The following is a 56,013-nucleotide window of genomic DNA, read 5'->3' as shown; positions in this document are numbered from 1 at the left end:
TCGGCGGCTGGCGATTTCGCGTGCATAGGCGAAGCCGAGCCCTCGCTCGCCGGCGCTTCCGGTCACCAGCGCCCACGAACCCACGTATCGGTCAAGGGGATGGCGTCGACTCACGAAACCTCCAAGGCGCTGTCCTGTCCGGCCTGCGAATCGTACGGCCCAGCCGCTTCAGGCCGGTGCCGTTTGACGGAATCGGCGCAGGCCTATCGCGCGACCCCGTGGGGGGCCAGGAGTTGCCTGGTCACCGACTCATCCGGATGGGCATCCGGCCAGCTGAGGTGAGGGGCGTGATGTCCCAAATCGGACTAAACTTCACGGCACAGTGCGGGCGACCGAAGGGGGTCCATTGTGGCCGAACAACTCGATGTTGACCTCGTTGCTCTGAACGTGGGGAGCAACCACGTCCTGAATGGGATCGGTGAGGCTGCCATCGACTTCGTCGGGCATGAAGGCGGACTGGCCGATGCGGCCCCAGGTTGGGTTGGGTCGTCGCAGCTGGCGCTGGGTCAATTGGCGGCCCGGTGGGAAGCCCGACACAACCACCACAAGCTCCAGGTGGGTGGGCTGGGTTCGCACGTCGCCGAAGCGATGGTCGGTTACTCCACGAATGAAGACGATTCGACCCGGGCGCTCAGGTCGGTGCGAGAGCAGGGGTGATCGGTGGGCTCGTTGACTCCTGCTGACGTCAAGCGCTGGGACCCCAACGCAATCCACGCGGTGTTCCAGACAGCCAGCGGGCGGGCAAAGACCTTGCAGCACTTGGGGGATAGCCTGGATCAGGCTCACAATGTTCTCGCTGATTGGCAGGGAGAGGCGGGAGATGCTTTTCGCGTCGACCTAGGCAAGATTCGTCGCGACATTGAGACCGACGGGGCGGAATCCAAACAGGTGGCCGCGGCGGTGTCGCAGGCCGAGGGGGACGTGACTGCGTGCGAGCGCGAGCTTGATGACGTCGAACGGGCCGCCCAGGCGAATGGCTGGTCCGTCACAGCGGACTGGCGAATTAAGCTTGGCGACAAGGGGATCGATACCCACCGGATCGACCTCGCCAACGAGCTACAGATATTGCAGGGCGAGCTCAACGCCTGCAAGGTGCATGCCCACAACGCCGATCACGAGCTCGCCGCGGCTATCGGCTCCGCGGTGGGCGACGTTCCGGCAGCCCCCGCGGGCCCCCGGGCGGGCGGCGCCCCGCCGCAGCAAGGACCACCGAACCCGGCTCCCGGGGAAAAGCCAAAGACATGGAAAGACCTGTTGATGCCGGGCGGTCCGGCAAGTGCCGGACCCGACGGTGCTCCGCCGAAGGGTGTGCCGGATCCGGCCGGCGCGGGTGTCGGGGGCAAGCCAAAGACGTGGAAAGACTTGGTGTTGCCCGCCACTCCCGCAGAGGCGGCCCCCGGCGGCGCCCCGCCGAAGGGCGCGCCGAACCCCGCGGCTGTCGGGCCCGGCGGTGCCCCACTGAAGAATGGGCCGCCTTCCGCCGGTGTCGGAGGCGCCCCCAAGACGTGGAAACAAATGCTGTTGCCCGGCGGCCCCGCAGACGCCGGCCCCGGCGGCGTCCCGCTGCCCCGGCCGAGTCCCGCGGAGTTGGAGAATGCCAGGACGTTGCTTCGCAAAGTGATGATGACCGATGGGACGCCGCCGGATCAGATCGAGGCGCGCATCAACGAGTACCTGAGCACCACCCCGCAGCAGTGGATCGACAGATCGATACCCGATCACATGCCCTCCGAGCCGAAAGCACCGCCACCCCCTGGATTCGGCGAGGGATTCGGTGACCGCTGGTTCGCCACGGAACAGCAGATCCATGATCTCCTTGGGGTAGGAGGAAAGGGCGCACCCGGTGCGCTCAAAGCTTGGGCGCAGCTGCTCAGCGGCACCGCGGAGACGGCCGTGAATCCGGTCGGCGGGGCGATCAATGAAGCCCAGAGCGCGCTGGACTCGCCGAGTCCCGCCTACTTCTTGGGCCAGAAAGCTTCCGACGGTGCCTGGGCGTTGCCCGGGATGATCTTCGGTGGGGAGGGTGCGGCGGTAGGCAGAGTGGCTGACCTTGAGGCGGCCGGGATCGATTACGGCCCAACACATTTGCCACACGCGCCGATCGGCCTCGATAACCCTATCCACTACCATTCGTTTGCAGACCAGGCGGGGCAAGATCTTTATTCCGCGTTCGCACACGGAGAACCCACCACGGACCTCAACCGCGTACTCGCTGACATGTCGACCCACTACGTCGGCGACAATCCTGACAGGGTGATCCTGGGCAAGTTCGACGGCCACGATGGCGGTTACATCGGCGGAGGCAGAGGCGAGGGTGGCATCTATTTCGATACGGGCGATCCGGCCTGGGACGCCATGACCTATGGACTCGGCAAGCAAGAGCAAAGCCTGGTGTGGCCGGTCAACGAACAGTTCCTCCGCGCGCAGATGGAAAATCATGTCGGGCGCATCGACTACATCCTCGATCGCGAGAAGTACACCTCGCTGGAGGACATGATGCTTGGTCGTGTGGGGTCATATTCGGCAATGGAGGTTGATTTTTTGAATCGTCATGCTGCAGCATACGGATACGAACGAGTTGGCAATTCTTGGGTTTACATTGGAGCAAAGTAGCTGTGGCACTTCGGTTTTCCTCAGAAGTTCAAGCCGTCATCGGGCCGCTGCTCACGGAACTTGGCTTCGTCCTCGATGAGATCGACGACAGTCCCGATGAAGGCGGGAGACGTCAGCACGTCGTCTACTACCGCTCGGGTGACTGCAAAGTTCAGGTTTACGAGTCGTCCCGTGAGGGCGAAGTAAATTGCATGATTGCTCCACTAGACGTCCCCAACGAGTTCGGCCTACGGGCCAAAAAATGGCAGTACTTCACCCGGTTCGTTGAACGGCCCGATCGTCCACTGGCGGAGTTAGCCGCACTCGCGAGGGCTGAGTATGAGTCCTTCGCGAATCCATTGGATTGGGTACGAGATCGCATTGCTAACTATTACGAGCCTGCGCACGCTGGCATTCTCGAGATGTATGGCGCACCGTAGCCATCCGCCTCCGAGAATTGGTGAACAGGGGAATCTTTGATGAATACGGACCGCGTCTCGGACGATGAGTCCGCAAGGCTTTAACGTGAGATCGACCGACTGTCGACAAAACTTGGCGTTCCTCCCATGCCGGTTGGGCTCCGTACCCGTGACGGTCTGAATGTTTATGTCGACGACGACGGCTCGTTTCACTTCACTTTTTACGAGCGGGGAAAGCTTGGCTTCGATCAGACAGGCAGCTTAGACGATCTTCTCTACTGGTACTGCGAAGACATAGCCACGAGCCAAGCCGCGAAACGTGTGGGCGATCGCGCAGAACGCTTCAAGTATGAATACCAAGTACTAAGTCAATTCGACGTTCGATGGGCAAAGCGGCGGGTGCGTGAACTCGCCACAATGTTCTGCAATGGTCAACCAGAAGATATTTCCTTGCTTCCCGACATCGGCGAAGCGCCATGAGCCTCAACTAAGTGGGTCGAAAGTCGTCCGCGGCGCGGGGTCTTCACGGTCGACCTTGCAGCATCGACATGATGCCGTCGCCAGGACAACGGCGCCGATCTATACGAAGATGAGCCGGTGCGAAAGCTTCTCGTGGTCGCGAGCCTGGCCACCGTGATCGGCGTTGCCCCGCCCGCTCAGGCCGACCCCACCCCGTCCGGCCCCGACGCCAACTTTTTGGCCCAGCTCGACAAGGCCGGCCTCACCTATCACAGCCCCGCCGCCGCCATCGCGGTCGGCAGGCGGGCGTGCACGCTGATGGACCAGGGCAACCCGGAATACAACGTCATCCAAAACGTGTCGACCAGCAATCCTGGGTTCAAGGGTGACGGCGCCGACCTCTTCACGCACCTCGCGATCAGCGTCTACTGCCCGCAGCACCTGGGTGATCCGGCCACGCCGCCGCCGCCACCGCCACCCAACCCGGGGGGCATCTGGTTCGACCTGACGTTGCCCGCGCTGCCGGCTGCCTAAGCCGCGCGCGGCTCAGGAGCGCGGGGGCAGGCGCACCACTTCGACGAAGAAGCTGTCGATCTTGCGGATCGCCTTGAAGAACTGATCGAGGTCGACCGGCTTGGTGACGTAGGCGTTGGCGTGCAGGTTGTAGCTGCGCACGATGTCCTCTTCGAGTGACGACGACGTGAGGACGACGACCGGGATCGAGTCGAGGTCGGAATCGTTTTTGATCTGCTCGAGCAGCTGGCGCCCGCTGTACTTGGGCAGGTTGAGATCGAGCAGGATCAGGTCCGGCCGTGGGGCTTCGGCAAAATCTCCGCGCCGATAGAGGAAGTCCAGCCCCTCCTGGCCGTCGTGGGCCACGTGCAGCCTGTTGCGGATCTTGTTTTGTTCGAAAGCTTCGCGTGTGATCAGTTCGTCGCCGGCATCGTCTTCGACCAGTAGCACGTCAATCGGTGTAGTCGCATCCATCACTGCTGCGTATCCCCTTTTGCGGTGCGGCTGACTGCGGTTGGAGTGACGTGGCTGAACCAGGCGCCACCGGCTACGCGCGTGACTGGACGTAGACCTGAACCCTAACGACCGGCTCTCCGGCGCGCCGGCCAGGCCCCTTCGCACAACTTGGATTGGAATTACCCAAACGGGGGTACCTCCGACTTCGGTCGGGGATAACTAAACAGGTGCGTAATAAGGAGAGGCCGATGTGATCGTCTCCGGGATCGTTCTTGCGGTAATCGGATGTATGTCTGGACTGACTGTTTTGAAGGCGATCGGCGGCATTCTGATCGTCGTGATGTGGGGCCGCTCGCGGGTGTTCTGGCCGACCGCAGCACCCGGCTTCGAGGTAGCGGACGCAGAATTCGACGCCGGCCGGCAGGTCGCACGCGCTTCCCGGCCACCTCGGCACTTGCGCCGGATCCATCGGCACCGAAGCGCCGAATCCCCCGCTGCGTCCGTGCGCGCGGCGTAGTGGGCACACTCCCAATTAGCTTGTAAGACAAGGAAATCAGGCGCACCGATTACGGGGTTGAGGGTGGACCCGGCGGTGTGGCGGGATCGGGTTGCGGGCTGGGTGGCGGTGGCTGCGGCGACTGATCTTTGCAGTCCGGCAGGAAGATGATGGTGCCCCCGACCATCGTCCAGGTGACCCCGCACGCTAGCGGCGCCACCGCGGGAGTGTGGGCCGTGGCGATCAGCCCCACGACCATTCCGGTAGCGATCGTGGGGCGAACTAGGCGAGCGACGAACTTCAACATGACCCCGGGTCGCTAGTTCCTGGTTCTGCCTTAGGGCAAGGCGGATTTTCCGAGTGTGAGAGAAGCCGGGACTAGCCGCAACTCGAAACGATCCGCGGGCGGCCGAAAGTGATCAGCGCGATCAGAATCCGGCGACCAGGGCGTTGTTTTCCGGGCAGTACGCGCGCACGGAGATACCGACATAGGCATTGGCGCTGCCGCTGAGGCCGGGGTTGCTCGCGCGGAACGCATCGGCTTCCTGCTGCACCGTCACTCCGCGCCCGATGTCCTGGCACACCATCTTGCCGTTGTAGATGGCGGCCTCCGGATTGGCGAACGAGATGCCCCGGTCGTTGAGCGTCTGGACGTACTTGTTGTCTTGGTCCGGAGTGGACGCGATCGAGGCCGGGGCGGACGAACCGCTCGTCGGCGCGCCCTGATTCGGCTTCGGGCGTGCGGCGGGAGGTTGGGCCGCGGACTTGCTCGCCGGCTGCGAGCCGCCCGATTTGTCCTGCCCGGTCAACAGCCAGCCCGCCAACACGATGGCACCCGCCAGCACCACGCCCGCCGCGACGAGCGCACCGGCCCTGCCCCAGGTCGAACTCCATGACCGCCGCAGCGCTCCCGGCTCGCTCCTGCTGCCGTCGGACTCGTTTACGTTGCCCGCCTCGTCGTTGCTCGACCAGGCTAGACCGACCGACTCGGTGGGCGCGGAATTGGGAACGGCAGCCGTTTCGCCGACGTCCTGCGCGGCGGTCTCGTCGCCACCATGGACGTGCTCGGACATGAAGGCCATGGTAGCCATCGCCGCCGTGGGCGGCTCGCCTCGCGTCCCGGCGCCCTATTGAACTCGCACCCAACAACCTCCTAGGCTGCCGCCATGCCGATCGATCGTGCCGCGCTTGTCGCGGGCAGTATCCGACTCGCCTCAGGAGTCCACTTCCTTGTCGACCCCCTCGGTGCGAACCGGCTGTGGGGTGACCCATCGGAGCCGACGCCGACGGCGCGACTGTTGTTGCGCTCGATGGCCTATCGCGACGCGTTGATCGGCGGCCTGCTCGCGACGGCTGGCCTGCGCGGCAAGAACACCCGCGGCTGGTTCCTTGCCTCGGGCGGCGCCGATGCGGCCGACCTGCTCGGCGGTTTGAGCGTGCACAGCGAGCTTCGCCGCTCACAACAGCTCATCGGCCTGGGCGGCGCCGTGGTCGGCATCGCGGTGGGGCTGTGGGGCGCGGCACGCCCCGGGCCGAAAGCGGCGGAGCCTCCGGCGAGCTGAGCCCGCTCCGAGCTAACAATTTGCTGGCCAGGACTCGGATGCACTCGGTACGCTCAGGCCGTGCCTGAAACGGCGTACGCAGCCTGCGGTGATCTCAGCCTCGCCTACCAGGTGTTCGGCCAGGGCCCCATCGATCTGGTGTTCGCCGGATCGTTCGTCAGCCACGTCGAGATGTTCTGGGGCATGCCCGAGTTCGAGGCGTTCATGCAGCGGCTCGGCACCTTTTGCCGGGTGCTGCTATTCGACAAGGCCGGCGTCGGGTTGTCCGATCCCGTGCCTAAAGTTCGCACCCTCGATGATCGGGCGGCCGAGATCGAGGCGGTCATGGATGCCGCCGGGTTCGGCAAAGCCGTCCTGTGCGGGGCGAGCGAGGGTGGGCCCGCGACCATGCTGTTCGCCGCGACTCGTCCCGAGCGCACCCGGGCGTTGATCCTCACCGGTGCGTCCGGGTTCGCAGGGTGGTCGAGTTGGGAAGACATGGAGACGGACCCGGCCGCGCTGTGGGAACGGATGCAGCCCAGGCTGGGTGACGACTACACCCCGACGGTGGATCAGATCGCCGGCTTCCAGCGCTTCGCCCACGCCGTCCGCACGTCGTGGGGTACCGGCGAAGCCATCCGGTGTCTGCTGCCATCGATCGCGTCGACCCGGCAGCTGGCATTGCTGGAGCGCATGAGCGCCAGTCCGGGAATGGCACGCGCGACGTTGGAATCGTCGTTCCTCATCGACATCCGGCCGGTCCTGCCGACGATCAGCGCCCCCAGTCTCGTCATTCATGCCACGCGAGATTTCGTTCCGGTGCAGTTCGGCCGATACCTCGCCGACCACATCCCGGGCGCGCGCATGTACGAGGTCGACAGCGATGACCATGTGCCCTGGATTGCCGACCCGGATGGAGTCGTGCCGGTGATCGAGGAGTTTTTAACCGGGAGTCATGGGGCCCCGCTGCAATCCCAACGGGCCTTGCGCACAGTGCTTTTCAGTGACATGGTCGCATCGACCGAGCGCGCCGCGGCGGCGGGCGACGAGCGATGGCGTGCGGTGTTGCAGCGCTTCGACGAAGTCACCAGGCAACAGACCGAGCGCTTCGGCGGGACCGTGGTCAAGAGCACGGGGGACGGCCACCTCACCACCTTTGACGGCCCGACCCAGGGCATCCGCTGCGCGGAGGCCTTGCACGGGGAGGCCGAGAAACTGGGCATCGAGATCCGCATCGGAATCCACACCGGCGAGTGCGAGCTGCTCGACGGCGATATCGGTGGGATCGCCGTTCACATCGCCGCGCGCATACTCGGCCGCGCGGGTGCCGGTGAGATCCTCGTCTCCCGGACCGTGACCGACCTGGTCGTCGGTTCGGGCACGGGCTTTCACGACCGCGGCAGCACCGAGCTGCGCGGGGTGCCCGGCACCTGGCAGCTGATGGAGGTCGATCGCCATGGTGCGCGCGCCGGATCCCGCGAAGTGCAGCTCGCGTCGGCGCCCACCCCGGGCCCGCGGACCTCGATGCGACGGTCCGACCGCGCCGTGGCGTTAATGGTGAAGCGGGCGCCGTGGATGTTTCGGGGGATGGCCCGGCTGGCGTCGCCACCGAGCGCGGCGGATTAGCTACCGACTAGCCGCCTGCACCGCGGACCAATAGTCACTTTCCCGCTCGGTCATCTCGTTCGACGTGACCGCACCGAAAACCGCTGCCTCATAGGCGAATCGCTCGGGCGCATCGGGCAGCGCGTCGGGGCCCTCGAGCCGGAAGCAGCTGGGCGCCAGGGGGCCGAACAGCAGCGCGCGGCGCAGCTGCGGCCAGTTGTCCAGGCGTGGTTCCACCCCGGCGGCGCGGGCGAAGGCGATCGCGGCGAGGTTCATCCGGGTCTTCTGTGACGCTCGCCGGCTGGCGCGATAGGCGTCGATGGCCAGCCGTTGATCGCGATCGCTGGTGGGCGCGGCGGCGCCGCCCCAGGTGTACGCGATCCAGCGGGCCTGAAGTTCCAGCGGCACGAAGTATCCGCCGGACTGGTCCCACATGCCCATGAACGCCAGGCCGGGAAGGTCGGGGTGAAACGTGTAGCGGTCGGCGTCCATGTGCACGGCATCGAGGTCGAGGATCGCCTGGATGTCGGCGCTCAGGTACGGCAGCGACAAGCCGAAGCCCGTGCCGAACACGATGCCGTCGAACTCCTCGGCAGCACCGTCGGCGAAGGTCACGGTGGCGCGGGCGACACCAGTCATCCACGGTCGCACGATGATTCGGCCGTCGGCCACCAGCGGAAGGTAGTCCTGGCTGAGCGTGACACCGGCGGTGAACAGTGACGGGTCGGGCGACGGTGCCCCGTATTGTTCCGGGCTGCCGGCGGCCTCGATCACGATCTCCTTGAGTTGTCGGTCGATTTCGGCGGGTGCGAGAGCTTCCGCAGCAAGGGCGCCGTAGCGGGTGTGGATCAGGTGGTCGGACGGGACGCCGGCGGCGAACTTCGGCAGGACGTACCGCTGCCGGCGTTGGGTCACCACCACGCGCGCCGCTCCCGATTCGGCGATGTCCGACGCGATCTCGAGCGCGCTGACCGCAGACCCGGCGACCAGCACCCGCTTGCCGCGATAACGGGACCCGTCGCGGTAGTGGTACGTCGAGATGGCCCCCGCCGGGCCGCAGAAGCTCTCGATCCCCGCGACGGCGGGGATGACGGGGGCATGAAACCTGCCGGTTGCCAACACGATCCGCTCGAAGTTCTCGATTGTCCCGTCGTGGACCACCCGCCAGCCGACCCCGTCCCGGTCGATCAGGTCGGCGCGGGTGCCGAGCCGGATGCGCGACGCGAGGCCGAACATTTCGGCGTAGCGGTGCAAATACTCGAGCACCTCGTGACTCGACAGGTAGACGTCGCCGCCCTGGTGCTCGAGGTCGCTGAACGCCGTGACGGTGCGACTGCTGTTGGCGTGCATGCCGGGCCACACTCCGCTGTGCCCGTCCAGGCCGGCCCACTGCCCGCCCAGCGTCGGCGCCTGTTCGAAGATCGTGGGCTCGAAGCCCTGCGACAGCAGCCACCGCGCCGCGACCAGCCCGCCCGGGCCCGCACCGATAACGGCAACGCTGCTTGTCATCACCCGGAACTGTCGCATACGACTTCGATGCGGTTGACTGGTGACCGGCACTCGGCGAAGGGAACAATCATGGGTTTCGGCGTCCTGACGTTTGTCACCGACGAGGGCATTGACCCGGTGGAGCTGGGCAGAGCCCTCGAGGCGCGGGGGTTCGAGTCGCTCTTCGTCGCCGAGCACACGCACATTCCGGTCGACGCGAAGACCCCGTACCCGCTGGGCGGCCCGACCCCGCGGAAGTACCACCGGACGCTGGATCCGTTTGTGGCGTTGACCGCCGCGGCCGTGGCGACCGAGAAGTTGGTGGTGGGTACCGGAATCGCCCTTGTCCCGCAACGAGATCCGATCCTGACCGCCAAGGAGGTGGTGTCGTTGGATCTGGTGTCCAAGGGACGGTTTCGTTTTGGCGTCGGCGTGGGCTGGCTGCGTGAGGAGATCGCCAACCATGGTGTCGACCCCTCGGTCCGTGGCCGGGTGGCCGACGAGCGACTGCGCGCGATGATCGAGATCTGGACGCAGGAGAAGGCAGAATTCCACGGCGAATTCGTGAACTTCGACCCGATCTACAGTTGGCCGAAGCCGCTGACGAAGCCCTACCCGCCGCTCTACGTGGGCGGCGGACCGGCGAGTTTCAAGCGCATCGCCAGGCTGAACGCGGGGTGGATCGCGATGGCGCCGTCGGCGAAGGTGCTGGGATCTCAGCTCGAAGAATTGCGCACCGTCGCCGGGCACGACGTCCCGGTGATCAACGTCCACATGGGCGAATCGACGGCGAAAGCGGTTGAGGGTTACCGGGACATCGGCGTCGAGCACGTACTCGTGGAGCTGCCCACCGAACCGCGCGACGAGACGCTTCGGCAGCTGGATGAGCTGCAGGCCGAGTTTGTGAAGCTGGCGTAAGGCTAAGTGCCACAGAACGTTTGATATTCGCCGAAGTCCGCGGGCGCGGGCTCGGCATAGCGCTCGAACCCTGGCCGCTGGTCGTACGGCGCGCTGACGGCCGTGAGCAGCTGCTGCACCGGATGCAGATCGCCCGCCGTCGCCGCCGTCAGGGCTTCCTCGACGAGGTGGTTGCGCGGGATGTAGATCGGGTTGGCGCGATCCATCGAATCGGCGTCCGGACCCAAGGCCTTCCAGCTCGATAGCCAGGTGTCGAAGCCGGCGAGGTTGGCGAACAACCCCCGCGCCGGCTCGGCGTCGCCGCGGGCCGCGTCGGCGAGGTGGCGGAAGAAGGACGTGTAGTCGACGCGGCTCTCGGTGAGCAGGCCCAGCAACTCATCGACCAGCGACGCGACGACCTCGGCGTGGATGTCGGGAGGCAATCCGAGCTTGGCGCGCATGCCGGACGACCAAGTGTTCTCGTACTCGGTGCGGAACACATCGAACGACTCCTCGGCTAGTGCGATGCCCTCTTCGATGCTGTCGGCGAGCAGGGGAAGCAGCGTCTCGGCGAACCGGGCCAGGTTCCATCCGGCGATGGCCGGCTGGTTGGTGTACGCGTAGCGACCCCACTGATCGATCGAACTGAACACGGTCTCGGGGTGGTAGGCGTCCATGAAGGCACAGGGCCCGTAGTCGATGGTTTCGCCGGAGATCGTCATGTTGTCGGTATTCATCACCCCGTGCACGAACCCGATCGACATCCATCGGGCGATCAGGGACGCCTGGGCGGCGGCGACGGCCTGGAACAGCGCGAGATAGGGGCGCTGCGCCTGCGCCGCGTCGGGATAGTGGCGGGCGATGGCGTGGTCGGCGAGGCGGCGCAGCAGGTCGACGTCGCCGGTCAGGGCGGCGTACTGGAAGCTGCCGACCCTCAGGTGGCTGCTGGCGACACGGAGGAGCACGGCCCCGGGCAGCACCTCTTCCCGCCGCACCGGGCGCCCGGTGCTCAGCACGGCCAGCGAGCGCGTCGTCGGCACGCCCAGGGCGTGCATCGCCTCGCTGACGATGTATTCGCGCAGCATCGGGCCCACCGCCGCCAGGCCGTCTCCGCCGCGGGCGAACGGGGTGGCACCCGAACCTTTCAGCGCGATGTCGCGTACGCAGCCCTGGTCGTCGGCGAGTTCTCCCAGTAGCAAGGCGCGCCCGTCGCCCAACCGCGGGACCAGGCCGCCGAATTGGTGCCCGGCGTAAGCCTGGGCCACCGGGGCCGCGCCGTCGGGCACCAGATCGCCGGCCAGAAACCGCAGTCCGTTGGGGCTGCGCAACCATTCGGCGTTCAGGCCGAGACGGGCGGCCAGCGATTCGTTGAGGACCAGCAGGCGCGGATCGGGCGGAGTTTCGGCGCGCCAGGCCACCCCCAGCTCCGGCAACTCGCGGGCAAAGCGATCGTCCAGGACAACGCTCATCTCGGGTGCAACGCTCACGTCATCCAGACTACGGACGGTCGACTGCTAGCCGATCACTTTCCGGATGAGGTCGCGAGCGCGGTCAAGCAGCGAGGCAACGGGACCTAGCGCGAAATTAAGCTTCGCAGATTCCACGCCGGGGTGGGGGTGGGTCGGCGCGATGGCCTCGGCCGCCCGCACCGCAGTTGCCAGCCGCTTGAGTTCGGCGACGTCGAGTTCGCCTTCCAGATAAGGGAATTCGTCGATCTCTTCGTGCTCGGCATGCTCGAGGACCGCCTCGCGCAGCTTGGTCAGCTCCTCGATGAAGTCCTGGGAGGTGATGTCGAGTTTCTCGATCTGCGACAGCAGCTGCTTGGCGTCGTGCTCCTCTTTCAGCCGGGCGTCGACAATCGCGTGGCCGTGGTGGGCCTCGCGCCGCACCCGGGGATGCACCAGCATCTCCTCGGCGGTCTCGTGCGCCGCGAGTAGCTGACGCAAGGTCGCGAAGGGCTTTTCGCGTGCTTCGGGGTCCGACGCGAGCAACACTTCGTCGAACATGTCCTCGATCAGGTTGTGCTGAGCTTTGAGATAGGCGACGACTTCGTCGGGTGATTCGATCATCATCTCGGCCACGGCGATACCTCCGGGTAGGGGTTTGATCAATACGGGCTGGGCTGTGCACCGTTGGTTTGGGCGTACCCCGACCAGGCCCCGATAAACGTGTCAGCGCCCTGAACAGCACTTTTCGTGCGCCGCTAGGCTGGCGTGGTGGGCGCCAAAAGCCGGATCCGGGTGGCGCGGGTGTACGACGACATCGCAGCCGACGAGGGCCAGCGCGTCCTGGTCGATCGTGTCTGGCCGCGGGGCATCCGCAAAGAAGACCCGCGGGTGGGCACCTGGTGCAAAGACGTCGCGCCGTCCGCAGAGCTGCGCAAGTGGTATGACCACCGTCCAGAGCGGTTCGACGAATTCGCCTCGCGTTACCAGGCGGAATTGCGCGACAGCGGCGCGCTCGAGGAGTTGCGCGCGCTGACCGAGCACGGCGCCGTCACGCTCGTCACCGCCACCCGTGCAGTCGACATCAGCCAGGCGGCCGTGCTGGCGAAACTGCTGAAGGGCCGCTGACCCGCCGCGTGAGACCATCATGCGATGCGGCTGGGGTTGCACGCCTTGGGCATCGGTAGCGGCGCTGACCGCGCGGTGATCGACGCCGTCGCGTCGACCGCGGACGCCCTCGGGTTTGCCACCCTGTGGGCGGGCGAGCACGTGGTCATGGTGGACCAATCCGCCTCGCGTTACCCCTATTCGGACGACGGCGTCATCGCCGTGCCGGCCGAGGCCGATTGGCTCGACCCGATGATCGCGCTGGGCTTCGCCGCGGCCGCCTCGTCGCGCATCGGTATCGCGACCGGCGTATTGCTGTTGCCCGAACACAATCCGGTAGTGGTGGCTAAGCAGGCGGCGAGCCTGGATCGGTTGAGCGGCGGTCGGCTGACACTGGGAGTCGGAGTGGGCTGGTCTCGCGACGAATTCGCAGCTCTCGCAGTGCCATTCGAGCGCCGCGCCGCGCGGACCGCCGAATACGCCGCGGCCATGCGGACGTTGTGGCGCGACGACATTGCCTCGTTCACCGGGGAGTTCGTGAGCTTCGACTCGATCCGCGTCAACCCCAAGCCCGTTCGCTCGCGTCGCATTCCCATAGTCCTGGGTGGCAATAGCGACGCGGCACTGCGACGGGTGGCGGCCTGGGGAGACGGCTGGTACGGGTTCAATCTCGACGGCGTCGCCGCGGTGCGGGAGTGCATCGGCAAGCTGAATGAACTGTGCGACGGGCTGAACCGTGACCGGAGTGAGCTGCGGTTGGCCGTGGCGCTGCGTAGTCCAAGTCCTGAGGATGTCGATGAGCTCACCGCGCTCGGTGTTGACGAATTGGTGCTGGTGGAATCCCCGCCGGCACACCCGGGGCAGGCCGCCGACTGGGTATCGGGGCTTGCCGATCGGTGGATGACAAAACCGCATTAGAGCCGGCTGGCCGGGGAGTAGGCTGCCCGGTTGACATGAGTGACCCCGAAGTAATCCTGCCCCGGCAGCTGACCGATATCAGCGCCGAGGTGCGCGCCATTCCACCCCCGCCGATACCGCATTTGCCAGAGCCATACGGCATGCGTGTGGCCGACCCGGATGCCGACGCTGAGTTGATCAGCGAGTGGATGAACCGGCCGCATCTAGCCGAATCGTGGGAGTATCCCTGGCCGGCCGAGCGTTGGAGTCGTTACCTGCGTGCGCAACTGGAGAGCGGCTTTTCCCGGCCACTGGTTGCCAGCCTCGATGGGGTGGACCGCGGATACGTCGAAATTTACCGGGCGGCAAAGGATTCCATCGCCAGCCGATATGAGTACGATCCGTACGACCTGGGTTTGCATGTCGCGGTGGCCGACTTGGATTACATGAGGCAGGGGCATGTCCGGTTGTTGCTGCCGCACTTGGTGCTCAGCGTGTTGACGCTCGACCCGCAATGTCGCCGGATCATGTTCGATCCCGACCACCGCAATACCTTGGCGCGTAAGTTTTGTGAGAGCGGCGGTTGCGTATTCCTCGGCGAGCACGACATGTCGAATCGACGAATGGCGCTGTATGCGTTGCCCCGCACGCCCGACGATGTGCCGCGGCTTCGGCAAAACTGAATCTTTGCGTGGATTGGGGGAGTAGCCATGTGGGCTCGGCTCGTGGTGGCGCCGTGGTGGGTCCGCTGGCTGGTGAATGCCTCCGTTCTGACGGTCGTGCTCTTCGCGATGCTCGCCTGTGTCATTCCCGATTTCGTCCGCGGGGGCTGGGTGTGGCCGTTCCTATGCGTGCTGGGCGCCAGCTTGATCATGGCGGCGTTGATGACGTTTGCTCAGAGGCCCGTATTCCAAAGCTATAAGCCGGCTGTCGCCGGGTTGAGCCTGTCGCAGCGCAAGCACGCCATTCGGGCGCTGCGAACCGGCGAGGCTCCAGCCGAGCCGCAGGTGCTGGCGGCGGCGGTCCGCATCGGCAACCTGTCGAGGGCCTACCACGGTCGGGTGCCCGACTGGCAGCGGAAGGTGGCCTGGTGCATCCCGGCGCTGTGGGTCGTCGCCGGGATCCTGGAATTCGTCGGCCACAACGCCCGCGCCGGGATCACCTGGATGGTTCCGGCGGTGCTGGTCGCGGGTCGGATGGCCTGGGCCACTTACCGGGTGCGGCGGCTGCCGCAAGGCCTCGAGCGGCTGCGTGCGGCTGCCGACTCGAGCCCGGAGGCGCTGTCGACGCTTGAGCAGGCGCAGGATTCCGTTGCCGGACCGCCGGCTCTGAAGATCCGGCTGGCTTCAATGGCGGTGATCCTCGTTGCCGTCATCGTCGTATGCGTCGTGGTGTACCAGCGGGCCCGGCCCAGCCCGGACTGCCGTACCGCGGACAAGGTCGTCAACTACATCCACGACCACCCCGACATGCTCGACGGGCGGTTGATCTCCCCGGACGGCCCGGGCCTGGACAAGTACCAGGGCTGGTCGGATCAGCTGGTCGCCTACTCGCGCCAGGTGTCGGCGCCCGACCTCGCGCCGCATCTGCAGCGCATCGCGCAGATCTCCGCTGACGCGGTCTCGGTGGTGGCGGAGGTACGGCGAGACCCGGCGATCAATCAGTCGACCCACGAACTACTCGTTCGGCAACTGGTTTACCAGGGCATCGTCGGACACCTGATCGACGAGGACAAGGCCCTCATCCCGCCTTGCCACCACCACTGACCCGCCTCAGTAGTCGAGCTCGGCAAGGGTGATGTCGCCCAGCCGGTGTGAGTCGTCGAGCGAGAGCGCCGCGGGAACCATCTCACTGGTCACCAGCCCGTGGCGCCCCGTCAGCTCGTCGACGACGTCGAAGCTGCGCGCGATCGAATCCGGTGTGTCGACGATGATCGTGGTCACCGGCAGCCGCCGTGCGAGCTGAAACACCTTGTCGCCGTGCGGTTTATGGTCTCCGTTGAATCCCCAGATGCCGCGCAGCACCGTCGCGCCCCGCGCGGTGCCCGAATGCAGCAGTCGCTGGACGAGCGCGCGGTGAATCGGCAGCCCGTCGTGGGTGACGGTCTCGTCGGTGTAGACCATCAGCTTCTGCCACAGGGTGCGGCCGTGGTCATCGGTCAGCGGCAGCTGCTGGGGCCGCGCGAACACCTCACCGTCGCGTTTGCACAACCGCACCCGCTCGACGGTCAGCAGCGGGTTGGGCGTCGCGGCGGCCAATTCCGTTGCGGCGGCCGATACCTGCGCCGTTGACCCGATGGCGATGATCATCATCGGGACGTTGACGTTGCGGCCGAAAAATTTTGCGCGGTAACGCTCGCCGTGCGCCGTGCCATCCACGCCGAGAAGCGTGATGGCACCGGCGAATCCGTGTTGGTGCAGCAGCTGGCAGACCGCGTAGTACGCGGCCTTCCCGGCGATGCGCTCCTGGCGGCCCACATAGACGGTGAGTTTGGCGGCGTCGCCGTTGTGGGTGTCGAAATTCTCCAACGCGCGGTGCTGCCGGGTGACCAGTCGCGCCCGCTCCAGCGTCACCAGCCCGCGGCCGGTCATCGCGGCGACTTCGTCGACGACCGAACGGATTTTCGGCTCCACGTCGACCGCCGCGATCGCCACGGCCGGGTCTTCGGACAGGCTCAGCGAGACGTCCGTGCGCAGTTCGTGGCTCGCCCCGAAACTGGCGATGCCGCGCAGCATCACGCTGGTCGCCACGTCGTTTGAGCCAAAAACGTCGAACATCGCGTCGGCGAGGAAGCGTGCGTCGTTGCCGACGACGCGTTGGCGTTCGCCGAAGTACGCGGTCAGTTTCAAGCAGGGCTGGTTCATAGTTGCTCCGCGAGCCATTGTCCGAGCAGCGCCGCGCCCATGCCGAGCACGACCGAGACGACGATGTTGGCGATCTCCGCGAACGTCCGGCGCTCTTCGCCGAGTCGCTGAGTCTCCAGCATCCAGGTGGAGAACGTGGTGTACGCCCCGACGAAGGCGGTGCCGGCCAGCAGCGCCGCGTCCTTGCTCAGGGCCAGGCCACCGAGGAATCCGAGCAGCGCGGCGCCGCTGATGTTGACCACCAGCGTGCCGACGGGAAACGGCCGTCCCGCCCGGCGGGTCACCGTGCGGTCCACCAAGAACCGTGTCACCGAGCCGACGCCGCCGATGAGCACCACACCGGCCCAGACCAACACCGTCGTCACGAGCGCACTCTCGTCCGGCGCACCAACGCGGTGGCCACGTGCACGGCCAGCAATCCCACCACGATGCTCGTCACCGTGTAGCCGGCGGCCAACGCCCAGTGCCCATGCTCGATCATCTTCAGCGTTTCGACTTGCATCGTGGAGAAGGTGGTCAGCCCGCCACAGAATCCGGTGCCCAGCAGGGGACGCCGATAACTCGACAACGGCAACCGCTCCAGCAGCCGGGTGGTGAAGTAGCCCACCAGAAAGGCTCCGACGATGTTGACGGCGAACGTCGGCCACGGCCAGGTCGACGGGTCGGCGTCGCCGAGCAGGCTCAGGGCCGCACGGGCCAGCGCGCCCAGCGCACCGCCGGCGAAAATCGCGGCGTATTCGCGATAGTCGTGCTGTGCCACCCGCCCGCTTCCCTTCGTGCGCAAATGCTGCGCCTTGCAGCGTAGAGCCAAGACTTACCGGGGGGTGAACGCGGGAAGTACCCCCGAAGACCGAAGCGGCGCGGCGCGGCGGACGCGGGCACAATCGGTAACTATGGCTCACCCGCGCGCCGGTCAGCCGGCCCTGCCCGAAGACCTCGTCGACCTGCCCCACCTGATCACGGCCTACTACTCGACCCAACCCGACCCGGATGACGTCGCCCAGCAGGTGGCCTTCGGTACGTCCGGCCACCGCGGCTCGGCCCTGGACGGGGCCTTCAACGAAGCCCACATCCTCGCGATTACCCAGGCCATCGTCGAATACCGCGCCGCGCAGGGCACCACGGGGCCGCTGTTCATCGGCCGTGACACGCACGGCCTTTCCGAGCCCGCCTGGGTGTCGGCCCTGGAGGTCCTGGCCGCCAACGACGTCGTCGCCCTCATCGACTCGGCGGACCGCTACACCCCGACGCCGGCGGTCAGCCACGCGATCCTGGCCTACAACCGGGGGCGCAGCGAGGCGCTGGCCGACGGGATCGTGGTGACGCCGTCGCACAACCCGCCGCGTGACGGCGGTTTCAAGTACAACCCGCCCAACGGTGGACCCGCCGATACCGACGCCACCAACGCAATTGCCAAGCGCGCCAACGAGATTCTGCGGAGCGGCGGGTCGGGAGTCGAGCGGATTCCGTTCGCCCGCGCTATCAAGACCGCCCAGCGCCACGACTACCTGGATGCCTACATCGACGACCTGCCGAACGTCGTCGACATCGACATCATCCGCAAGGCGGGGATACGGATCGGCGCCGATCCGCTGGGCGGGGCCAGTGTCGACTACTGGGCGGCGATCGCCGAACGCCACCAGTTGGACCTGACCGTGGTCAATCCACTGGTCGACGCGACGTGGCGATTCATGACGCTCGACCACGACGGCAAGATACGGATGGACTGCAGCTCGCCGAACGCGATGGCTGGGCTTCTTGGCGCTGTGGCCGCCAACCCGGACCGCTATCAGATCGCGACCGGCAACGACGCGGACTCCGACCGGCACGGCATCGTCACCCCCGACGCCGGCCTGTTGAATCCCAATCACTACCTGGCGGCCGCCATCGACTACCTCTACACACACCGGCCGTCCTGGCCCGCGGGCATCGCTGTCGGCAAGACGGCGGTCAGTTCCTCGATCATCGACCGGGTGGTCGCCGGCATCGACCGCAAGCTCGTCGAGGTGCCGGTCGGGTTCAAGTGGTTCGTCGACGGCCTGATCGGCGGCACCATCGGGTTCGGCGGTGAGGAGTCGGCGGGGGCGTCGTTCCTGCGGCGCGACGGATCGGTGTGGACCACCGACAAGGACGGAATCATCTTGGCGCTGTTGGCCTCCGAGATCCTGGCGGTCACGGAATCCACTCCGTCGCAGCGGTATCAGGAGTTGGCCGACAAGTACGGCACCCCGTTCTACGCGCGGGTCGACGCGCCCGCCGATCGCGACCAGAAGGCCCGGCTGTCGAAGCTCTCGCCCGATCAGGTGGCCGCCACCGAGCTGGCCGGAGAGCCGATCATCGCCAAGCTGACCGCCGCGCCGGGCAACGGCGCCCCGCTGGGCGGACTGAAGGTGACGACGGCCAACGCATGGTTCGCCGCGCGCCCGTCGGGCACCGAGGATGTCTACAAGATTTATGCGGAATCTTTCAACGGCCCCGAGCATTTAGCGGAGGTGCAAGAAAGTGCGCGCGAGGTAGTCAATAAAGTCATTGGGTGACCCTTTCTCTCCGCAGTGCCCGCCCGGGGGGGCGCGGGTCGCGTTCGATCCGGCTACCGCGTGAAGTTTGGATCCTTAGCTGGGCAAATATCATGGTCGCGCTCGGTTATGGGGTCATTTCACCGGCGCTGCCATCCTTCGCCCGCAGTTTCGGGGTCAGCATCAAGGCGGTGACTTTCTTGGTCACCGTCTTCTCGTTGAGTCGGCTGTGTTTCGCACCGATCAGCGGGCAGCTGGTGCAGCGACTGGGGGAGCGGCGGATCTACATCAGCGGCATGCTGATCGTCGCGGTCTCCACCGCGGCGTGCGCGTTTTCCGAGGCCTATTGGCAACTGATGGTGTACCGCATCATCAGCGGCATCGGTTCGACGATGTTTTATGTCTCGGCACTGGGCCTGATGATCCACATCAGCCCGCCCGATGCGCGGGGACGGGTGGCGGGCCTGTTCATCACCTCGTTCATGGTGGGCGCGGTGGGCGGCCCGGCGGTCGGCGCCCTGGCGGCCGGCTGGGGGCTCACCGCCCCGTTCATTGTGTACGGCGTCGCACTGCTGGGTGTGGCGGTGGTGCTGTTCTACAGCTTGCGGAATTCGGAACTGACCGCGCCCGGACCGCCGACACGTTCCACGGTGACGATGCGAGAGGCGTTGCGGTTCCGCGCCTATTGGGCGTCGCTCGGGGCCAACTTCGCGACCGGCTGGTCGGCGTTCGGCCTTCGCGTCGCCCTGGTGCCGTTGTTCATCACCGATGTCATGGGCCGTGGCGTCGGCATCATCGGCATTGCGCTCGGGGCGTTCGCCGCAGGCAACGCGGTGGCCATGATCCCCAGTGGATACCTGTCCGACCGGATGGGACGGCGCACGTTGATGATCGTGGGCCTGGCGCTGTCCGGAGTGGCCACCATCTTCTTGGGCGCCGCGTCGTCGTTGCACGCGTTTCTTGGGGCGGCGTTTGTGGTCGGCGCGGTGACGGGCATCTACATGTCACCGATGCAGGCCGCGGTCGCCGACATCCTTGGCAACGAGGCGCGTGCGGGCGCCCCGGTGGCGGCGGTGCAGATGATGTCCGATTTGGGCGCCATCGTCGGCTCGATGACGCTCGGTTGGGTGGCCGAGCGGCTGAGCTACGGCTGGGGCTTCGTCATCAGCGGGATAGTTCTGCTGATCGCCGCGGTCGGTTGGGTGGCGGCGCCGGAAACCCGGACGGTGCCCGACGCCGAGCCCGATCCGCTGCCGTCTCCGCACACCTCGAACCTGCCTGAGCAGCAACTTTGAACCACGGTTACCCTTGGTGTAACTTCGATGGGCACGACTTGGGGCTATGGCGCAGTTGGTAGCGCACCACACTGGCAGTGTGGGGGTCAGGGGTTCGAATCCCCTTAGCTCCACCAGGGAGAATGCGGTTCTGGGCAGACTATTCTGAGCCGTTTGACGACAATTTTGACGACAACGGGCCCGTCTTTGACGACAGCGGGCTCGTCGAACCATCGCCAACATGTGCGAACAGGGAGCCCATCGAGTCCAGCGCGTCACGTTGCACCGCCTCGATCACCTCGACGTAGGTGCCCGTGGTCACCGTGATCGAGCTGTGGCGCAGAATCCGTTGCACCGTCGCAGGCTGGACGCCCATCGTGAAAAGCAATGTGGCGCACGAGTGGCGAAGATCGTGGACGCGTAGCTGGGGGACGTTTGCTTTCTCGCACAGCTGGTGGAACATTCGATTCGCATTCCGCGGTTCGATGAAGCTGCCATGGGAAGTCGTGAAGACCAACCCCGTCTCGCGCCATCGCGAACCGGCTGTAAACCGTTCTTGGAGCTGTCGTTTGCGGTGCCCTCTCAAAATGGTCACCAACGGGGTTGGTATGGGCAGCACCGCGATCGATGCGTCGGTTTTCACAGGGTCCAGTCGCAGTTGCCCGTCTACCCGATGCAGTGCCTGCCGGATTGTCAGTCGCCCTTCCCCGAGATCGACGTCGGCCCATGCGAGACCGAGTGCCTCACCGCGCCGCAGCCCCATCGTCAACGCGACGGCCCACAGTGCGTACAGCCGGTGCTGCTCGGCAGCTTCGAGAAAGCGAAGCGCTTCAGCACGGGTGAAGCTTCGAACCTTGCGATCATCGGTCACCCGCAGCTGCACAAGCCGCGCGACGTTTCGACTGAGCAGCTCCTCGTCGACGGCATCCTGCAGTGCGGCGCGTAGAACCCGAAGGATATGGCGGATCGAACTGGCCGACAGAAAGGCCTGGCAGCATTCCGGGTTGGCGAGCGCGCAGCACCGAGGCTTTTTCCTAGCGGCATCCCTGCCATGGGCGCAGCACTGACATTTCGTACGAAGCTCGCTCAGCCATGCCCGGATATCGGATGCCTGTAGCCTTTTCAGCTGTCGCTTGCCTATTCCGGGCACGATGTGAAGGCGGACGTCGCCCTCATAGGTGGCGTAGGTTGTTCGCCGAATGCTGGGCGCGGCAATCTGTTCGAGCCAATACGACATGTACTCGGCGACTGTCAACGTCGTCGTGGCAACCGGAATACCACGACGCCGTTGATCGCGCAACTTATTCAGTTCGTTGAGGGCGTCCCGCTCGGTATCGCCGTAGACGCTGATCCGCTTTCGCAGCCCGTCGGGTGTGTCAACAAAGAACTTGCCCTCCCAGCGGCCGTCGGCGCGACGATAGACGCCGCCCTCCCCGTTTGCGTTGCGCTTTGCTCTATGCCGTGCGACCATCACGCGACCCCGTCGATAAGGCCGGCGACATACTCGTCAAACGACTTTCGGACGATCCGCCGGCACCGACCGATCTGCACGGACTTGATCTGTTGATCCCAGATCAGCCGGTAGATCATCCATCGGCTAACGGCGAGTCGGTTGGCTGCAGCCTGCACTGTGATGAGTTCTCCGCGGTCCGTCAACATGGACCACCTCACCAACTTTGCTTTTGTTCGGCCCTGAACATCTCGGGGCCATCTGTGTCGTTGTTAGTCATGGGACTCCGCGCCCTGGAATGTCTTCTTGTGCTTGGAGTCGTCTGGCAGCCCGACAGCCGCAGATCGCTGAGCCTTGGATGATGTCGGGCCGGGGCGGCGATACCGCGTTCCCGCTTAGCCGCCCAGTCGTGCAGCGTCGAGACCGGAACTCCGGTCATCGCTCGAACATCATGGGCGGTGAGCATCACCGGACCGTCACTCACAGCAGCCATAATCACTCCGTCTCCCGCCGCTGGTACTGGCGGCAGGTCATACCGAGATCATGAAGCATGGTCCTCGATCTCCGCTACCAACAGCGCGACATTCGATAGCAAATAAACCTTCGGGTGCAGTCGGGGGCACCGGCGCCGGTCCCACTCGAGGTTGAGCCCGCGGGTGCGACAAGCTATGACACTGCTGGCCCGGCGATTCGGTTCCCCTTGTTGTGTCGCCGTTGAGCGCACCGTCGCGGTCATCACCGCTGCGTGCCTCGTAGCGACACCGCCGGCGATCAACGCCACGTAGGCATCGGTCATCGCTTCTTGGGCTGCTCGTCGGAATCCGCTCTCTCTCGGAGAGAGTCTCCAAGAGAGCGTGCGCTTTTCCCATGATGTCCAGGGCGGCTTCGGTGGTGGACAACCGTTTGCTCATCCGGGCGTTCTCCCGCGTGAGCCGGGCGATCTCGGCTTGCTCGGCGGTGAGCCTGCCGACCCTTTCGCCGGGCCGTTTGCCCGCGAGCACCCCGGCGTCGCGCTGCTTGCGCCACTCGCAGATCGACGACGAATACAAGCCCTCCCGCCGCAAATAAGCGCCACCCTCGCCGTGTTCGCACGCCAGCTCGTAGCCGACAGATGGGCAATCTTGTCCGACGCGGTGAACGCGCGACGCCGCCGCGGCCCATCAGGTCTCGGGTGGGTTGGATCCATCCGTTCATTGTGGTTCACCGAAGTAATCGTGGAACTGGTCATGATCTGCCGATCCGTATCTCGCCCTGCGTCAGACCGATTTGCTCTGAACCAGTGGACTCAAATCACCCTGACACGCAGGGTGTCCACTTGGAACGTTGGCGAAGCTCAAGCATCGCGCTGACCTGTGAGCCGTGGGCCGGGGTTTGCGACGGTGCCTTGTGCCGTGAGGCGTGGTGACCCGCGTCTGCTTGGCTGCCTGCGGGCCCGCCTCATCTGGATGTCGAGTCCGGCGCGAAGCAGCGCTTCCCGCATGGCATCTGCGATTGCCGGTGATTGTTGCGCTGCAACAAACTTGATCGTTTCTGATGCGGCGAGCGCAGTGACTTTGTCAAGGGCTGTCCGTCGAGCCAGCCGTAACGATATTGCGCTTCCGGCGTCGTTGTGTCGATCCTCCAGGAGGATTTCTGCGGCGTCGGCGCCGCTGTCCCGGTTCGCGTGGGCGAACTCAAACAACGCACGATCCAGCGACCGGAATTTGGACCAGCCTGCGGCGTTCATCCAGTCTCGCGGAGTGGTCAATGACACAGTCTCCAATGTTCTGGCGACGTCAGCGTTGATGTGCCAGGTTCGCAATCGAGCGGCCTGGTGCAGCGTGCACCTCAGTATCCCCATGGCACGGTCATCTTCTTCGAGCCAGAGCCAGTATCCGGAGCGGAGGGTCGACGATATCAGCATGGCGGCTGCGGCGATCTCCGATCGGGGCTGATTCCACCGTGCGCACAAAGCGGCGAACTCGGCGGTCACGACGTACGGCGACATATGGTCGAAGTGTTGGGCAATGTGTAAGTGCTTGTCTGACAGCTTGAGATCCTGTGCGTGGGCGGCTTCTGTAAGAAGGAACCGCGAGTACCTGTGTGCGGCAAAGGCGAGTTTTGCGAGCTCTTGACGTGTGTAGCGCTGAGTGTGCGATCTCGCCGCGAGAACGTTGTGGTAGTCGGTGTACAGCTTGGCGGCATAGTCGATATTGAGGGATTCGGCAAGCTCAGTGCGCACCAGCGGTACGAGGGCCGGGGTCAGTCGTGCGACCGGCGACTTCCGTAGCAGCAGTTGCGTTTCCGATGCGCAATGGGCGAATCGTTCCTCCGGCGCCGACATGGTCCTGATTTCCTCGGCTTTGTCAGGATCTCCTAACGCTTCACACACCGCTGCTGCGGCGAGTCGCATCTGAATGATGCAGAGCGCCAGTGCATCTGAGAGAGCATCTGCGGCACCGCAAGCATCCGGCGGCGGGCGCTCTGGGTCGAGGTTGTGCAGCGCTTCCCACCCGACCGCGGCTTCAGCCTGTTTTGCCTCGATGAGCTCGCACAGCCCGTGGTACACGCTGGCAGGGCATATTGCCCGATCACCATCGATTTGCACATGCTCATGGTCCCTTTCGATGAAACCTGTTGTGCGCGGCTCGTCTCCAAGATCGTCGAGTTTTTCGTGGACCGCGACGTCGGCGGTATATCGGCTCAGCCTTCTCATGGCGCGTTGGGTCCACGCTCGCGCGATGAACGACTCAATCGGCTCGTGAGGTCTGCGCCCACTACTGGCAGCCATCGCAAGGAGCACCGTCCAACGACCCAGCTGCTGTCGCAGAACAATTGCCGCGCCAGCAACTTGCCCAACGAGGATCAACCGAATAGCCGTGACGGCACTGTCCATGCTCCAAGCGAGGTGAGTCGGCCAAGGACTCTCGTGCGGGAGATGTAGCTGTGCCAGGGAGGCACCTCGGTCCGCGTAGACCGTATCCAATTCGTAGATCGACAGCAGATGAGTAAGGCAGCGGTCCATCGATAGTTGAAGGGCCGCAGGGAGATTGTCGATCCGAGTCGAGTGACGACCTAGGAGTGTCTCAATGAGTCGCGCCGGGCCGCGGGCGGCGATGCGTTCATACTCCTCGACGGTTGGTTGGACGTGCCGGGCGCGTCGTTCGCCCTTTCGCCTCGCACGCTCCGCTTCTTTACGTGTCGGTTGCAGGAGACCAAGCCTCCGCTCGAGCTTGCGGCGGCTCTTGCGTCCCATATCTTTTACAGTCCTCCGACTAATGGCTGCCACACTGAGCGATTCCCATCATGCGTTGTCAGCGGGCCTGCCTCCATTACGCCGCCGCTCGCTGTGCTCAGTGATGAAGCGGCCGATCTCACGGAGAGCCGGCTGAGCGATGACCTGCTTGACCAGCTTGATCGGCAATGCGTCGGGCGTGCAGAGCGGCAAGAGCGAAGCGGAACGCATCCCGACGGGCTGCCGACGAGTGTGCACTTCGGGTCGCACTGTCCTTCCATGGCCGGAGCGTAAAGCGCAGAGCGAACAGCCGTCTACCACAACAACGCAATTAACTCGCCATGAGAGGCGACATCGTCTGCAGAGCGCCGTTGTTCGTTGTCGCGACTCTCATTGCCGACGCTTCACGGCGGCTCAGCGTGTCGGTTCAAAGAGGACATATTCCGCCAGCGCAGAATGGCAGCATGGACGATCTGGTACCTACCGGATTGGTGGCCCGGGTGTTGGACCGGCACTTGCGGCTGCCAGCGAGCTGGGATGACGCGGAGCGGCGGGAGTTCGTCGACGAGGCGGCCCAGGAGGTTGCACTGAGAGTGGTTGAGCTGGCCGACGATTGGGCTGATCGGGCGGTTACGCAATGGGGCCAGCAGCACTGGCGACTACCTGATTCCGAAACCCAGGCCGAGCTGGTGCGCGAGGCCCGAAGATCCGCGTTGGTGACGGTGTTGTGCGATGTGCTGCCCGATGTGCCGGTCGCCGACTTCTTTGAGGTTGGCCTGACGGGTGTCAACATCAACTGAATGTCGATCGGTTGTCGGCGTGGCGCCTGCCCACGATTCGACCGGAGACGGCATAGCCGCCGAACTTGATGCTGCATTGGCGTCGATCTCGTTCGGCTAGCACGCATTGCACGCGTCGAGATCGTTCGCGATTCAGGTCGCAAAGGCAGCAGCCTCGGTCACTTGCTTCCCAGCCCTCTACTGGGCCAGCGTGGTCAAACCTCCCGTCGGTCAAGCACGCCAACAGGGTACTCGGGCCGGTGACGGAACGAATTTCGTCACGCCGCCGGCGCCAGCGTGCCGCGTCGCCAGCTGGGGCGCCGGTCTGCGAGGTTCTCAGTTGCATCATCCGGGCCGCCACGTTGCTGATCACTCCATTGGCCTCGGGCGCGAGCTGGGCGACCCATGATGCGATGCTGCGGCCGACGGTTACGGCGATCGTCTCGATCGGCTACAGCCCTTAAAAACCTTGCTCGATTGCTTGCGTTGCGGGGTTCACGCGGTCACCAAGCCAGCAGTGCAGACGGCACACAGGTGTAGGCGCTTGCTTAATGCGCGTATTCCTTTGAGGTTTGACATCGGCCTCATTGGCCGCCGCGTCGACATGACTGCGGCGTCGGGGTAGCGCGGTCGCGCTCGCCCGCTGGGAAGAACGCGCCGCGCGGGCGGCGGGTAGTGAAGCGCGCGCCGGCGCGGCGGCGCGGCTGTGGTGCGGTTTGCGGCGCCGCGAGCGCAGGTCGTCAGCTCCTGCGGTTAGGTCAGCAGACGGGCGGCGTGGAGCGCAGTCAGAAGACGCACGGCCGCAAGCACGGTGGTGTCGTGCTCACCGCGATGCAGTGTGCCGGCGGCTGCAGCATCGGCGAGGCCTTCAAGCACAGCGCGGCACGCACGTGGCGAGGCAAGGACGATCGCAGCCGCCTCGGCGGGGTTTGGTGGTGGCGCGGGCTGCTCGATGATGTGGTCGCGATACTCGACGCGCCACACTGGTTTTTCGACCCGCTCGATGCGCAGTCCGATGGCTCCTGAGCGTGCAGCGCGGCGCTCTTCGTAGGCGGCCCGGCGGCATGCCTGCGAGCACCACAAGCGTGGACGACCTTTACCGACCGCCGCGGGCAGCTCGGCACTGCAGCGCGGGCAGACGGGCGGGTTGGCCACGGTGACACGCTACTGCAATTTCGTACGGACGAAAAGCTGTTATCAAGAAGTGACCTTAATGCAAGAGGTGTGTGGTTCGTGGGCTGGTCGAAAACGGTTGGTGGCGGTGCGCTGTGGGGAGCAGGCTGTGGGTGTGGAGCGGGTTATGTTGGTGCAGTGGGGGACTGGGAAACGTGGGATGTGGACAAATGGGGACACGGTGATGTTGTGGGTGATGGTAGAAACGCGAGTTGAGCGCGCCGTAAGGTGCGGCCATGGCGAATATCAACTCGAAAACCGAAGCGCGCAAAAAGGTTCGCGAAGCGCAGGCCAAGGCCAACGAGGCTCGGCAGGAACGTGAGCGGCACAACGTCGATGACGCGGCGTCGTTTCTGGTCGAACTGGGCCGGCTGGCGGCCGTCGACGAGTGGGAGCAGGGCCGTGTGGCCGAGATTCGCGCAGAGGGCGAGCGGCGACGTCACGAACACCGCCAGGAAGGCGCGGCGGCGGTGTCGCGCATGCTGGATCGGGGCGAAACCCTGACCGCGATCGCCGAACTGGCCGGAATCAAGGTCAGCGAGGTCCGCGCGGTGCTCAAATCAGCGGGTGCACAGCCGGTCGCGCCGCCGGATGCACTAGGTGCGGCCAGTCCGGCGACCGACGCGCCGCAGAACGCGGGCCAGGGCGCCGCAAGCGCGGCCGGTGACGCGGCGCGGCCGGTCGGTGTCGGTGGAAGTGCTTAACGTGAGGGCGTGTGAGGCGGAGGCGCGGCGGCGTTGTGGGTCGATCCCGCGGTGCACGCTGGCGAATGCCGGCGCTTCGATTCATACGGTGTGAAGGGCCCCGGGGCAGAGGACCGCGATTTATTCACCGGCGGGACGGGGCCTGATACTTAGCGGACTCCTCCGCGAGACGAACTCGGCAGAGCGAACGTGGTCGACGCCCCCGGATCACAACACTCGATCAGCGCCTTTCGGTACCTCAAGAGTGTGCACATCGATCAATCTGCTGATATCGCTTGCGGTCACGATACCGACCAGTTGGCCACGGTCCATCACGAGCGCCCGGCTGCCGCGGCTCGGCGCGAGCCGCTCCAGCAAGGCTGTGAGCGTCTCGTGCGGTGCGGCAGTGACGACTTGGTCTATTGGCATGGCAGCATCACGCACCAGGGTGGTGCTGCGTTCGCCCGGAGCCACCTGCCGCAATTGCGTTAGCGTGATCAGTCCTACGATGGCGCCACCGGGGCCTTGTACCGGATAGGCCGAGTGGCGGTCGCCGAGAACGTAGGACTGGATGAAGTCCTCCACCGAGATCGAGCCGGGAGCAGTGTGCGGGCGGGCGGTCATCGCGTCGACGACGCGGATGCCGGAAAGGGACTGGCGGGTCACAATCCGGTGTTCTTCGCTCTGCGCCGCGGAGAGCAGAAACCATCCGATGAACACGGTCCACACGCCGGACAGAATCGATGCGGTCATGAACTCGAACAGCCCGAGCGCGATGAGTGCGTACCCGACGATGCGGCCGCCGCGAGTGGCGCCGAGCTGACCGCGGACCTTGTCGCCGTGCCGGCGCCACAAGTAAGCGCTGAGCACACGGCCGCCATCCAAAGGCGCACCCGGCAACAGGTTGAACAGACCGAGTAACACGTTGATCCCGGATAACCACCACGCCACGCCCACAGCGATATTCGCGACCCCTAATTGCCGGAACACTACGGCAACGGCTGCAAAGACTCCCGCCAGCGCCAGGCTTGTCACCGGACCAGAAACCGCGATGCGGAATTCTGTTCCCGCGGTCTGTGCTTCGCCCCCTAAGCGAGTAACGCCGCCGAACAACCACAGCGTCACATCAGACACCGGCACTCCGGCGCGACGGGCGACGACCGCATGCGTCAATTCGTGCGCCAGTAATGACGCCAGCAGCACCGTCGCGCCAACTGCGCCGGCAATCCAGTAGGTCGGTGCCGAATGACCGGGCGCAGTGTCGGATAGCGTGCTGGCAAGGCTCCAGGTGAACAACCATAAGATGACCAGGACGCTCCAATGGACGCCTAGGCGGAAGCCCGCCACCGTTCCAAGGCGTATGTTCTCAGCCACGTTACAACTCCAGATCTGTTGTTGGACAATAGAATGCGCGGGTATCCCAACTAACGCCAGCGGCTTCCAAGCTTTGCATCTGCATCGCTAGCGGGCGACAAGCAAGGAAAAATCGCTGTGGCGCGATGCGAACGCTCCCGTTGGGCCAACAAGCTGGCGCAATTCGCAGGCTTGGTTTGCGCCGACGACCACCAATTGAATGCTTTTCGCGTGCTCAGCGAGATGGGTGAGGAACGTACCGTAAGCGGTAATGGTGCGAACGTGGACCTCAGGATAGTGCGGCGTCCGAACCGCGACATAGCGATCAAGTATCGCCTGCATCCGGCGATCATGCTCGTAGAGGATGCGATCATTCTGGAGGAGATCGAATCCCGATCGGTAGGCCGTCATCAGTACCAGCGGAGCATTCCTCCGTTTGGCCTCCTCGAAAGCCCACTCCAAAGCAGGATCATCGTCGGGTGATCCGTCGACGTGGGCCACGATCGACCGACCGTCAGTGATGTCCTCGTCGTGGTCGCCTCTTAGGACCGCCACCGAGCAATGGGCAGACTGCACCAATCCAGCTGCAGTAGAACCAAACCCAGTGTCAGAGCCATTGCCGGATCCGGTGTTTCCAATGCATAGCAGTCGCGTGGAGTAGGTAGCGTCGATCAATGCCGGCAATGGGCGGCCCTCGACGATCTCCATCTCGACCTTGACTGGCTTTCCCATTGCCTCAATCGCGGCATGCGCGTTGTGAACCGCTTCCTCCGCCGCCACTAGTACTTCACGGGTTTCCCGTCGGTTGGCGTTGGGGCTCAGTTCTCTGATGTAAAGCAGCCGCAGTGGGGTATCTGTGTCAGCTACCTCGTCGACGGCCCATTGCGCCGCCCAAAGAGCAGCCTGCGATCCGTCGATCCCGACCACGACCGACTTCGGCGGATAATTCTCAAACATCTGCGCTCCCAGGTCTCGACGGTCCTACAAACCACTACCGAGAACGTTATTAGTCGCGTCACGGCTGTTCAGGAGGCGATAGTCCTCACTTGAAGGTCCGTTGTGCCCCTTTTCGGTCGCTCGTGTTCACCTCGGCGGGTACCGCCCATGGTGTTATCGCCTAACGTGGTTCGAGGTCCCTGACGCAGATGCCGCCGACGAGGTACGAATTCCAGCGATAGCAGAACGAGCAGCGCGGCCGGGATGTGTCGCATCGACAACAGCACATAACGGCGTTGATCGAATGAGTGGAACTTGCGCAGGTATCGGTACAGCGATTCCAGCTTGATCAGCGAATGACCCAAGTGGATAAGACCGTAATAGATGGTTTCGATCGGGCTCCGGTTCTTGTTGTCGAAGATTTCGGGGAACGCGGCGAAGGCCAGCGAAAGTCGGTTGCCACCCTTCTCTTTGGTGTATGCGATCATGTCGACGCTGAGTCGCTCGTCGACGCCGTTTGGTGCTCCGGGTCGGCGCCATGGCACATCAAGGCTCACGTCGCTACCTTGGCCGGATGTCGCATATCGGTGAAACGCTTGCAGTCGGCCGTATCGGTCTCGCGCGATAATCAGCTTGATACCTGGGTAGCGTCCTTCGAGCGCGTGGTCGAGAATCATCGAAAAGCCGCGCTCGGCATGGGCTCCGCGGTGCGAGGCGTTGAGCACCTCCGCCAACTCGTGCGCTAGTGCGCTGTCAAGTTCCTGTTCGGCGACCACCTCGGTGGTGATCCCGGCGTTATGTGTGCGCCGGACTGCCTGGCGCAGGTTGCGGTACTTCCGCCCAACCATGTTGAAGCGCGACACGTCGACCACGACATCGCGTCCGATGGGCACCGGTCGCAACGACTGGCCGATAACGCCGGCTTTCTGCCATAATTTAAGCCACCGCTCACTGCAGCCCAGCACGATGATTCGCCAGCCGCGACTGTTGCACATTGCGGCGAAGTCGCTTGCCAGCTTGGGAAAAGCGTTGTGCGCGCCGATGGGATCACCGCTGACCACTGCGAAGCCCAGCCGTGCGCGATAGGCGATGGCGGCATCGCCGTTGGTATTGAAGTAGTAACTTTTCATCGACTGCATCGCGAACGGGGCAAGCGGATCTCCCTGGGTCGCCTCGATTAGCGCCCATATTCGTGGCAGTGCAACAGGATCAGGCCGTGATGGCATCGGCCATACGAGTATCACCGCGGCGCCGACGACTAGCCCGTTGCCGAGCAATTCAGATGACAGCAGGTGCGAACCTACGCCGGTGAAAAGTACGCCCATCGCTGATGTGGCGTGGCTAATGGTTACTGGACGACCCATACGGATGCCTCTTGCGACCAGCATCGCCGCCAGCAAAAGCGATAGTGACCAGCTCAGTCGACTGGTGCTATACCACTCGCCGACCCGATGATCGCATGCCACCATCACGGTCAGCAGGGCGAGCGCGCCGACGAGTGTCACCGTGCCGATCCATCGCATCGGGCGCGAGTCGAAGCTGACCATCACGCGCGGGCCGGCGGGGACCGTGGCTAGGCTTGCCGCATCCATCGCTACCTCCTACTCGTGCGTGGGTCTATCGAAAACGTTTGACCAGCCGCAGCATTCAGCGTGGGCCCAAGACATGGGTGAGCTTTTCGTCGGGTAGGCCATTGGGACAGCCGGATCGTGAGGCGGTCGACTCGCGTGTCAGGAACCCGGTGAGTTCTCCGATCGCGGTCATCAAAGGGGCGGGAAACACGATGGTCGTGTTTTTCTCCACCCCCAGTTCCGCCAGGGTCTGCAGATTCCGTAGTTGTAACGCCAGCGGGTGCTGCATCATGGTGTCGGAAGCGTCACCAAGCGCCGCGGCGGCGCGTGCTTCACCTTCGGCGGCAATGATTTTAGCTCGCTTCTCTCGTTCGGCCTCGGCCTCGCGCGCCATTGCTCGCTTCATGCTGTCCGGCAGTTGGATGTCCTTGAGTTCTACTAGGGTTACTTCCACACCCCATTCCACGGTCGTGATATCGAGAATTTGGCGGATGTTCGCATTGATCACTTCTGTCTGGGCGAGTACCTCGTCGAGCGAGTGCTGCCCGACGACGTTGCGTAGGGTGGTTTGGGCAATTTGATCAATCGCCGCATGAACGTTTTCGATGATGACGACCGATTTGCGAGCGTCGACCACGCGAAAGTACGCGACTGCCGCGACATCGACGCTGACGTTGTCGCGGGTGATGATGCCCTGAGATTGGATCGGCATAGTCACGATGCGCATGGAGACCCGCCACAGTCGGTCGATCACTGGGATGATCAACCGCAGTCCGGGTTCGCGAACCGCGATCACCCGGCCGAGGCGAAAGTGCACACCGCGCTGATACTGCGACACCACCCGAATCGAGCCGGCCATCAACAGCAGTGCGACGATAAGCACGAAAATGGTTATAGCTACTGCATTCTGACTCATGGTCGACTACCGTTCGTTGATTTGTTGAAGCTTGTGGGGATACAAGATCACGCTGCATGCGGCAGATCGGGGGTTGAGCTTGCCGCTTGCGAGATCGACCTTGGTGCGGGCGTCCAGCCGACGTAGGTCAGATAAAGCCCGATCAGCGCGAAGCAGACGCACACCGAGCGCCACAGCGCACTTGCCCCGAGCACCGAGTTCGCCATCGACATGAAGGCCGTTGGGAACGCCAGCAGAAAGAGCCCACGCAGCACCAGAAGCCAGCCCATTACAGAAACGATGACTGCCGCGGCTCCTCGCCAGTACTGGTGAAGCGCAACGATGATAAAGCCACCTCCTAGTATGAAAGCGCCTGCCACCCAGGGCCATACCGGATTTGCGCCGAAGTCTGTGGCTAGTGCCCGCACGTCTGAGGCACGCACTACAGCGGTGACACAAGAGATGACGAGGAATGGGCCGAGGACCCGAGCAAACATGCGTGTGCTGCGCTGCGACTCTTGTGAAGAACTCATTGCAATACCTCCACTTGATGCCGGCCCCCGATCGAAATGGCAGCCCTGGCTCTAGATTTGAGATTCTCGGGGCCGCGCTCCAGGCCGTGGTTCGGTTGGCTGGCCGGCGTCTGCGCCGCCGCTAATCCACTGCCGTGCTTGCTCGAGCTGCTCACCGGGAAAATGGCGCACCTCGGCGGACACAAAGTGCGACGCCAGCCGCTCGACGACATCTCCGATGTGTGAATTGGTGACGATCGCCAGCTTCTTGACGCGCTTATGATGGTCCCGGACGAAACGAAAGTGGGTGACCATCGTTCCGAAACTGTTCCAACCCGGGAATTCCGGGGCGTCGATGATGAGGCCGGCGAGATCACCCGTTGCCTCGATCTGGGTGTCAACCACACTGGCAAGTTCAGTGAAGTCGCTTTTGTCCAATGCGGACTTGGGATGCACCAGAAGGGTGGAATGCGCGGTATCCAGGTCGTATTCGATCATGATCTGCTCCTGACGGTTCTTGTTCTCGAGGGCTGAAGTGTCGAAGTAGTGCCGTCAGGCCGGCCGAGCGACGATCACCGGCACGCGGGCGGATTGAACGACCGCGTTGCTGACCGACCCCAAGAACGTGCGGGTTAGGGCATTGCGGCCGTGACTGCCAAGCACGACAAGCTGTGCAGATTGCGATGTTTCGACGAGCGCGCGGGCTGGCCTATCGCAAACGAGGAGCTTGGTCACAGTCACGTCGGGATGGCGTTCCTGCCAACCCGCCAGCGCCTCGCTCATCAGGCGCTCTTCTTCTGCCTTGACCGACGGCCAGTCGACACCTGGAAGTTCGATGAGCTCTCTGTCGCTCCATGCGTGCAGTGCTATCAAGCCGACGTGGCGACGCGAGGCTTCGTCAAATGCGATCTCAGTAGCTAGCTCTGACGCCGATGAACCGTCCACTCCCACCAGAACAGGAGCACTCGTGGGATGCGGCATCCGCAGTTCGCCGTCATGGATGACCGCCACGGGGCAACGGGCGTGCCGCACGAGCCCCGAACTGACCGAACCGAGCAAGCCGCGAGCCAAAGCGCCGCGCCCGTCCGTGCCGACGACGATCAGCTCCGCATCTTCGGACCGGTCGACGAGCGTCGGGCCGGGGGCCGAAAACTCCAATTCGCCATTAATGGTGATCGGCGAAGCATCGTTCGCAATGTCATGGGCGATCTTCGACGCGTTTGCGAGAATGCCACGACCCTCAGCCTTCTGCCATCCCGCCACCTCTTCTAACACCTTGATCTGCGACCAGTTGCGAGCTGCGGGATCTTGCACGTGGATCAGGGTCAGGGGTACGCCGCGTATCACCGCGTCGTGAGCTGCCCATCTAACAGCGGCGTCCGATGCGGGCGACCCGTCGACGCCGACGACGATGCCGCAATGCTTTGTCGTTAAGGACATTGTGATTACCTTTCGTCAAGCGCAAACGCTATGCCGCGTCGCGACGCCCGTCGTGAGGCTTTGGTCCTTCCTTCGACGGTCGTTCGGCCTTCTTCGTGGTTTACCGCCCATCGAAGCGCGGCCTCGGCTGTGCGGATTCGAGGCGGCGGTTATGAGCGCGCCGGTCACGGATTGCACCGTCGCCACTGTCTGCCGAGCGCGCGTGTTAGCAGGGTCGCAGGTCCTTAGCCCAAGTGACGACTGACGCAAGGACTGCCACATAGAAGCAGCATTACGTTCGCGTTCTTGCGATCTCGATCTTCGGGAGCCGTTTACGGTTTGGTCCTGAGCGCCACAAGCGCGGACGTCCTCCGCTCGGGGAGCTCTGCGTCCACCAGACGGCCTCGACAATGCCGGCGCCCAGTAAACCAATTACCAGTGCGGCGGCAGTCAACTCGACGTTGGACGGATCCAGTCCGAACTCATGCTGCGTCCACGGGATGCTGAATATCGCCACATAGGCCGCTCCCGACAGCGCGACCAATGCCAGTCGCCACCAGGAGTAGGGCCGGGCCACCACCGCGAGCACCCACACTGCGACCACCAGGAGGGTGATCAATGCCGACGTCGATGCCTGCATCTGATCGATCGGAGTGGCCTCGCCTACCCAAAACGCCAGCAGATAGCAGCCAAACGTCGCGCTGCCTGCGACAGCGCCATTCGGCACCGCGACCACTATCACCCGGCGTACGAAACCGGATTGCGCGCGCTCATCGTTGGGCGCCAGCGACAGGATGAACGCGGGAATTCCGATAGTGAACCAGGCCGCGATGGTGACCTGTATCGGCTCGAACGGGAACATCAATGATCTAATGCCTAGAGCTTTGGCGGTCAGGCCGTTGACACCGATCAGCAAGGCCAACAGCACCGAGTAGACGGTCTTGGTCAAGAACAAGTTGGCTACTCGTTCGATGTTGCCGATCACGCGGCGTCCTTCACCCACCACGTAGGGAAGCGTGGCAAATTTGTTGTCTAGCAGCACAATCTGGGCCACAGCCCGCGACGCCGGACTTCCCGCACCCATGGCGACGCCGATGTCGGCATCCTTCAGAGCCAGCACGTCGTTGACACCGTCACCGGTCATCGCCACTACATTGCCGCGAGATTGCAAGGCGCGCACCATTGCACGCTTTTGCTCCGGGCGCACCCGTCCGAAAGCGGTGTAATTATCTAGTGTTTTGGCCAGCTCTTCTACGTCGGTAGGCAAATTCCTGGCATCGAGTGCCTCGCCGTCAAGACCCAGCTTCGAGGCCACCGCACCCACCGAGACGGCGTTGTCGCCCGAGATTATCTTCACCGAAACATGCTGCTCAGCAAAATATTCCAGCGTTTCGCGGACATCGGGACGAACCCGTTGCTCTAGCATGATCAACGCCACAGGGACGACATGGCCCGGCGCATTGAGATGGTCGACCGGCAGGTCGACGGACCCCAGTAGCAGCACCCGCAGGCCCTGTGAACCGGCCGCCTCGGCCTGCTTGGCGACCGCTGACGACTGGTCCAGCAGCACGTCCGGTGCGCCGAGAATCCAGTTGCCATGCTCGCCATAGGACACCCCGCTCCATTTCGTGGCCGACTTGAACGGGGCGCTCGCGGTGACGGTCCAGCCCGGCGGGTTGCGGTAGGCGTCGCCGATGGCCCGGATGCTGGCGTTGGGGCGCGGGTCGTCGGCCGCCACTGATGCCAACACATCGATGATCGCCTCCTTGTCGGGCGCGGAATCCAACCGTTGCAGGGCGGCCACCTGCATCCGGCTTTCGGTCAGCGTGCCGGTCTTGTCGGCGCAGACCACGTTCACCCGCGCGAGTCCCTCGATAGCGGGGAGTTCCTGCACTAGGCACTGGCGACGACCCAGACGTACGACGCCCGCCGCGAATGCAATCGACGTCATCAGCACCAGGCCTTCGGGAACCATCGGGACCAGCGCGCCTACCGTGCGCAGCACCGATTGTTGCCAGCCGACGTGGGCGGTGAACATCTGCGTGTAGATGATCAGCAGCCCCGCGGGAATCAGCAAATAGGTAATGAACTGCAGAATCCGGTTGATCCCGGCGCGCAGATCCGAACGCGCCAGCGTTAGCTTGCTGGTCTCCTCGGTCAGTCGGGCAGCGTAGGCGTCGCGTCCCACTTTTGTGGCTCGGTAGGCGCCGGCCCCGGCGACGACGAAGCTTCCGGACATCACCGTGTCATCGATCCGCTTCATGACAGGGTCAGCCTCGCCACTAAGTAGCGACTCGTCGATCTCTAGATCGGATTGCTCGAGCACCACTCCATCGACAACGACTTGATCCCCGGGCCCGAGTTCGATGATGTCGTCGAGCACCACTTCGCTGGGCAATAGTTCACGTGTCCCTTTCGCCCGGCGTACCAGCGGTTTGGTCTGTCCGATGATCGCGAGCCTTTCCAGCGTCTTTTTGGCTCGCAATTCCTGAACCATGCCGACGACGCTATTCACGATGATCAACAGCCCGAACAGCCCGTTGATTAACGAACCAGTCGCAATCACGATCGTGAACAGCACAGCCAGGATCGCGTTAATCCGGGTGCATACGTTTGCCCGCACGATGTCGGACGCGCTACGGGTCGCCCGGCTCGGGACATCGTTGACCTCACCGTCGGCGATCCGCTGGGCTACCTCAGCGTCCGTGAGCCCAGTGGCTAGTGACGGGGTCATGAAGCGCAAGCCTACGGAAAAGCAATTAAGTGACCGGCAGGTTCGGCGGACGAGAAGTCCATCTTTTGCAGACACCATCGCAGCCTCGCGCGCCATAACTCGCCAACACTATGGTGGAGCGCCGGGAGATAGACGACATTAGTCCCTTACAGAACGGGCCCTTTGCCCCAGCCTCGATCAGACGGCGGCCGATACGCTTCGGCCATGACTTACGTGATCGGCCAAGCGTGCTTAGACGAGCTCGGGCCGCTAGGGGTGGACACACCGCTGGTCGCTTCGTTGCCTCCACAGTGCAGCGGTCACGACCATCGTTGCGATGAGCCGAAATGACAAAGCCGGCAACAAAATACGGAGTACTGGTCGGCGTCGACGGGTCAGTTGGCTCCGATGCCGCTGTTCGCTTTGCCGCTCGTGAAGCGATGCTGCGCAGGGCGCCGCTGACCCTATTGCACGTGGTCTTTCCGGCCCCAGACTGGGTCACAGCCTCCAGGCAATTAGAGATCGCTGCGGCGCGGGAGGAGAACGCTCACTATGTCCTCGAGCGCGCGCGCAAGACCGCCGCGGCCGCGATAGGTGAATCCGCTTTGCTTGACGTACATACCGAGGTCGTCTATTCGACCGTCGCGTCCATATTTATCGGGGCTTCCTCGGGGGCCCAAATGGTCGTGGTGGGCTGTCGGGGGACGGGGGTGCTGGGCCGTCTTGTGCTGGGCTCCGTGAGCGGCGCGATGGCGCATCATGCGCACTGCCCGGTCGCGGTGATCCACGACGATGACCGCTCGGCCGCTAGTGACGCGCCTGTTTTGGTGGGTGTGGACGGGTCGCCGGCCTCAAAAGGGGCCATTGAGTTGGCCTTCGACGAAGCGTCGCGTCGTAGGGTGCAGCTTGTCGCGTTGCACGCTTGGAGCGATGATGGGGTTTTCCCGACCCTGGGCATGGACTGGCGGAAGTATGAAACCCAAGGCGCACAACTCCTAGCTGAACGCCTTGCCAGGTGGCAGGCGCAATTTCCCGACGTGCAGGTTCAGCGACGAGTCGTCTGTGGCAAGCCTGCCCAGTGGCTCATTGACGAATCCCAGCGCGCTCAACTCGTGGTGGTCGGCAGCCACGAGAGCGGCGGATTTCCCGGCATGCTATGGGGCTCGGTGAGCTTCGCTCTTGCGCATTCAACACGGACCCCCCTGATCATTCACCGACCCGGGGGCGCAAATGAGTTATCTCGCCAACGAACACCGGTGCGCTCCGACATTTTGCATCTGCACGCATAGCGCGGTTTGCATCTACCCAGCACCGATCAGCGCTCGGGTGGTAGTCGAAGATTCACCACCTGCCAAATCCAATGAACCTGAACACCTTGCCGCGGGGGAGGTTTCCCGCCGTCCACCCGATGACGTCGACATCACACTGGCGGCCGCTATCCCACCGCGACGCACCGAGGCGCCATTACATCTCGCGAAGTGTACCCGCCGACTACGTCGCTCTGATGGGTGTCCGCGGGAGTGTGCTGCGCCAATTGGGTCACCACCGCGACTGCAAGAAATTGTGGCACAGGCGGTTTGGCGGCATACGCGAGATCGTGACTATATGGTCGAACTATGAGTGCAACAGCGGTCGGCTTGCGAGCTGGCTCAAACAGACTCTAGTTGGAGTTCAGCCAGATCGACGCCAAGGTGCACAACGCCACTCTCATAGCTCTTGTGGTGTGGATGCAGGCCGGGTGCTTCCGGTCATGCTCAGCCGCCTGGGTATTCCGCAAGTCGCTACTAGGATCGGACGATCAGTACCGAGCACTCGGCGTGTCCGAGGACGGGGTGACCATGTGGCCCAATAAGACTCGCGACCTGATCTGTATCGGTGCGGCCGATCACGGCGAGTTGTATCTGGCGATCGCCCACACTAAGAAAATCGGCGATGCCGGTTCGGGTTGCGGCAGCGTATAACCGTACGCTGCGATAGCGCTGCTCCCAGACGTGCACCCGCCGGTCCAATTCGTCATAAGGCATCTCACCGAGGTCTTGTCGCCACACCCCAAGCACAAGCACCGGCGCGTGACGCAGCTGGGCCTCTTGGATCGCCTGCTCGACAACGTCGTCGTTTGCGGGTGAATCGCTGACCGCGACCACAATCAAGGAACTGCCAGGCTTCGGCCGGCTCTGCTGTGTGCGAGTGATCGCGACCGGGCAATGGGCGGCTTCGGCGAGCTCTGCGGCCGTGGAGCCCAGAAACGTTCGCGCAAAGCGTCCGATCCCCGTTGAACCGACGCAGACCATCGCGGCGTCACGGGATTCGGCGATAAGAGCCGTCGCCGGATCGCCTCGCAGAATCGCAGTCTCGACTTTGACGGGGTGCCCGCTAGCTGTCACCGCAGCGGAGGCAATCCGGAGCGCGGTCTCCGCATATTCAAGCTCTATCGGGACATTGCCCACGGACGCGAGTGGGGATGGCTCGGCCTGGTGCGGGATCACCGCGGCTAAACGCAGCGGAACCTCTCGGCTGACAGCTTCAGCGACAGCCCATTTCGCGGCCCGGATCGCTGCTTGCGAGCCGTCGATGCCGACGACGATCGGCAACGGTGGTGCGGTCGAATCGCGCATCGCTATTCCCCATAACCCCTGAGTCGCAGAACTTCGGAGAGTAGGCGCCGCGGTGTGGGCGGCGGCACTTTCTCGGTGACGGGTACCGCGCCCGCACGGATGAGGACTTGCGGCACCGCGTCGTAGTCCATGAGCGACCGGATGAGGTCGCGGGCGGCGTCGACCTCGGTGAGGTGCGTTATCGGGCAGGTTGCCAAGCCGGCCATCGTGCATTCCAACAATGTTGCGGATAGCGCTTCGCCGGCGGCCAACGCGTCGGCGCGAGTGTCGTCGTCGGTGGACAATAGCAGGACCTTGGCGTGGTCCTCGGGAATTTCGAGGCGTCGTTCGGGTCGATGAGGGGCGGGGAATACCCGCCCGATACCGACTCGGTTACCCTCGGCCGCCGAGACAAGGGCACTGTACGGGATTCCCTGCCATGACTCGAATGGTGCTGTCCACCAGCACAGTTCGTTTTGGTAGCGAGTGTCGTAGGACCTGAACGACTCCGCGATTTGAGCTGCCTCTTTGAGGCGCGGGTGCAAATCGTCGGCGATGACCTCCAGGTGTACGGCTTGCCGGTTGGCGCTGCTGGCCACCACAGCTTCGATGGACTGCCATTCCGTCACTGCGCTGAACGGCAGGCGGTCGGTGCGCCGTACCCCGATGGCGCCGGCGAGCCTCCGATCTCGCTCGGTCACAAATTCGGTCGGCATGAACTCGATCGATGCCAGGTGACTGGGACTGTTGGGATTGGGAAACCGGTCGATGTGCGACTGCCACCCGGCCGCGGCCATCGCTACCCGCAGATGGTCGAGGGCAGCGCCGCAACTGATGAGCGCTTCTCGTGCGGAGTGGTCGGTGTCCATTACTCGGCTTGGATCGAGAAATAGCCGGAGTTGCCCACCGTTGAACAGCCACTGCCAGGGCTGGCTGTTGTGTAGTGACGGTGCGCGGCACGCTGTCCGCACCGCGTCCTCGATGACTTTGGTTTCCACCGCGATGGTAGGCATCTTCGACCTCCAGATCGTTACCTGCCTTCAGGATCGTTGACGACGGTTAGCGGTGGCAGGGCCATAGGTCCCTGATCCGGGCGCCATTGGGCAACGCCCGGTCAGGCCGTCACCGACCACCGTGTGCACGCACAAAATCGGCTACGACATCCGCGGTTGCCCATGTCATCCGGGGCCGACGAAGCCGAGGTCGCGACCGGTGATTCAACTGCCGTAGCGCGAATCGCTTGCCGAAGTCCAAAACCGGGTTGAACAGATCGCGGAGCGCCGCGATGCCGATGGGCAGGGCGTGGCACGGGAAAGCCACCGCCGACAACCTCGCAAAATGCTTCGTATGCCGAGGGTATCGGAGGCAACCTCCCCAGTCGAGACCAGCCCGGGCAGCGAGACGGTACTGCGACGTTCGGTGCCGTTATGCGAATATCACGTCCGAAGGACCGAATTTCCCTGCGCGCAACTATGATTGGCGCGCGACGATCACCGGCATCCGAGCGGAGTGAGCCACCGCGGTGCTGACCGAGCCCAGCAACATCCCCGCGAATCCACCCCGTCCATGGCTGCCGACGACCACAAGTTGCGACGACTCTGACTGCCTGATGAGGTGATAGGTCGGATGGTCACATTCGACCATCCGTCGCACCCTAACGTCGGGGTAGCGCTCTTGCCAACCGGCGAGGCGCTCGGCGAGGATCTCGTCTGCGGCCGGTTTCATCGCCGGCCAGTCAATGGCAGGGAAATCGTTCACCTCGACGTCGCTCCAGACATGCATCGCGATGAGATCGACGCCTCGCGACGACGCCTCCTGGAAAGCGATCGCGGTCGCCAGCTCCGATACCGGCGAACCGTCGATGCCAACGAGGACCGGTGCCTCGGCTGGATGAGGCATCAGCGGGTCCTCGTCGTGAATTATTGCGACCGGGCAGTGCGCGTGGCGGATCAAGCTGGAGCTGACCGATCCGAGCAAGCTGCGCGCGAAGGGCCCTCGCCCCCGGGAACCGACGACGACCATCTGTGCGTCCTTGGACAAATCGACCAAGGACGGAACGACGGACGCGAACAACAGCTCGCTTTCGATCTGTGTCGGCCCACGATCCCGACTTGCGCTACGAGCGATCTCGACAGCTTTGTCCAGGAATTCTTGGCCCCGCTCAACTTGCCATCGCGCAAAGGATACCGACGTCGCTAGCGGCGGCTGATGTATCCCAATGGGTCGGACGGCATGCACGATGGTGAGACGAACATTGCGCATCGCAGCCTCACGCGCTGCCCAATCGACCGCATACTTTGCGGCGGGGGATCCGTCGACGCCGACCAAGATGCCCGAATGACTTATCGGAGTGGACATTACATCTCCTCAACTGGTGTGGCGACCTCTACGGCCGCCGCTGTTTTAAGAAAAGCCGATCATTGCGAACTGTTCCTGCGCCCACCGTCATCCTCGACGAGGGATCGAATCTCTCGATCCCACTGGGCGTTCTGCATCCTTTTGACGTGGGCATGGACCACGTCAACCACGTGCGCGACCGCCACCGCGACGATCAACCACCCCACAAGTGCCGCGGTCCATGCATCCCTATCCGCACGTGCCACTGGGGTTGGTTGATCCACTTGATTGCCAGTACCATCAACCCAGATCTGCAGCGGTGCGCCGGCTTTGACTGCGTCCCGGGTGGCGATCACGTCGGCGTGGTTGATGCCGTCGACCTGCCATCGGGCATGCACCGTGGAGGCTGTTGTTTCGGCTGCACCTGCCGGTGCGCTGTCGTCAACGGCGTTGGCCACCAAGGCATGTCGCGTTCGAGCCTGTTCAAGATACTTCTGCGTCTCGGTGTCGTGGATCATCGTGCCGGCTACTCCTGCCCAAGCGGTGGCGATGACAACCACTAAAACGCCCAGGGCGGTGACCGCCGCTTCGACACGATCGCTGGTCCGCATGAGGGGATTGCGGCTGAAAAGCCGAAGGACCGGCCACGTCATGGGCCGGATCACGATACTCTCCATAACAACCTCACCTGGGGGTTAATTGCGACGTTGTATACAGCGTCGCGATTCAGAAATCCCGCTCGTAGAGTCCAACGTCCACTGGTCAAAGGGCCTATGGCACCTGTGCTATCGCCGACCTCTGCATAGCGTCATGGCTGTTGATGTCCTAGTCGGATCAGGAGCAGCCAATGAACAACGTAAAGTCACCCGGCCCCGTTGTGGTTGGCGTCGACGGTTCCGACGCGGCCATCGGAGCCGCCGAATGGGCAGCCAGGGAAGCGATTCATCACGATGTCCCGCTTCGGCTCGTTCACGTCATCCAGATCCCTGACGGGCCGATGAGCTCCGATCCTGCTGATGCTGCTGAGCATGACTACGCCGAGAGCTCTTTGCGTACAGCTCGTTTGGCAGTGGAGGCGACCGGCCTGCCGGTCAAGATCGACACAGCGGTGCTCTACGGCGATGTCGATCTTGCCCTGATCGCCGAGTCGAGCAGCGCCACCCTCATCTGCGCCGGATCAGTGGGTATCGGCCGGGTGGCCAACATGATGCTCGGCTCGACCGCAGCGATCCTCGCCGAACAAGCGCACTGCCCGGTGGCGATTATTCGGCGCGACGAGAAATCGCCACCTTTTGAGGCCGGCCTGATCGCGGTGGTCGTCGAAGACAGGCCCGGCAACCGCGACGTCGTGCGTTGCGCGATGGAGGAGGCTCGAGTGCGACATGCCCCCGTGCTTGCCTTATGCGTCGGGCGCAGAGCGCTTTTCGAGAGAAACCGAGACAAATTCTACCGGCGCCTCGATGGCTTGCTACGGCGTTTCCCCGACGTCGAGGTTGAGGTCGTGACGACGCGACTGGGTGTGACGCGATATCTCCAAGAGCGCATCGGCGCCGTTCAACTCGTCGTTATCGGCCCCGAGGATGCCGGCCGGGTGGCCCAGTTAGTGGGTCCGCACGGCCCGCCGATCCTTGCCCACGCCGACTGCTCCGTGCTCATCGTGCGTGGCACGGACCACTGAATGCTTAACGCCTGAACTGAGCCCTTTACGAATGCGTCGTAGCCTCTGACCGTGACGCACCAGCACGCTCGAGCTGTCACCGCACACTAGGTAGCGCAGCATGGACATCAAGCCGGAACAGCGGATAGCTGGAGGTCGAACCCGTGCCGGCCGAACCGGTCGATCGCGACATCGCGAATCCGGGTGCGCGCCTGCTGATCGCTTGTGCTCTCGGGCGCAGCCCCGAGTGTCTGAATAGACAAACGTGTCCTCCTGAACTGGTAGTGGTGCTCCGCTGTTCGGCGTCGTACGTGCCCGAAACATAAAGCCGGCGAACGCATCGATCTAGGGCCATTGGACTTCGGGAGCCCGCTGCCGAAATACCTTTCGTGCTGGGACTTCGGCCTGGCGAGAAACGCGACCGAAGCACTTCCAACCGGTTTCGTTCGGCTCTACTGGCCGCATCAGAACGTCTGGTCAGATCAATTCAAGGCTGATCGAGGAGGCCACGATGAGGTTCATCCACCTGACGTTGCATGACCGCCATCGGGATGTGCTGTCAAAGACGACGATGTACTACGTTACCGATCGGTTGCATGACGGGCGCGCAGTCCAGGTCCCTGGCCATCAGATTGCCTCCATCGTGTCAGCCTGGCTCGCGGAGCTGGGCGCCGACAGTCCTTTGGTTGAAGATCTCGCACGAGCGGCCTGCCTGGGCGACTGGGCGTCAGCCTGCGCTGTCGGTGACCAGTTATCCGTAGGTGTGAGCGTTGCAGCCGCAGCTTAGTTCCAGCGAATCTCGGACATCGGGCCGGTCCTGGCACAAAGTCCTTGTGGATTGGGGTCGTCGTGCTCTCGTGCGGCCACTTTGAATGCGCAATCTTTGACATGAAGAAGTCTTACGAGAGGGGACCACAGCCATGAACGCACGCTTTCCCGATGCCGGCACAGTCCGCGCTGTTCTGGCTCTGGCGTCTCGAGCTCCCTCGGTCCATAACACGCAGCCGTGGCGGTGGCGGGTGGGTGCGGAGAGCCTGCATCTCTACTCTGACGTGAGCCGGCAGCTGCCCAACGCTGACCCCGATGGCCGCGATCTCATCTTGAGTTGTGGTGCGGCGCTGAATCACTGTGTTGTTGCTTTGGCAGCGGTTGGGTGGGGAGCCAAGGTGACTCGTCTGCCGAATCCGGCTGACCCCGAGCACCTTGCCGCGATCGAAGTGTCTTCCTGCTCGGCGGACACCCTCGATATAGGGCTTGCCGCGGCGATACCGCGGCGGCGCACTGATCGGCGCACCTATAGTTCCTGGCCGGTGCCGGTGGGTGATATCGCCCTGATGGCTGCGCGGGCCGCTCGAGCTGGGGTGACGCTGTGCCAGGTCGACGACGTCGACAAGTTGCATAAGATTGTGGCTCAATCTGTTTGGGATCACATGACGCACGATTATCTTGTGGAACTCACTGCGTGGAGTGGGCGCTACGCTTCCGTCGCCGGCGTTCCGGCCCGAAATGCGCCGGTATCGGACCGAAACGCGAAGATCCCGAGTCGACACTTTGCCGGTCCGGTGCTGGCTATGACACCGGGCTCGTCACCGGCCGAGGACAGTGCCGTGATTCTTGCGCTGGGCACTCGGACCGACGATCGGTTGGCGCAGCTACGCGCCGGTGAGGCCACCAGCGTCGTCCTTCTCACCGCGACATCTCTGGGCCTGTCCAGTTGCCCGGTCACAGAACCACTGGAGACGGCTGAAACGCGCGAACTGGTCCGGTCCGACATCTTCGGTGACACCAGCTACCCGCAGATGCTGCTTCGGGTGGGGTGGGCGCCGATCAACGCGGACCCATTGCCGTCGACACCGAGGCGTGAACTCGACGAATTCGTCGAGTGGCTGGCTGATCGCGAACAGGACATCGTCTAAGTAGGTCCGGTCGATCGAATGGGTTTCGGAGCGGGATGGCAGGCCGCCGCTGCCGAATCGCTCTATGCCCTGCCGTGTTCGGTGGTCCCGTGAGGTTCATTTGATGACTACCGGCCATACCGCAAGGGGCCGAAAGGCTCTGGATGCCACAGCCGCGGTGATCGACGATTGTCGTGTTCACTAAGCACCGGAATCGTTGGGGTTCAAGGAAGTTATGATGGATACGTTCACATTAGACCCACGCTGCTGGAGGATCGGTCGCATCTTTGGCCGCAATCCGTTGCTGCGGCGCACCGATCGCATCGAGGCCTTAGTCATGTTGGTCGCGCTCGTTCTCTCGCTAATCGCGATACCCGTCGCCGCCGCGGTGGGCATTGCCGTCTACGAGGTGCGTGACAGCCGCTTTACTCAAGAAGGTCGTGACCGACACACAGTCGTGGCAACGGTTCTCGAGACCGAGACCGAAGGCGCACGTTCGACTGTTGTCCACGCGCGGTGGCCGGCCGCGGCTGGCGAGCGCACCGGTCCACTTCAGCTCACCACTCAGGCGAAGGTGGGTGACCGCATTGAAGTCTGGGTGGACAAAGATAGCAATCCAGTGGCCCCACCGACCCCGACTTGGCATGCAGCGGGCGACGCCTACGGCGCCACACTGGCGGCATTGCTCTTTGTGGCTCTCACGATGACTTCTTTCGTAACCGGCGTACGTTCACGACTTGATCGAGAACGCCACGCGCAGTGGGAGCGTGAGCTCAGATGCCTGGAAGAAGACGGCGGCCGAACCAACCAGCGCTGACCATTGGCGGGCCTGAGGTCACGGGCCAAGGCCTCTATACAGCGCATGCGAAGTGGGCGGATGATACGTCGATGAACGGTCACGGTGAAGGGCCCGATGCTGCGTTGTTAGATACGGCCGGGCTGCAACGCCTTATCGAGGTGCTGCTCGAGCGAGGCTATCGCGTGGTCGGTCCTACATTGCGGGACAACGCGATCGTCCTGGCCGAACTGGAGTCGGCAGCCGATCTGCCGCGCGGCTGGGGCGTCGACGTGGCGCCGGGACATTATCGGGTGCGCCGTCGCGGCGACGAAGCGGCATTCGGGCACTCGGCCGGGCCGCAGTCGTGGAAACAGTTCCTACACCCTCCCCGGGAGCGACTGTGGGCCGGTACCCGAGACGGGGCCGGCAATGAACAATCCGAAGAGGAGGTCCCGCGATACGCATTCCTCGGAGTGCGGGGGTGCGACCTGGCCGCAATCGCAACCCTCGACCGGGTCCTGGGTCGCTCCGAGTACCCAGACAACTCCTTTGTCAGCCGCCGGCGGCAGATCTTTGTGGTCGCGGTGAACTGTACAGAACCGGGCGGGCTGTGCTTTTGCGCATCGATGGGCACCGGCCCCGCGGCCGGGCCCGGTTACGACCTCGCTCTGACAGAGCGCATCGAAGATAACGCGGTGTCGTACCTTGTCGACATCGGTAGTCATGACGGCGCCGATGTGCTTGCGGAGCTGCCTCGCCGGTCGGCCGACAGTGACGAAATCGCTTGCGCTCGTGCCGATGTCGAAGCCGCAGCAGGTAAGATGGGCCGCCAGATGCCGAACACGGATCTGCGAAACCTGCTGATTGAGTCACGCGAATCGCCACAGTGGGACGAGGTTGCCAGTCGCTGTCTAACCTGCGGGAACTGCACGATGGTGTGCCCGACGTGCTTCTGCACCAGCACCGAAGACATCAGTGACTTGACCGGTGATCACGCCGAACGTTGGCGGAACTGGGCGTCGTGTTTCGAGTTCGATTTCAGCTTTGTCCATGGCGGCGGCAGCGTTCGCCAGTCCGGCGCATCGCGGTACCGGCATTGGCTAACCCACAAATTGGGTACCTGGCACGACCAGTTCGACATGTCGGGCTGTGTCGGCTGCGGCCGATGCATCGCCTGGTGTCCCACCGGTATCGACATCACCGAAGAAATGAACAAGATGGCCGACGATGACTGACGGGGCGACCAGCATTGAACCGTTGGCCTCCGCGATGGCGCCGATCCCGTATCGCGTGCGCAGTCGCGTCGTGGAGAGCCCCGACTCGGCGACGTTATGCCTGGATCCGGTCGGCGAGGTATTGCGGTCACCGGAGCCGGGCGAATTCATGATGCTCTACGCGTTCGGTGTCGGCGAGGCAGCAATCTCGATCAGCGGTGATCCCACCGTCACCGACGGCTCGATCACACACACAATCCGCGCGGTCGGCGCGGTCAGCCGAGCCTTGCACGATGCCGAGCCGGGCACTGTTCTCGGGGTGCGGGGTCCATTCGGCACCGCCTGGGGTTTGGCCGAGGCCGCCGGTCGGGATTTAGTCATGGTCGCCGGGGGAGTGGGGCTGTGCCCGTTGCGGCCGGCGATCCTCGGCGCGCTGGCACAGCGGTCACGCTACGGCAAGTTGACGCTCATCGCGGGTGCGCGGTCACGGGCTGACTTCGTGTTCGCCGCTCAACTCGAGAAGTGGGCTAAAGAGCCGCAGATCGAATTACATCTGATCGTCGACGCGCCGACACCAGGCTGGAGCGGTGAAGTCGGATTGGTTACTGCGCCGTTGAGACGGCTGGCGTTGAATGCCGATCGCACCACCGCATTCCTGTGTGGCCCGGAGCCGATGTTGCGCTTCGGCGCCGACGCCCTTGTGGCTAAAGGCGTAGCTGCCCATGACATTCGGGTGGCACTGGAACGGAACATGCAGTGCGGGGTCGGCTGGTGCGGTCACTGCCAACTGGGTCCGCTGCTGCTGTGCCGCGACGGGCCCGTCGTCGGTTACGACGTCGCTGGGCCCTTGCTTCAGATCAAGGAGCTTTAGATGAGTCCGGCCACGCTGGCCGTGTGGAAGTTCGCTTCCTGCGACGGTTGCCAGCTGACGCTCCTGGACTGTGAGGACGAATTGCTCACCCTCGCGAACAACGTGGAGATCGCGACGTTCGCCGAGGCGTCCAGCGCAATGGTCGGCGGCCCGTACGACGTGTCGCTGGTCGAGGGCTCGATCACCACCCTGCGCGACGAGCAACGCATCCGCGATATCCGAGACCAGTCGAAGCTGCTTGTCACCATCGGTGCCTGCGCGACGGCTGGGGGAGTGCAGGCACTGCGCAACTTCGCCGACATCGCCGAGTTCACCTCGCTGGTCTATGCCAATCCGGAATACATCGACACGCTGGCGACCTCGACACCAGCGTCGGCCCACGTCAAGGTCGATTACCAATTGCAGGGCTGCCCGATCGACCGCGGGCAGCTGCTCGACACCCTTGCGGCGCTGCTGATCGGACGCAAACCGCGGTTGCCGGCCAAGACGGTGTGCACCGAGTGCAAACTCCGCGGGGTCACGTGCGTCATCGTCGCCGACGGCACCCCATGCCTGGGCCCGGTGACCCACGCCGGCTGCGGAGCGCTATGTCCCAGGCATCGGCGTGGCTGCTACGGCTGTTTCGGCCCGTCAGCGGTACCGCAAACCGCGACCTTGATCCCGCTGCTGCGCCGCGACGGGATGTCCGACGGCGACGTCGATCGGGTGTTCTCGACATTCAACGTCGCCAGTTTCACCGCCGAGCGGAGCAAGCAGTGACCCCGGTGGCCCGCACGCTGAGCGTCGGCCCACTGACGCGGGTGGAAGGCGAAGGCGCCCTGCACGTCACGCTGAATAACGGTGCGCTGGACAGCGTTGAGCTCAACATCTACGAGCCGCCAAGGTTTTTCGAAGCGTTCCTGCGCGGACGCGCGTACACCGAGCCGCCGGACCTGACCGCGCGGGTCTGCGGAATCTGCCCGGTCGCCTACCAGGTCAGTGCCTGCAACGCGATCGAAGACGCCTGTGGTGTCCAAGTCGATGAGGATCTCGTTGCGTTGCGACGGTTGCTGTATTGCGGCGAATGGATCAACAGTCACGCTCTGCATATCTACCTGTTGCACGCGCCGGATTTCCTTGGATATTCCGACATCGTGGGTATGGCGCGCAACCATGCCGCGGCGGTCGAGCGTGGACTGTCGCTGAAGAAGGCCGGTAACCAGCTGATTGAGTTCGTTGGCGGGCGGGCGATACATCCCATTAATGTTCGGCTAGGCGGATTCTATTCTGTTCCAACCCGATTGGAGTTCAGGCCGATCGCCGAGCAGCTACGTCGAGCGTTGGACAACGCGCTGGCAACGGTCGAGTGGGTGTCCGGGTTCGAGTTCCCCGACCTCGAACTCGAGCACGAGTTCTTAGCACTCTCGGCATCCGGAAGGTATCCGATCGAAAACGGCACCATCGCGCGTAGTGCCGGGCCACCGTTTTCGGTTGCCGATTTCACCAACCACGTCGTCGAGTCGCAAGTGCCGTACTCCACCGCCCTGCACGCGACACTCGATGGTGGCCGCCATCTGACCGGGCCGCTGGCGCGTTACTCGCTGAACTCGTCGGCCCTATCACCGATAGCAGCGCAAGCCGCAGCTCGAGCCGGACTATCAGCAGAATGCCGAAATCCCTTCCGCAGCATCATCGTCCGCGCTGTCGAAGTGGTCTACGCGATCGAAGAGGCGCTGCGAATCATCGACGAATACCAGCGTCCGTCGCGCCCGTTCGTAGACGTTCCGGCCCGCGCCGGCGTCGGACATGGCGTCAGCGAAGCGCCCCGCGGCCTGCTGTATCACCGATACCGGATCGACGAGGACGGGCTGGTTTCCGCGGCAACGATCATCCCGCCGACCTCCCAGAACCAAGCCGCGATCGAGGCCGACTTGGGTCGCATCGTTTCCGACAACCTCTCTCTGGATGATGCCGCGCTGACCGCACTGTGCGAAAAAGTGATTCGCAGCTACGATCCCTGCATCTCATGCTCCACGCACTTCTTGACGCTGACGGTGCAGCGCGGGTGACCGGTGGATGCTAGAGGAATTGTCGTTGTCGGCCTTGGCAATAGCTACCGGAGCGACGACGGCGTAGGCGTCGCCGCCGCGGCGGCGATAGACGATCTCGCGTTGCCCCATGTGCGTGTGGTCACTCGCGTCGTTGAACCATTGAGTCTGCTTGAGGCGTGGTCGGGTACCAAGCTGGCGGTGGTGATCGATGCCGCTGTCGTGACTCCCTCAACGCCTGGCCGCGTCCGCCGGTGCACCTCGGGTGATGTGGTTAGTGCGGCTGAGGGATTGAGTTCGCACAGACTCGACGTCGGCCGCACTCATGCGCTGGGTCAAGTCCTTGGACGAGTGCCCGACGCGCTCGTGATATTCACCATTGAAGCGGCCAACACCGATCATGGCACTGGTTTGACCCCGCAGGTCGCCGCTGCCGTGCCCGAAGTGGTCGGCATGGCAGTGGTCGAAATCAAGGGCTACTGAGGCCCAGCGAGGCGACGGCGGCGCCGCGACGCCGGATCTAGATTCGTTGGCCGGCGAGTCTGTCGGTCGCGACGTATCGCAGCAACGCACCGACCCCGTCTACAGGTGCGATCCGGTGGTCGGCCCGAACCAATGAGGCGCCAACCGCGATTGCGGTGAACGGCAACGCCTCATCGGCCCTTGCCACACGTTCCACCGGTTCGCCCAGCTCGGACAATCGGTCTGCATCGGGCGCGATCGTGGTGAGCGCTTGGCCGGTGACTACGGTCGCGTCACCTAGCTCACCGACCACCAGCGTGTCGACGTCACCGTCACGCAGCGCCGCGCATACGGCAGTGAAACCTTCGGCCGCCAAACCCGACGCGCGCCCGATCTCGGCTTCAAACCGATCAGCGATGTCGGTCATCTCGATGCTGTGGCGCCGAGCGAACTCTGCGGCGGTCAGGCGCCGGATCTCTTCCTCGTTGATACCGCTCTTAGGCACTTCGGCATGTAATGGCGATACCCGTTTGGCCACGCGCTCCGGCAATTCGGAAATCACGCCTGAGCGCGAACGAACCTCGCCGCACATGAACACCACCTCGGGATCCGCTTCGTCCACCAGTCGCGTCAGCTGATCGGCGATCGCCCGCCAGTTTCTGCGGACGGCTTCCTCGGTCCTGGGCTGGAAGTCGCCGTAGCCGTTCCAGCCGGCAGTGACCGGCTTATGTACCGGGTACCCGGCGCCAATGATGCTGGTGGAACTCCTGGTGTTCTGCTCGTACAGGGTGACGTCGGCGCCGGCGTGATCAACCACGGCAAACACGTAGGTCGGCCGCCGCATCTCGAATTCGATCAACGGCACGATGTACGGGTAATCCGACAGGCGGACCACCGTAGCCGGCGGTGGACTGATCAAATGCTCGTTGACCAGCACCTGATCGCTGGTCACGATCACCGCGCGGCCCCGCCGACCCACGGATGTGCGATGATTCAGCACGGCTTCCTCGAGCGTGCCCACGAGTTCCGCACTCGCGCCGCGAGTCTCGAGATATTTTTGGATATCGCGCCACCTCACTACGAGTTCCTCGGCCGCATCTGCGGTGTCGTGTGAGTCGTCGAAATACACTGAGGCAAAAGGGCCTTCTGCTCCTACCAGCCACCTGAGGCGTTCTGATCGCATACTGTCCATCTCCAATGATTCTTCTGGTCCTTGCTGTTCACCGCGCGGCCATCGGCCTTAGATCATTGACCCTTACGACTTATTTGCCGCCTACCGCCTGGCCGGCGCTTCGCACCACGCTGCGGACGAACTCGATCCGCCCGGTGACCAACTCCTCAGTTAAGTCCAGGGCGGCGTCGATGACGTTCTTGCGTCGCGACTCATCGGATACTTCGCCACCCACCTGATCGACGAACTTGCGGACGGCATCGATGGCCTGCTTACGGCTTGCCTCGACCGATTCGAGCACGTCGTCAGACAGTTCGGCCCAGCGTGACTCACTCGGTGTCTGTGTCATTATCGATCTCCTCAAATTTGGCGATATGACGCTGCAAATCCTTTCGCAGCGAACGGCAACCTATGCCAAAAGGAACGCTATGACCCTCTGCGCCACCGACGCGAGTGCCTAAAGTCCTTCCTCACCTAATCTTTCGTCCCCAATCGGGGCGTCGGTGACCAGTGCGGTTGTCGACCAGGGACTTTCATGCCGGGGTGAAGTTCGCCAGGACTTAAGGGACACGTTGGCGTGGTGGCCGAGGACCATAGTTCAATCTGTTGCCGGGCGCCCCATTAGATGGTGGCCGCTCTGCCGCTCCTACGACCTCCAAGACACTCTTCACTTCGATACCGCCCCTTAGCCGGAGGGTCTCAAGCCCCCTCCTTGGGATTAAGGACTAAGGACTCTGTTCGCTGCCCGGCGCATGCAGCAGTGTCGGTGATGAATAAGCACGTGGATGGGAGAACTCGGTGAATTCAATGACAACGGTGCCGACGGATGTGTTGGCACGCACGGTGGCCTTAGCATGCCGCGCCCCTTCGTATCACAACAGCCAGCCCTGGCAGTGGATCGCCAACCGCGACGGGCTCGACCTTTTTTTGGATCCAAGCCGATTAGTGCAGACCGATCTCAACGAGCGCCAAGCGCTGATCAGCTGCGGTGCAGTCCTTGATCACCTGCGAGTCGCGATGGCGGCTGCTGGTTGGCGAGCTCACATTGATCGCCTCCCCGACAGCAAGAATTCGGAGCACCTCGCCTCGATCAGCTTCACCGAGATGACTGTAGTAAGCGACGGAGATCGACGCCGCGCCGAAGCTATCGTCAAGCGCCGCACCGATCGGCTGCCCTTGGGTCCGGTCATGGACTGGGCCGGCTTCGAAACCGCGCTGCGGAGCCGGCTCGACGACACCATGGCTCTGGTGGACGTCGTGAGTGACGCCGATCGAAGCGAACTCGTCGAGGCTACCTATTTGACCAACGTATTGCGGTTCTACGACACCAATGACTTCGAAGCACTGCATCGGTGGACGGCGCCTTTTGAGGCGAGTGAGGGCATTCCCTACGACTCACTGGTATCAGCGGCTGAGGGCGAGCGCGTTGACGTCGGCCGTAAGTTCCTGCCGACCCATCACCCCGAACGCCGTCCGCAGGTGCCTAACGATTTTTCTACGATCCTGGTCATCTCCGCGCATGAACACACCCGGCGCGACACGCTCGGCTGCGGAGAAACGCTGTCGACGGTGTTACTGGAAGCCACCGCGGCCGGACTGGCCAGCTGTACCCTGACCCACGTGACGGAGTTGTCCGTCACCCGACACCTCATCGAAAGGGTGACCGGACGGGCATTCCCGCAGGTGTTGGCCCGGATCGGCTGCGCGCCTGAAAACGAACACTTCCCACCGCCGACCCCGCGCCGCTCGCTGGCCGATGTGTTGACTATCAAGCCATAGCAAGCCTCATGGCCGGGGTCCTGCCGCTCGGGCGCCTTTTGTCCGGACACAGCGTCGAAATCTCGCAGCGACTTGTCAGTTCGTAGGAGTCGGCTCCCGGGGGCGGCACGTGCATCTCCAGCCACAGCACGAGGGTTGCTCGCGGTCGCTTTATTCGCTCACTTGCGCTTGAATGGTGCCGTCAGTCTGCGGTTCGTCGCCTGGAAGACGTTGCAGGGCAGCTGAATTTGCACCTTCGATAAGCAGCAGGATCGTAGCCAGCCGCGGCGCGCGGACGCAGCCTGCTCAGATATGGGTGGACTGCTCCATCGGCGGCGAGCCGAATTGGAACCGCCGGCCGGTGACTGTTTGTGGAATAACCCGCACGTAGTGCGTCTTGTTTTCGGGCGCCGTCCACGATATTAGCTGTGCACGTTCGGCGTTCTCGAGCTCTTCTCCGGTACGAAGCGAGCGCGCAGTGCCTTTGACGATCACGCTCCAGCCTTCGGCGACGTTATGATCGTCGACCTCGAACAACACCTGATTGTTTATCGCGGTGCTGACCAACTTGGTGCCCTCCGCGGTGCGGAAGAGGATTGTTCGGCGTTGAACGACGTAGTTGACCGGGAAAATCTCGGGTCGACCGTCAACGCTGGTGACGAGCCGGCCGAGCGTCACACCTGCCAGCAGATCCCAGCATTCGCGCTCCGCCAAGATAGTGACCCCGTCTTCGTTTTGGGTTTGATACGTCATAGCGAAGAGGCTATCGATGAAGCGGGGGATTTGCGCCTGCCGAAAGTCCCGTCTCGCAGGGACCAAAGGTGCAGCCGCTTAGCTCGGCATTCCTCGCGATAGGCTTCCCGCGGGGTGCGCGTGACGACATGCATTGGCGGAGTGGCGAATCGGACTGATTCCGGGTGCACACCTGTGCGCTGTGCTACTGCAAGATTACCTGCGGATCTGCAAGACTTCGTCCAACGGACGCCGCGGCGTCGGTGCTGGAAGGTTTTCTAGTGGCGGTGCTAGCCCCACGCGGATCAGCACCTGTGGCTCGCCTTGTTCGTTGATCAGGGTTCGCACGACGTCGCGGCTTTCGTCCACCTCGATCAGATGGGTCAGCGTGCAGGTCGCCATGCCGGCCATGGTGCACTCCAGCAGCACAGTCGACAGCATCTCGCCGCACCGCAGCACGTCCGCCTTACTGTCATCTGGGGTAGACAGCACGAGAATTTTTGACCGGTCCACCTTGACCTCGAGACGCCGATCGTCGTGGCTTCTGATCGGGAATTCGCGTCCCACATCGACGCGGTAGTGTTCTTTGTCGGACGCTAGCGCGCTCGGGGGTATACCCTCCTTGACTACGAATGGCGAAGTCCACCAGTCAAGTTCGGCGTGGTATGACCAATCGTCGCGGCGAACAACCTCGGTGCGGTATGAAGCTTCGACCAACAGTGGCCGCGCGTCGTCGGGGAGCACGTGAAGTGTCACCGGGCTGTCATCGAACATGTGTCGCAGGACAGGTTCGTAGGAGTCCCAAAATGTGGGCCAACCCAGCGGAAGCCGATCGGTTCTGCGTTGCAGAATCGCTTCGGCGCGGTCGCGCTGGGTGTCGGTGACGTGATCTGTCGAGCTGAATTCAATCGATGCCAGCTGGCCGGGGTCATGCGGGTCGGGAAGCCGTTTGATTTTCGCGTGCCAACCCGACGCCCGCATCGCAACACGAAGGTGATCGAGCACGGCGCCGCAACTGATGATCGCGTCTCGACCCGAGTCGTCTGTGCCTGGAACTGTTCGGTAACGATCGTCGAACAGGCACAAAATCGTGCCCTCGGCTACCCAACGCCACGGCTGGCTGTTGTGCACGGATGGAGCCCGGCAAGCCAGTAGCACCGCGTTCTTGAGAACTTGGCTGTCCAGCGTCGCATGCATGATGGTCACAACCTCTTGCCGAGCTTCCGGGTTGCCATCGACGTTAGGGAGGC

General features: G+C 63.7%; 57 protein-coding genes and 1 tRNA gene (1 of these 58 cut by a window edge). 29 read left to right on the top strand and 29 right to left on the bottom strand.

Annotation, left to right across the window (positions count from 1 at the left end):
- Positions 1-114, bottom strand: the start of a protein-coding gene (locus tag MRAB57_RS00540) for an SDR family NAD(P)-dependent oxidoreductase (protein WP_083743255.1). Its footprint begins 702 nt before the window's first position; the window shows 114 of its 816 coding nt (coding positions 1-114); it begins with the start codon at positions 112-114; the stop codon falls past the left edge of the window.
- A gap of 234 nt (positions 115-348) precedes the next feature.
- Between MRAB57_RS00540 and MRAB57_RS00535 the strand changes: the two genes are divergently transcribed.
- From MRAB57_RS00535 to MRAB57_RS00520, 4 genes are all read left to right on the top strand, one after another.
- A complete protein-coding gene (locus MRAB57_RS00535; RefSeq protein WP_077085825.1) occupies positions 349-657 on the top strand; it encodes an RNA 2'-phosphotransferase in 309 nt (102 codons plus the stop codon).
- Positions 658-660: 3 nt separating this feature from the next.
- A complete protein-coding gene (locus MRAB57_RS00530; protein ID WP_077085824.1) occupies positions 661-2,613 on the top strand; it encodes a WXG100 family type VII secretion target in 1,953 nt (650 codons plus the stop codon).
- Positions 2,614-3,158: 545 nt separating this feature from the next.
- Positions 3,159-3,491, top strand: coding sequence for a hypothetical protein (locus tag MRAB57_RS00525; protein WP_077085823.1), 333 nt, complete (start codon positions 3,159-3,161; stop codon positions 3,489-3,491).
- A gap of 117 nt (positions 3,492-3,608) precedes the next feature.
- Positions 3,609-4,004 (top strand): DUF732 domain-containing protein, encoded by a 396-nt coding sequence (locus tag MRAB57_RS00520; protein ID WP_077085822.1) that lies wholly within the window; start codon positions 3,609-3,611, stop codon positions 4,002-4,004.
- Between the two features lie 12 nt (positions 4,005-4,016).
- Here the strand turns inward: MRAB57_RS00520 and MRAB57_RS00515 are convergent, their stop codons facing one another.
- On the bottom strand, positions 4,017-4,457 hold the full coding sequence (locus MRAB57_RS00515; RefSeq protein WP_077085821.1) for a response regulator: 441 nt from the start codon (positions 4,455-4,457) through the stop codon (positions 4,017-4,019).
- A 232-nt stretch (positions 4,458-4,689) separates the two neighbouring features.
- On the opposite strand from MRAB57_RS00515, the gene MRAB57_RS00510 reads away from it, so the two are divergent.
- Entirely contained in the window at positions 4,690-4,956 is a 267-nt protein-coding gene (locus MRAB57_RS00510) for a hypothetical protein (protein ID WP_157900539.1), read from the top strand.
- A gap of 49 nt (positions 4,957-5,005) precedes the next feature.
- Here MRAB57_RS00510 and MRAB57_RS00505 read toward each other — a convergent pair whose 3' ends face one another.
- Both MRAB57_RS00505 and MRAB57_RS00500 read right to left on the bottom strand, forming a co-directional pair.
- Positions 5,006-5,194 (bottom strand): hypothetical protein, encoded by a 189-nt coding sequence (locus tag MRAB57_RS00505; RefSeq protein ID WP_077085819.1) that lies wholly within the window; start codon positions 5,192-5,194, stop codon positions 5,006-5,008.
- A 169-nt stretch (positions 5,195-5,363) separates the two neighbouring features.
- Positions 5,364-6,008 carry a DUF732 domain-containing protein gene (locus tag MRAB57_RS00500; RefSeq protein ID WP_157900538.1) on the bottom strand — a complete coding sequence of 215 codons (645 nt, stop codon included), beginning with the start codon at positions 6,006-6,008 and terminating at the stop codon, positions 5,364-5,366.
- A gap of 93 nt (positions 6,009-6,101) precedes the next feature.
- On the opposite strand from MRAB57_RS00500, the gene MRAB57_RS00495 reads away from it, so the two are divergent.
- Positions 6,102-6,497, top strand: coding sequence for a DUF4267 domain-containing protein (locus MRAB57_RS00495; RefSeq protein WP_077085817.1), 396 nt, complete (start codon positions 6,102-6,104; stop codon positions 6,495-6,497).
- A 60-nt stretch (positions 6,498-6,557) separates the two neighbouring features.
- The gene (locus tag MRAB57_RS00490; protein ID WP_077085816.1) at positions 6,558-8,102 is read left to right on the top strand and encodes an adenylate/guanylate cyclase domain-containing protein; all 1,545 of its coding nucleotides are present in this window, start codon (positions 6,558-6,560) and stop codon (positions 8,100-8,102) included.
- Here MRAB57_RS00490 and MRAB57_RS00485 read toward each other — a convergent pair whose 3' ends face one another.
- On the bottom strand, positions 8,103-9,590 hold the full coding sequence (locus MRAB57_RS00485; protein ID WP_077090297.1) for a flavin-containing monooxygenase: 1,488 nt from the start codon (positions 9,588-9,590) through the stop codon (positions 8,103-8,105).
- 69 nt (positions 9,591-9,659) lie between these two features.
- Here MRAB57_RS00485 and MRAB57_RS00480 point away from each other — a divergent pair, with 69 nt between their 5' ends.
- Complete coding sequence (locus MRAB57_RS00480; RefSeq protein ID WP_077085815.1) at positions 9,660-10,487, top strand: LLM class F420-dependent oxidoreductase; 828 nt, start codon at positions 9,660-9,662, stop codon at positions 10,485-10,487.
- A gap of 2 nt (positions 10,488-10,489) precedes the next feature.
- Here the strand turns inward: MRAB57_RS00480 and MRAB57_RS00475 are convergent, their stop codons facing one another.
- A complete protein-coding gene (locus MRAB57_RS00475; protein ID WP_173813983.1) occupies positions 10,490-11,935 on the bottom strand; it encodes a protein adenylyltransferase SelO in 1,446 nt (481 codons plus the stop codon).
- Positions 11,936-11,980: 45 nt separating this feature from the next.
- Positions 11,981-12,538, bottom strand: coding sequence for a hemerythrin domain-containing protein (locus tag MRAB57_RS00470; protein ID WP_425436797.1), 558 nt, complete (start codon positions 12,536-12,538; stop codon positions 11,981-11,983).
- Positions 12,539-12,682: 144 nt separating this feature from the next.
- Between MRAB57_RS00470 and MRAB57_RS00465 the strand changes: the two genes are divergently transcribed.
- From MRAB57_RS00465 to MRAB57_RS00450, 4 genes are read left to right on the top strand one after another with little or no spacing between them, the layout of a single operon-like run.
- Positions 12,683-13,039 carry a DUF488 domain-containing protein gene (locus MRAB57_RS00465; protein ID WP_077090296.1) on the top strand — a complete coding sequence of 119 codons (357 nt, stop codon included), beginning with the start codon at positions 12,683-12,685 and terminating at the stop codon, positions 13,037-13,039.
- Positions 13,040-13,063: 24 nt separating this feature from the next.
- Positions 13,064-13,936, top strand: coding sequence for an LLM class F420-dependent oxidoreductase (locus MRAB57_RS00460; RefSeq protein ID WP_077085812.1), 873 nt, complete (start codon positions 13,064-13,066; stop codon positions 13,934-13,936).
- Positions 13,937-13,971: 35 nt separating this feature from the next.
- Positions 13,972-14,598 (top strand): GNAT family N-acetyltransferase, encoded by a 627-nt coding sequence (locus MRAB57_RS00455; RefSeq protein ID WP_077085811.1) that lies wholly within the window; start codon positions 13,972-13,974, stop codon positions 14,596-14,598.
- Between the two features lie 27 nt (positions 14,599-14,625).
- Positions 14,626-15,681, top strand: coding sequence for a hypothetical protein (locus MRAB57_RS00450; protein WP_077085810.1), 1,056 nt, complete (start codon positions 14,626-14,628; stop codon positions 15,679-15,681).
- Positions 15,682-15,687: 6 nt separating this feature from the next.
- Here the strand turns inward: MRAB57_RS00450 and MRAB57_RS00445 are convergent, their stop codons facing one another.
- The 3 genes from MRAB57_RS00445 to crcB (MRAB57_RS00435) are packed head-to-tail and all read right to left on the bottom strand — an operon-like array spanning position 15,688 to position 17,539.
- On the bottom strand, positions 15,688-16,779 hold the full coding sequence (locus MRAB57_RS00445) for a DUF190 domain-containing protein (RefSeq protein WP_077085809.1): 1,092 nt from the start codon (positions 16,777-16,779) through the stop codon (positions 15,688-15,690).
- Complete coding sequence (crcB, locus tag MRAB57_RS00440; protein ID WP_077085808.1) at positions 16,776-17,144, bottom strand: fluoride efflux transporter CrcB; 369 nt, start codon at positions 17,142-17,144, stop codon at positions 16,776-16,778. Before crcB (MRAB57_RS00440) ends, MRAB57_RS00445 begins: the two co-directional genes overlap by 4 nt.
- Positions 17,141-17,539 (bottom strand): fluoride efflux transporter CrcB, encoded by a 399-nt coding sequence (gene crcB / locus MRAB57_RS00435; protein ID WP_077085807.1) that lies wholly within the window; start codon positions 17,537-17,539, stop codon positions 17,141-17,143. Before crcB (MRAB57_RS00435) ends, crcB (MRAB57_RS00440) begins: the two co-directional genes overlap by 4 nt.
- Positions 17,540-17,672: 133 nt before the next feature.
- Between crcB (MRAB57_RS00435) and pgm the strand changes: the two genes are divergently transcribed.
- From pgm to MRAB57_RS00420, 3 genes are all read left to right on the top strand, one after another.
- Positions 17,673-19,316, top strand: a complete 1,644-nt coding sequence (gene pgm / locus MRAB57_RS00430; RefSeq protein WP_077085806.1) for a phosphoglucomutase (alpha-D-glucose-1,6-bisphosphate-dependent) — start codon at positions 17,673-17,675, stop codon at positions 19,314-19,316.
- A 47-nt stretch (positions 19,317-19,363) separates the two neighbouring features.
- Positions 19,364-20,590, top strand: a complete 1,227-nt coding sequence (locus MRAB57_RS00425; RefSeq protein ID WP_157900676.1) for an MFS transporter — start codon at positions 19,364-19,366, stop codon at positions 20,588-20,590.
- Positions 20,591-20,630: 40 nt separating this feature from the next.
- Positions 20,631-20,706: transfer RNA gene (locus MRAB57_RS00420), tRNA-Ala, on the top strand.
- Between the two features lie 23 nt (positions 20,707-20,729).
- On the opposite strand, the gene MRAB57_RS00415 is transcribed toward MRAB57_RS00420, so the two are convergent.
- From MRAB57_RS00415 to MRAB57_RS00400, 3 genes are all read right to left on the bottom strand, one after another.
- Positions 20,730-22,040, bottom strand: coding sequence for a tyrosine-type recombinase/integrase (locus tag MRAB57_RS00415; protein ID WP_083743565.1), 1,311 nt, complete (start codon positions 22,038-22,040; stop codon positions 20,730-20,732).
- Positions 22,040-22,228, bottom strand: a complete 189-nt coding sequence (locus MRAB57_RS00410; RefSeq protein WP_077085803.1) for an excisionase family DNA-binding protein — start codon at positions 22,226-22,228, stop codon at positions 22,040-22,042. The genes MRAB57_RS00415 and MRAB57_RS00410 overlap by 1 nt, the downstream gene beginning before the upstream one ends.
- A gap of 1,124 nt (positions 22,229-23,352) precedes the next feature.
- On the bottom strand, positions 23,353-24,894 hold the full coding sequence (locus MRAB57_RS00400; protein ID WP_216823719.1) for a hypothetical protein: 1,542 nt from the start codon (positions 24,892-24,894) through the stop codon (positions 23,353-23,355).
- A gap of 803 nt (positions 24,895-25,697) precedes the next feature.
- On the opposite strand from MRAB57_RS00400, the gene MRAB57_RS00395 reads away from it, so the two are divergent.
- The 3 genes from MRAB57_RS00395 to MRAB57_RS00385 all read left to right on the top strand — a co-directional run bounded on the left by MRAB57_RS00395 (position 25,698) and on the right by MRAB57_RS00385 (position 27,889).
- On the top strand, positions 25,698-26,033 hold the full coding sequence (locus MRAB57_RS00395) for a hypothetical protein (protein WP_077085801.1): 336 nt from the start codon (positions 25,698-25,700) through the stop codon (positions 26,031-26,033).
- A 753-nt stretch (positions 26,034-26,786) separates the two neighbouring features.
- On the top strand, positions 26,787-27,038 hold the full coding sequence (locus MRAB57_RS00390; RefSeq protein ID WP_077085800.1) for a hypothetical protein: 252 nt from the start codon (positions 26,787-26,789) through the stop codon (positions 27,036-27,038).
- Positions 27,039-27,421: 383 nt separating this feature from the next.
- Positions 27,422-27,889 carry an RpnC/YadD family protein gene (locus MRAB57_RS00385; protein ID WP_077085799.1) on the top strand — a complete coding sequence of 156 codons (468 nt, stop codon included), beginning with the start codon at positions 27,422-27,424 and terminating at the stop codon, positions 27,887-27,889.
- A 207-nt stretch (positions 27,890-28,096) separates the two neighbouring features.
- Here MRAB57_RS00385 and MRAB57_RS00380 read toward each other — a convergent pair whose 3' ends face one another.
- From MRAB57_RS00380 to MRAB57_RS00345, 8 genes are all read right to left on the bottom strand, one after another.
- Positions 28,097-29,242, bottom strand: coding sequence for a site-2 protease family protein (locus tag MRAB57_RS00380; RefSeq protein WP_077085798.1), 1,146 nt, complete (start codon positions 29,240-29,242; stop codon positions 28,097-28,099).
- Between the two features lie 87 nt (positions 29,243-29,329).
- Entirely contained in the window at positions 29,330-30,178 is an 849-nt protein-coding gene (locus MRAB57_RS00375; protein ID WP_077085797.1) for a universal stress protein, read from the bottom strand.
- Positions 30,179-30,246: 68 nt separating this feature from the next.
- Positions 30,247-31,749 (bottom strand): bifunctional lysylphosphatidylglycerol flippase/synthetase MprF, encoded by a 1,503-nt coding sequence (locus MRAB57_RS00370; RefSeq protein ID WP_077085796.1) that lies wholly within the window; start codon positions 31,747-31,749, stop codon positions 30,247-30,249.
- 55 nt (positions 31,750-31,804) lie between these two features.
- Positions 31,805-32,644 (bottom strand): slipin family protein, encoded by an 840-nt coding sequence (locus MRAB57_RS00365; protein WP_077085795.1) that lies wholly within the window; start codon positions 32,642-32,644, stop codon positions 31,805-31,807.
- 47 nt (positions 32,645-32,691) lie between these two features.
- Positions 32,692-33,156: a hypothetical protein gene (locus MRAB57_RS00360; RefSeq protein ID WP_077085794.1), complete on the bottom strand. Its 465-nt coding sequence runs from the start codon at positions 33,154-33,156 to the stop codon at positions 32,692-32,694.
- A gap of 51 nt (positions 33,157-33,207) precedes the next feature.
- Complete coding sequence (locus tag MRAB57_RS00355; RefSeq protein ID WP_077085793.1) at positions 33,208-33,633, bottom strand: SpoIIAA family protein; 426 nt, start codon at positions 33,631-33,633, stop codon at positions 33,208-33,210.
- Positions 33,634-33,687: 54 nt separating this feature from the next.
- Positions 33,688-34,575, bottom strand: coding sequence for a universal stress protein (locus tag MRAB57_RS00350; RefSeq protein ID WP_077085792.1), 888 nt, complete (start codon positions 34,573-34,575; stop codon positions 33,688-33,690).
- Between the two features lie 271 nt (positions 34,576-34,846).
- Positions 34,847-37,288: an HAD-IC family P-type ATPase gene (locus MRAB57_RS00345; protein WP_077085791.1), complete on the bottom strand. Its 2,442-nt coding sequence runs from the start codon at positions 37,286-37,288 to the stop codon at positions 34,847-34,849.
- A gap of 326 nt (positions 37,289-37,614) precedes the next feature.
- On the opposite strand from MRAB57_RS00345, the gene MRAB57_RS00340 reads away from it, so the two are divergent.
- Positions 37,615-38,556 carry a universal stress protein gene (locus tag MRAB57_RS00340; RefSeq protein ID WP_077085790.1) on the top strand — a complete coding sequence of 314 codons (942 nt, stop codon included), beginning with the start codon at positions 37,615-37,617 and terminating at the stop codon, positions 38,554-38,556.
- Positions 38,557-39,051: 495 nt separating this feature from the next.
- Here MRAB57_RS00340 and MRAB57_RS00335 read toward each other — a convergent pair whose 3' ends face one another.
- From MRAB57_RS00335 to MRAB57_RS00320, 4 genes are all read right to left on the bottom strand, one after another.
- Positions 39,052-39,882, bottom strand: a complete 831-nt coding sequence (locus MRAB57_RS00335) for a universal stress protein (RefSeq protein WP_077085789.1) — start codon at positions 39,880-39,882, stop codon at positions 39,052-39,054.
- Between the two features lie 2 nt (positions 39,883-39,884).
- Positions 39,885-40,874 (bottom strand): Acg family FMN-binding oxidoreductase, encoded by a 990-nt coding sequence (locus MRAB57_RS00330; RefSeq protein WP_077085788.1) that lies wholly within the window; start codon positions 40,872-40,874, stop codon positions 39,885-39,887.
- 457 nt (positions 40,875-41,331) lie between these two features.
- Positions 41,332-42,219 carry a universal stress protein gene (locus MRAB57_RS00325; protein WP_077085787.1) on the bottom strand — a complete coding sequence of 296 codons (888 nt, stop codon included), beginning with the start codon at positions 42,217-42,219 and terminating at the stop codon, positions 41,332-41,334.
- 59 nt (positions 42,220-42,278) lie between these two features.
- A complete protein-coding gene (locus MRAB57_RS00320; protein WP_077085786.1) occupies positions 42,279-42,875 on the bottom strand; it encodes an Rv1733c family protein in 597 nt (198 codons plus the stop codon).
- A 170-nt stretch (positions 42,876-43,045) separates the two neighbouring features.
- Here MRAB57_RS00320 and MRAB57_RS00315 point away from each other — a divergent pair, with 170 nt between their 5' ends.
- The 9 genes from MRAB57_RS00315 to MRAB57_RS00275 all read left to right on the top strand — a co-directional run bounded on the left by MRAB57_RS00315 (position 43,046) and on the right by MRAB57_RS00275 (position 51,123).
- Complete coding sequence (locus tag MRAB57_RS00315) at positions 43,046-43,876, top strand: universal stress protein (RefSeq protein WP_077085785.1); 831 nt, start codon at positions 43,046-43,048, stop codon at positions 43,874-43,876.
- Positions 43,877-44,366: 490 nt separating this feature from the next.
- Entirely contained in the window at positions 44,367-44,642 is a 276-nt protein-coding gene (locus MRAB57_RS00310; RefSeq protein WP_077085784.1) for a hypothetical protein, read from the top strand.
- A 133-nt stretch (positions 44,643-44,775) separates the two neighbouring features.
- A complete protein-coding gene (locus MRAB57_RS00305) occupies positions 44,776-45,771 on the top strand; it encodes an Acg family FMN-binding oxidoreductase (RefSeq protein WP_077085783.1) in 996 nt (331 codons plus the stop codon).
- A 217-nt stretch (positions 45,772-45,988) separates the two neighbouring features.
- Positions 45,989-46,567, top strand: a complete 579-nt coding sequence (locus tag MRAB57_RS00300) for an Rv1733c family protein (RefSeq protein ID WP_077090295.1) — start codon at positions 45,989-45,991, stop codon at positions 46,565-46,567.
- Positions 46,568-46,638: 71 nt separating this feature from the next.
- Positions 46,639-47,763, top strand: a complete 1,125-nt coding sequence (locus MRAB57_RS00295) for a 4Fe-4S dicluster domain-containing protein (protein ID WP_077085782.1) — start codon at positions 46,639-46,641, stop codon at positions 47,761-47,763.
- Positions 47,756-48,613: an FAD/NAD(P)-binding protein gene (locus MRAB57_RS00290; RefSeq protein WP_077085781.1), complete on the top strand. Its 858-nt coding sequence runs from the start codon at positions 47,756-47,758 to the stop codon at positions 48,611-48,613. Before MRAB57_RS00295 ends, MRAB57_RS00290 begins: the two co-directional genes overlap by 8 nt.
- Entirely contained in the window at positions 48,614-49,372 is a 759-nt protein-coding gene (locus MRAB57_RS00285; protein WP_077085780.1) for an NADH-quinone oxidoreductase subunit B family protein, read from the top strand. It abuts the gene before it with no gap.
- Positions 49,369-50,661: a Ni/Fe hydrogenase subunit alpha gene (locus MRAB57_RS00280; protein ID WP_077085779.1), complete on the top strand. Its 1,293-nt coding sequence runs from the start codon at positions 49,369-49,371 to the stop codon at positions 50,659-50,661. Before MRAB57_RS00285 ends, MRAB57_RS00280 begins: the two co-directional genes overlap by 4 nt.
- Before the next feature lie 3 nt (positions 50,662-50,664).
- Entirely contained in the window at positions 50,665-51,123 is a 459-nt protein-coding gene (locus tag MRAB57_RS00275) for a hydrogenase maturation protease (RefSeq protein ID WP_077085778.1), read from the top strand.
- Positions 51,124-51,160: 37 nt separating this feature from the next.
- On the opposite strand, the gene MRAB57_RS00270 is transcribed toward MRAB57_RS00275, so the two are convergent.
- Complete coding sequence (locus MRAB57_RS00270; RefSeq protein ID WP_077090294.1) at positions 51,161-52,285, bottom strand: Rv2629 family ribosome hibernation factor; 1,125 nt, start codon at positions 52,283-52,285, stop codon at positions 51,161-51,163.
- Positions 52,286-52,364: 79 nt separating this feature from the next.
- On the bottom strand, positions 52,365-52,622 hold the full coding sequence (locus tag MRAB57_RS00265) for a hypothetical protein (protein WP_077085777.1): 258 nt from the start codon (positions 52,620-52,622) through the stop codon (positions 52,365-52,367).
- A gap of 458 nt (positions 52,623-53,080) precedes the next feature.
- Here MRAB57_RS00265 and MRAB57_RS00260 point away from each other — a divergent pair, with 458 nt between their 5' ends.
- On the top strand, positions 53,081-54,052 hold the full coding sequence (locus tag MRAB57_RS00260) for an Acg family FMN-binding oxidoreductase (RefSeq protein ID WP_077085776.1): 972 nt from the start codon (positions 53,081-53,083) through the stop codon (positions 54,050-54,052).
- A 285-nt stretch (positions 54,053-54,337) separates the two neighbouring features.
- Here MRAB57_RS00260 and MRAB57_RS00255 read toward each other — a convergent pair whose 3' ends face one another.
- Positions 54,338-54,784, bottom strand: coding sequence for a pyridoxamine 5'-phosphate oxidase family protein (locus tag MRAB57_RS00255; protein ID WP_077085775.1), 447 nt, complete (start codon positions 54,782-54,784; stop codon positions 54,338-54,340).
- A gap of 195 nt (positions 54,785-54,979) precedes the next feature.
- Positions 54,980-55,960: an Acg family FMN-binding oxidoreductase gene (locus MRAB57_RS00250; protein ID WP_077090293.1), complete on the bottom strand. Its 981-nt coding sequence runs from the start codon at positions 55,958-55,960 to the stop codon at positions 54,980-54,982.
- Between the last annotated feature and the right edge of the window lie 53 nt (positions 55,961-56,013).

This window comes from Mycobacterium rhizamassiliense, from assembly GCF_900157375.1.
In the GTDB taxonomy this organism is placed as follows: domain Bacteria; phylum Actinomycetota; class Actinomycetes; order Mycobacteriales; family Mycobacteriaceae; genus Mycobacterium; species Mycobacterium rhizamassiliense.
Note: the sequence above shows the minus strand (reverse complement) of the source record. Positions and strands in the feature narration are given on the sequence as shown.

Excerpts from the sequence above, each read along its gene's own strand:
- MRAB57_RS00505 (WP_077085819.1), bottom strand. The coding sequence starts at position 5,194 with ATGGTCGTGGGGCTGATCGCCACGGCCCACACTCCCGCGGTGGCGCCG.
- MRAB57_RS00365 (WP_077085795.1), bottom strand. The coding sequence starts at position 32,644 with ATGAGTCAGAATGCAGTAGCTATAACCATTTTCGTGCTTATCGTCGCA.
- MRAB57_RS00385 (WP_077085799.1), top strand. The coding sequence starts at position 27,422 with ATGGCGAATATCAACTCGAAAACCGAAGCGCGCAAAAAGGTTCGCGAA.
- MRAB57_RS00515 (WP_077085821.1), bottom strand. The coding sequence starts at position 4,457 with ATGGATGCGACTACACCGATTGACGTGCTACTGGTCGAAGACGATGCC.
- MRAB57_RS00500 (WP_157900538.1), bottom strand. The coding sequence starts at position 6,008 with ATGTCCGAGCACGTCCATGGTGGCGACGAGACCGCCGCGCAGGACGTC.
- pgm (WP_077085806.1), top strand. The coding sequence starts at position 17,673 with ATGGCTCACCCGCGCGCCGGTCAGCCGGCCCTGCCCGAAGACCTCGTC.
- MRAB57_RS00355 (WP_077085793.1), bottom strand. The coding sequence starts at position 33,633 with ATGATCGAATACGACCTGGATACCGCGCATTCCACCCTTCTGGTGCAT.
- MRAB57_RS00270 (WP_077090294.1), bottom strand. The coding sequence starts at position 52,285 with ATGCGATCAGAACGCCTCAGGTGGCTGGTAGGAGCAGAAGGCCCTTTT.
- MRAB57_RS00290 (WP_077085781.1), top strand. The coding sequence starts at position 47,756 with ATGACTGACGGGGCGACCAGCATTGAACCGTTGGCCTCCGCGATGGCG.
- MRAB57_RS00480 (WP_077085815.1), top strand. The coding sequence starts at position 9,660 with ATGGGTTTCGGCGTCCTGACGTTTGTCACCGACGAGGGCATTGACCCG.
- MRAB57_RS00395 (WP_077085801.1), top strand. The coding sequence starts at position 25,698 with ATGGACGATCTGGTACCTACCGGATTGGTGGCCCGGGTGTTGGACCGG.
- MRAB57_RS00260 (WP_077085776.1), top strand. The coding sequence starts at position 53,081 with ATGACAACGGTGCCGACGGATGTGTTGGCACGCACGGTGGCCTTAGCA.
- MRAB57_RS00375 (WP_077085797.1), bottom strand. The coding sequence starts at position 30,178 with ATGTTTGAGAATTATCCGCCGAAGTCGGTCGTGGTCGGGATCGACGGA.
- MRAB57_RS00450 (WP_077085810.1), top strand. The coding sequence starts at position 14,626 with ATGTGGGCTCGGCTCGTGGTGGCGCCGTGGTGGGTCCGCTGGCTGGTG.
- MRAB57_RS00410 (WP_077085803.1), bottom strand. The coding sequence starts at position 22,228 with ATGTTGACGGACCGCGGAGAACTCATCACAGTGCAGGCTGCAGCCAAC.
- MRAB57_RS00345 (WP_077085791.1), bottom strand. The coding sequence starts at position 37,288 with ATGACCCCGTCACTAGCCACTGGGCTCACGGACGCTGAGGTAGCCCAG.
- MRAB57_RS00475 (WP_173813983.1), bottom strand. The coding sequence starts at position 11,935 with ATGAGCGTTGTCCTGGACGATCGCTTTGCCCGCGAGTTGCCGGAGCTG.
- MRAB57_RS00300 (WP_077090295.1), top strand. The coding sequence starts at position 45,989 with ATGGATACGTTCACATTAGACCCACGCTGCTGGAGGATCGGTCGCATC.
- MRAB57_RS00350 (WP_077085792.1), bottom strand. The coding sequence starts at position 34,575 with ATGTCCTTAACGACAAAGCATTGCGGCATCGTCGTCGGCGTCGACGGG.
- MRAB57_RS00310 (WP_077085784.1), top strand. The coding sequence starts at position 44,367 with ATGAGGTTCATCCACCTGACGTTGCATGACCGCCATCGGGATGTGCTG.
- MRAB57_RS00470 (WP_425436797.1), bottom strand. The coding sequence starts at position 12,538 with ATGATGATCGAATCACCCGACGAAGTCGTCGCCTATCTCAAAGCTCAG.
- MRAB57_RS00370 (WP_077085796.1), bottom strand. The coding sequence starts at position 31,749 with ATGGATGCGGCAAGCCTAGCCACGGTCCCCGCCGGCCCGCGCGTGATG.
- MRAB57_RS00335 (WP_077085789.1), bottom strand. The coding sequence starts at position 39,882 with ATGCGCGATTCGACCGCACCACCGTTGCCGATCGTCGTCGGCATCGAC.
- MRAB57_RS00330 (WP_077085788.1), bottom strand. The coding sequence starts at position 40,874 with ATGCCTACCATCGCGGTGGAAACCAAAGTCATCGAGGACGCGGTGCGG.
- MRAB57_RS00485 (WP_077090297.1), bottom strand. The coding sequence starts at position 9,590 with ATGACAAGCAGCGTTGCCGTTATCGGTGCGGGCCCGGGCGGGCTGGTC.
- MRAB57_RS00415 (WP_083743565.1), bottom strand. The coding sequence starts at position 22,040 with ATGGTCGCACGGCATAGAGCAAAGCGCAACGCAAACGGGGAGGGCGGC.
- MRAB57_RS00325 (WP_077085787.1), bottom strand. The coding sequence starts at position 42,219 with ATGTCCACTCCGATAAGTCATTCGGGCATCTTGGTCGGCGTCGACGGA.
- MRAB57_RS00460 (WP_077085812.1), top strand. The coding sequence starts at position 13,064 with ATGCGGCTGGGGTTGCACGCCTTGGGCATCGGTAGCGGCGCTGACCGC.
- MRAB57_RS00285 (WP_077085780.1), top strand. The coding sequence starts at position 48,614 with ATGAGTCCGGCCACGCTGGCCGTGTGGAAGTTCGCTTCCTGCGACGGT.
- MRAB57_RS00340 (WP_077085790.1), top strand. The coding sequence starts at position 37,615 with ATGACAAAGCCGGCAACAAAATACGGAGTACTGGTCGGCGTCGACGGG.
- MRAB57_RS00445 (WP_077085809.1), bottom strand. The coding sequence starts at position 16,779 with ATGAACCAGCCCTGCTTGAAACTGACCGCGTACTTCGGCGAACGCCAA.
- MRAB57_RS00495 (WP_077085817.1), top strand. The coding sequence starts at position 6,102 with ATGCCGATCGATCGTGCCGCGCTTGTCGCGGGCAGTATCCGACTCGCC.
- MRAB57_RS00265 (WP_077085777.1), bottom strand. The coding sequence starts at position 52,622 with ATGACACAGACACCGAGTGAGTCACGCTGGGCCGAACTGTCTGACGAC.
- MRAB57_RS00295 (WP_077085782.1), top strand. The coding sequence starts at position 46,639 with ATGAACGGTCACGGTGAAGGGCCCGATGCTGCGTTGTTAGATACGGCC.
- MRAB57_RS00250 (WP_077090293.1), bottom strand. The coding sequence starts at position 55,960 with ATGCATGCGACGCTGGACAGCCAAGTTCTCAAGAACGCGGTGCTACTG.
- MRAB57_RS00320 (WP_077085786.1), bottom strand. The coding sequence starts at position 42,875 with ATGGAGAGTATCGTGATCCGGCCCATGACGTGGCCGGTCCTTCGGCTT.
- MRAB57_RS00255 (WP_077085775.1), bottom strand. The coding sequence starts at position 54,784 with ATGACGTATCAAACCCAAAACGAAGACGGGGTCACTATCTTGGCGGAG.
- MRAB57_RS00525 (WP_077085823.1), top strand. The coding sequence starts at position 3,159 with ATGCCGGTTGGGCTCCGTACCCGTGACGGTCTGAATGTTTATGTCGAC.
- MRAB57_RS00455 (WP_077085811.1), top strand. The coding sequence starts at position 13,972 with ATGAGTGACCCCGAAGTAATCCTGCCCCGGCAGCTGACCGATATCAGC.
- MRAB57_RS00305 (WP_077085783.1), top strand. The coding sequence starts at position 44,776 with ATGAACGCACGCTTTCCCGATGCCGGCACAGTCCGCGCTGTTCTGGCT.
- MRAB57_RS00400 (WP_216823719.1), bottom strand. The coding sequence starts at position 24,894 with ATGGACAGTGCCGTCACGGCTATTCGGTTGATCCTCGTTGGGCAAGTT.
- MRAB57_RS00360 (WP_077085794.1), bottom strand. The coding sequence starts at position 33,156 with ATGAGTTCTTCACAAGAGTCGCAGCGCAGCACACGCATGTTTGCTCGG.
- MRAB57_RS00315 (WP_077085785.1), top strand. The coding sequence starts at position 43,046 with ATGAACAACGTAAAGTCACCCGGCCCCGTTGTGGTTGGCGTCGACGGT.